A 56688-nucleotide genomic window follows, 5' to 3' on the forward strand; every position below is an offset into this window, starting at 1 on the left:
AAGAACTGGGTCACGATTAACGGTAGCAAGCTCGACCGAGACCGTCCGACACGGCAGACCACATGGCCGGGTGAAGACCCCGCCGACGACGGCCACGAGGAGATGATCGTGGATCGTGACGAGGACTTCGTCAACTTCGTGGTCGCCGACGTGCAGCAGCGTGCAGCCGCCGAGGCAGCGAAAGAGGCAGCTCGCGCAGCACAGCGTCACACCTGATACTGGTACCCCATCATCGGCCTGCATGGCGTCAGGCCGCCTCCCGCCCTCTTCTCTCTGCCTTGTCGGCTACGATCTGACTGGAATCTGGGGAAAGGAGCTCGTCGAGGATCTGTGCACTGCGCGGATTGACCTTCGTTTCGGGTTCAAGGTAGTGCATGCGCGTGATCTCGTGAGAGCTGTCGTTCCCAATCTCCTTCAGCACGGTACTCAGTCGTCTTCGGAGGTTGTTCGCCGTGTGCGGCATACCATTCCTGGTGCTGACCGATCATCCGTCGATACCGGCGAACACTTTGTTGAGCGCTTCGGCCGCGACTTCGACGATGAGTTCGGGGCGCTTTGCGTAGTGCCCTTCGGTGATCGCCTCGTCACTGTGCCCGAGTAGGTCGCGGGCAACCTCGACGCCGGCCGTGTCCGAAACAGCCGCAGCGACAGCCTTGCGGAGGCTGCGAAATGTGAGGTGCTCGGCGTCGACCCCGATAGCCAGCAGCTCGGGCTCGAACTCGCGGCGGAACATCCGCAGCAGCTCGCCGATTGCACTAGCGTCACGCGGACGGCCGCGCTCGGACGTGATCAGCACATCATCTGGATTTCGCTCAGGGTCGGGAACGTGGTTCGCGACGAGTTCGCTCAGAACCTTCGTTGCGAACTGCGGAACGCGAACCCAACGCTTCTGTCTCTCGGCCTTAGGCGAGTCCTGACGGAACAGCCCGCGGGACTTCGTGCGAACCATCGTCCCGCCGACCCACACAAGCGCCTCCATCGTCAGACTTCCATCCGGCTGCTCCACCGCCTCGAACTTCACGTCTTGGAAGCGGATCGCGATCGGTTCTGCGGTTCTTTCGGAGGTTCCGAGCGTGATGAGGATGTAGTCGGCGAGTAGTTTATAGTTGGGCCGTCGGCCCACCGGGTAGCGTGCTCGGTGCCGTTCGGGCCACACCTCACGGATGAGGTGGAGGATGTATTTGACCTGCACCGCGTCGAGTTCGAAGTACACTGTGTCCGGTTCGTCCGCTCGCCGGGTCGCACGGATCGGGTTCGCCACGACGACCGCTCCGTACCGTGTCTGCTGGATCGACCCGGCAGCCGAGAAGTGCCCCTGCTGGATTGCCCAGTCGAACATCAGCGACATCACGTTGCGAACCTTGTTCGCGGTCATCACCGACTTCTCGCGTGCGATGTCTATAAGCAACCCGTCTGCGCGATCGACGGTGATCTCAGCAATGGGGATCGCACCAGCACGTGGAACGATATGCGCACGGATCACGGATGCGTAGCCGTCAACAGTCTGTTCGCGGCGCTGACGCAGTACCCGTGGATCGTCATCGTGATACGCAACCTTCAGCCATGAGGTCGCCAGTTCAGAGACCGTCAGGATCTGCGTTCGCGGTGCCAGGACTCGACCCACCGCGACATCGGCGGACGCCCGCAACGCAGCCAAGGCTTCATCCTCAGTTGCTCCGCTACCGTTTGGACGGTGCTCCTTGCCGCTACCGTCATGAACCCGCGCCCGCGCGACAATGAGGCCACTCGACTCGACGGTGTAGGTCACCTTGCCGAGTTCGCCGAGCGCTCGCTTTGGCCGGCCCATCAGTCGCCCGCCCTATCTGTCGGCGCAATGATCCGCGCGGCGATGAACGCCTCGACGTCCTCATGGCGGTATCGGACGTTGTGCGATGACAGTGCGACGAAGGGCAGCCCGAGACCTCGGCTCCGGGCGCGCTCGGTTCGCCAATCAGCAAGAGTCCTGATCGGGATGCCTGTGTATTCTGCAAGCTCACTCGGGGTCCAGAGTCGGGGGCGGTCGTCGTTCATGCAAGGCAGGTGCACCGCACCTCCCATGGACCCCCAGCGACGCCCGTAGGATGGTCTGTATTCGAGTAAACGGACGGGTTTTCGGACGGCCGCAGTAGCGACCAGCTCCATGCTCAACATCGTACTTCCCTGTATTTACAGGGGAGAAGGATGCTACAGAACGCCCTCTGGCTTTCAGGCCCTCAAGCCCGAGCTGTACTTCGGCGTGTAGTCGACGCTAGGAGCGGCGAACTCGCACCTCCAATGAAAGGCGCCGCCTGTGAGTGAATCCACTCGCAGGTGGCGCCTCGTTCATTTTGAGCGCGAATTCGACCCGGCCGTGATGAGGAAACGGCGGGGACCTACTCATCCCCGTAGAACAGCGTCTCGAACACCGAGCGTGAGCGCCGCGTGGCGGTGAGGTAGTCGTTCTCGAGTTCGACGCCGTGCCCGGCCTCGTAGCCGAGCAGCCTCGCGACGCCATCGAGCGCCTCCGGGTCACCGGGCAGCACATCGGTCTGGGCATTCGAGTACAGGTAGACGGCCGAGCGGATACGCGTCGCGAGTGTCCACGCGTGCTCGAGGATCGCGGCGTCCTCGTCGCCCACGAGCCCGTGCTGCTGGGCAGCCTCGAGCGCGGTGAGTGTCGACGTGGTCCGCAGATCCGGGATGTCGTGCGCGTGGTCGAGCTGCAACACCTGCACGAGCCATTCGACGTCCGATAGCGAGCCGCGACCAAGCTTGAGGTGCCGCTTGGGGTCGGCACCCCGGGGCAGCCGCTCGCTTTCCATTCGAGCCTTCAGCCGGCGAATTTCGGTGAGCTCCGATGGCTCGAGGCCGCGGCTGCGGTACCTCGTGCGGTCGGCGATTTCCATGAACCGGTCGAGCAGGTCATCGTCGCCGGCGACTCGGCTCGCCCGCAGGAGCGCCTGCGCCTCCCAGCTCAGCGACCACTTCGAGTAGTAGGCGTCATACGCCGAGAGCGACCGCGCGAGCGGGCCTGACTTACCCTCGGGACGAAGCCCCGCATCCAAATCGATCGGCATGCGATTGTCGTCAAGGATGGTGCCGATGCGCTGCACGAGCTTGCGGGCGAGCGTGCTCGCCTCGTCCGCGGGCCGCTCCCCCGGGTCGAAGACGTAGAGGACATCGAGATCCGAACCGAACCCAAGCTCGGCACCGCCGAAGCGGCCCATCCCGATCACGCCGAACGACGGGTAGTCAACGTCCTCATCGATGATTCGGATCGCTTTCTCGGCGGAGCGAATCGTGACGGTCGAGATATCGGTCAGGCCCTTCGCGAGGCCGCGCATATCCGTGAGCCCAATCACGCCGCCGATAGCGAGGCGCAGCACCTCGCGGCGCCGGACCCCGCGGATGACGCGCCCGAGCGCGACCTCATCCCGGTAGCGAGAGAGCGCCCCGCCGATCTCCCGCTCGAGCGCCTCGACCGACGAGGGCCGCAGCTGCTCTTCGCCGTCGAGCCAGATGACGGCCTCGGGGAACAGCTCGAGGAATGTCGCGCAGAACTCGCTGCTCGAGAGGATGTCGCACAAGCGGCGTGCGGCGAGGTTGGAGTCGCGCAGCAGGCGCAGATACCAGGATGCATCCCCGAGTTGTTCCGAGAGCTTGCGGAACGCGAGCAGCCCCTGATCGGGATTCGCGCCCTCGGTAAACCACTCGAGCAGGACGGGAAGCAGGTGCTTCATCATCGTCGAGCGCCGCGATACGCCGCTGATGAGGGCCCGGATGTGGTTGAGAGCGCCCCGCGGGTCGCGGTAGCCGATCGCGCGCAGACGCGCCGCGGCCTGATCGCTCGTGAGCTGATAGCTCTCCGCCGGGAGCGTGGCGACCGCCGTAAGTAGCGGTCGGTAGAAGACCTTCTCGTGGATGCCGCGGACACGACGGCGCACCGTGGCGACCTGCTCGAGGAGGTCTTTTGGCTGCATCCTGACGGCGCGGCCGAGGATGCGCTGCTCCTCCGGATCGTTCGGGAAGAGGTGGGTGCGTTGCATGTGCCGCAGCTGCACCCGGTGCTCGATGAGTCGCAGGAACCGGTAGTAATTCGTGAACTCGGCGCCGTCGTCGCGCCCGATATGTCCCTCCGCGGCGAGCGCCGTCAACGCGTCGAGGGTCGACTGCACGCGCACGGACTCGTCGGCCTGGCCGTGCACGAGCTGGAGGAGCTGAACTGTGAACTCAACGTCGCGGAGCCCACCCGGCCCGAGCTTCAGCTCACGATCGACCTCATCCTTCGGGATGTGGCTGATCACCCGGGCGCGCATCTTCTGCACCTGCAGGACGAAGTCATCCCGCCCGGCGGCGCCCCACACCATCGGCGTGATGACGTCCGAGAACTGCTGGCCGAGCTCGGCATCGCCCGCGATGGGTCGCGCCTTCAGCAGCGCCATGAACTCCCAGTTCTCGGCCCAGCGCTTGTAATAGGTCGCGTAGCTGTCGATCGTGCGCACGAGCGCGCCGTCCTTGCCCTCGGGCCGCAGATTCGCGTCGACCTCCCAGAGCCCCGGCTCGACGCCGTAGTCGGAAATCACGTGCATGGTCTTGGACGCCATGCGGGTGGCGATCTCGATCACTCGTGCGGTCGCAAGCTCGGAGCCGTCGCGCGGCTCCGCCACGAACATCACGTCGACGTCCGAGATGTAGTTGATCTCGCGCGCCCCGCCCTTACCCATGCCGATCACCGCGAGGCGCACATCCCGCACCTGCTCGGTGGGAAACTTGCCGAAGCCCGCAGGTGGGGCGGCAATCTCCGCCCGTGCGACCGCGACGGCGGCGTCGAGGGCAGCACCCGCAAGATCCGAGAGGGCCGCAGCGACGCGGTGCAGCGAGACCTGCGCATCCTCGAGCCGCGCGTCGTAGAGCGCGATCTTGCCGAGCTCGGTCCGGTAGACCACGCGCAGCGCATTGGCCGCCTCGTCGCCGGTCATGCCAGCGAGGAGCTGCCCAGACTCGGGCTCAATCTGCGCTGCCACTGATTTACGGAGCCGCTCTTGAAGCGTCTCGGGGGATGCGAGCAGGTGCGAGTCCTCGTGGACCTCGCGAAGCCGCTCCGGGTGGCGGATGAAGAAGCCTTCGGATGAGGTCGAGATCGCGAAGAGGGTGATGACCGTGCGGAAGAGATCGGGATCGTTCTTGAGGACGGGACCGTAGCTCGGCTGCCGGTGCACGAGCCGCAGCAGGGACTCGAGCGCGCCATCCGGGTCGGGATCAATCGGCTCGAAGTAGCTCACGAGCGTCACCGGGTCGATGCCCAGGATGCCCGAGAGCTCTTCGAATCGGTCTGCCGCCGCGAGCGGCTTGCTAAACCCGACTCGAATCAGTCGCGTTCGAATTCCCTCACGCAATCGCGCTCACTCCCCCACGTGTCTCGCTTAGTACTTGCCTGCCGCTCGCCTGCTAGAGGTTGCGGGTGAGCTCGAAGTTCGTCACCTGGCGGCGGAAGCCAAGCCACTCCTCCTGCTTGTTCGTGAGGAAGTGGTCGAAGAGCTGTTCGCCGAGTGTCTCCGCGACGAGCTCCGACTCCTCAGTCAGCGAAATCGCCTCATCGAGGTTCATCGGCAGGTTTTTGTAGCCGAGGACTTTCCGCTCGCGGTCGGAAAGATCCCGGAGGTCGCCCTCGATCTCGTCAGGAATCTCGTAGTTGTTCTCAATCCCCCGAAGCCCCGCCTCGAGTAGCAGCGCGTACACGAGATACGGGTTCGCGGCCGAGTCAATGCCGCGGTATTCGACGCGAGCCGAGCGCGACTTGTCGGGCTTGTAGGTCGGCACGCGCACGAGGGCCGAGGAGTTGTTGTGTCCCCAGCACACGTAGCTCGGCGCCTCGTCGCCGCCCCACAGGCGGCGGTAGGAGTTCACGTGCTGGCTCGTCACCGCGGTGATCTCGCGGGAGTGGTGCAGGAGGCCGGCGATGAACTGCTGGCCGGTGCGCGAGAGCTGGTGCTTCGCCCCCGCCTCGTGGAAGACGTTGGTTGCCCCCTCGAATAGCGACATGTGGGTGTGCATCCCCGAGCCGGGCCACTTCGAGTGCGGCTTCGGCATGAACGTCGCATGGATGTTCTGCTCGGCGGCCGCCTCCTCGATCACGGTCCGGAAGGTAATGACGTTGTCGGCCATGGTTAGCGCATCCGCGTACCGCAGGTCGATCTCGTTCTGGCCCGGGCCCGCCTCGTGATGGCTGAACTCGACCGAGATGCCGAGCTCCTCGAGCAGTCGCACCGAACGTCGGCGGAAGAGATCAACGATGTCGCCCGGCACGTGGTCGAAGTAGCCCGCACGGTCGACCGGTTCCAGCCCATTCGGCCCGGGAGTGCGCGACTTCAAGAGGTAGAACTCGATCTCGGGGTGGATATAAAACGTGAATCCGAGGTCTCGGGCGCGGTCGAGGGTGCGGCGCAGCACCTGGCGGGGGTCGGCGGCCGCGGGCTGGCCATCCGGCGTCGTGATATCGCAGAACATGCGCGCCGTCTCGTCGTCGCCGTGCCACGGCAGGACTTGGAAGGTTGAGGGGTCGGGATGCAGGAGCATGTCGGCCTCGGTGCGACGCGTGAGGCCCTCGATCGCGGAGCCGTCGAAGCCCACGCCTTCGTTGAACGCGCCCTCGACCTCGGCAGGCGCGAGCGCGATCGACTTCAGCTTGCCGAGCACATCCGTAAACCACAGGCGGATGAACTTAATCCCGCGATCACTGATGGTTTGCAGCACATAGTCCTGTTGCTTATTCATCGATGCGCTCCTATTCGTCGAGGTGTCTCCAGGCTACCGGCGCGCATCCCTAGAATGTCTCTATGACTGACACCCCAGCAGTAAAGAGAGTGCGCACGCGTCACTTCGCCCAGGCCAAGCGCGACGGCCACAAGATCTCCGGCCTCACGGCCTACGACGCGGCCAGCGCCAAGGTGTTTGACCAGGCCGGCATCGACTTCGTGCTGATCGGCGACTCGGCCGCCAACGTGATGCTCGGCTACGACACGACGCTGCCCATCAAGGTGGATGAGCTCATCACGATGTCGCGTTCGGTCGTGCGAGCGGTGGAACGCGCGTTCGTCATCGCGGACCTCCCCTTCGGCAGCTACGAGGTATCGCCGGAGCAGGCGCTCGAGACCTCGATTCGGTTCATGAAGGAATCCGAGGCGCACGCCGTCAAGCTCGAGGGCGGGGTGCGGGTCGAGTCGCACATTCGTCGCATCACCGAGTCGGGCATCCCCGTCTGCGCGCACATCGGGTTCACGCCGCAGTCTGAGCACAATCTCGGCGGACACATCATTCAGGGCCGCGGGGATGGCGCGGAGCAGCTCCTCGAGGATGCGCGAGCGATCGAGCGCGCGGGCGCCTTCATGGTCGTGCTTGAGATGGTGCCCTCGGACGTCGCGGCCCGAGTCACGGAAGAACTCTCGATCCCCACGATCAGTGTGGGCGCCGGGCCGCACTGCGACGGCCAGCTCACCGTCTGGACCGACACCTTCGGCTACGGCCAGGGCCGCCGACCGAAGTTCGTTCGCCAGTATGCCGACCTCGCCGGCGTGCTCCGGGATGCGACCAAGCAGTACATCGACGACATTCAGTCGGGCGCGTACCCGAGCGAGGCGGAGTCCTACGAAAACACGCACCCCGACGGTAAGTCGCCTTTCGGGCCATAGTCGCCTGACGGTGCTGAATCGCCTGACGAAGCTTAGTCGCCGTCGGCCTCGGCCTGCGCTTCTTCCTCGGCCCACTTTCGGGCGTTCTCGGCCAGCTTCTCGTTCGCGTGGGCAGCCGCCTCCGCGGTCGGGAACGGGCCGAGGCGCTCGGAAGCGATGGACTGCTTCCCCTTCTCGACCTCACCGGTGCGGGTGTTAAACCAGAATTCGTCTTCACGCTTGTCAGTCATAGACTCGAGGGTATGCCGAAAAACCCAGAAACTGGTCTGCTCGTTCCCGGAACTGTCACGCCGATGCGCCCCGTGCCGGCGCACATCGCGCGCCCGGAATACGTTGGCAAGGCCAACCCGAACGAACCGGACGGGACCGGCGACCTGTACACCGAGGAAGAAATCGGGCGCGTCCGCCACGCGAGCCGGATTGCGGCCGCGTGCATGGAACACCTCGAGCAGTTCGTCAAGCCCGGCGTGACGACCGAACAGCTCGATATCCACGCCCACGAGTTCCTGGTACAGCACGACGCCTACCCGTCGACGCTCGGCTATCGCGGCTTCACGAAGTCCTCCTGCACGTCGCTCAACGAGGTCATCTGCCACGGGATCCCCGATTCCACGGTGCTCGAAGACGGCGACATCTTGAACATCGACGTCACGGCGTTCGCCGAGGGGATGCACGGCGACACGAACCGTATGTACCTCGTAGGCGACGTCGACGAGGAGTCGAGGCTCCTCGTCGAGCGTTCGCACGAGGCGATGATGCGTGGCATCAAGGCAGCGAAACCGGGCCGCGAGGTGAACGTCATCGGTCGCGTGATCGAAAAGTACGCCGGTCGCTTCGGCTACGAATCGGTGCACGACTACACCGGACACGGCGTCGGCCGAGCCTTCCACTCCGGCCTCATCATCCCCCACTATGACGCGCCGCACTTCAAGGACGTCATCCAGCCCGGCATGATCTTCACCGTCGAGCCGATGCTCGTCACCGGCTCGCAAGACTGGGACCAGTGGGACGACGGCTGGACGGTCGTCACGAAGGACGGCTCGCGCTGCGCCCAGTTCGAGCACACGATCCTCATCACCGAGGACGGCTACGAGATCCTCACGCTGCCGCCCTCGCAGCTCTAATTTCATTCACGAACGCAATCTAGGCTCTTGCGTATGGCGAAGAAGCAGGACCGTTACGCGGTAGGGATCGATATCGGGGGCACCGGAATTAAGGGTGCGCTCGTCGACCTGAAAAAGGGAGCGCTCGTCGGCGAGCGCAAGAAGGTGAAGACGCCAGAGGGCGCACCGATCGATGCGGTGAAGGCCGCGGTTCGGACGGTCTACGACGAGATTCTCGGTCAGCCGGAGGCCGAAGGGATCGACCCGCTCGTCGGCCTCTGCATGCCATCGGTGATCCGCCGCGGGGTCGCGTGGACCGCCGCGAATATCGCACAGGAGTGGGTGGGCTTCGATGCCCGCACCGCGTTCTCCGAGGTTATTGGCAAGAACGTTTCGCTGATGAACGACGCAGATGCGGCAGGTTACGGCGAGGTGCGCTACGGCGAGGCCGCGGACAACGTCGGTTCGGTGCTCGTGCTCACCCTTGGCACGGGTATCGGCTCTGCGCTCATCCACGACGGCCGGCTCTACCCGAACACCGAGCTCGGACACATGGAGCTCGACGGCCACGAGGACTACGAGAAGTTCGCCTCGGCGAAGGTGCGCGAACGCGAGGAGCTCAGTTTCGAGGAGTGGGGCCGGCGGCTCTCGGCCTACTTCCAAAAGCTCCAGGTTCTGCTGCAACCGGATGAATTCATCATTTCGGGTGGGATCTCGAAGCAGGCGGATGATTTCATCCACCTCATCGAGGTAGACACGCCGGTGAAGGTCGCGAAGCTCAAGAACAACGCGGGGATCATCGGTGCGGCGCTCCTCGCCGTCGAGCGCTGGGACTAGCACTGGGACCGGCGCCTAGTGTGACCCTTAGTGTGGCGTAGAATTGCAAGGATGAATGGGTCGGCCAGACGGTCGCGCGCCGCGTAAGCGGCCCGAGGAACGTCCGGGCTCCATAGAGCAGGATGGTGGATAACGTCCACCCGGGGTAACCCGCGAGCCAGTGCAACAGAAAGCAAACCGCCCGCAAGGGTAAGGGTGAAAGGGTGGGGTAAGAGCCCACCGAACGTCCGGTGACGGACGTTGCATGGTAAACCTCATCCGGAGCAAGGCCAACAGGGAACGTCGACGCTGCTCGCCGAGTTCCCGGGTGTGCTGCTAGAGCGGCGCGGTAACGCGTCGCCGAGATAGATGGCCGTCACGGCATAGCCGTACAGAACCCGGCGTATCGGCCGGCCCACTCATCCCGGTTCGATACGGCGCTGCGCGCCTACTCACCGGTCGGTGGCCGAGTAGCGCAGCGCATCGAGGCCTAGAACAGACCCAGAGCCTCGTCCGGAACCGGACCGCGGTACTGCTCCGGGTGATCCATGGCCAGGTTGGCCGCGGCATCCGCCCGCTTGTTTTCGGCACGCGGAATCCACGTGAATGTGACCGGGTTCTTCCCGATGAGCTCCCGCGCGGTCGCGGCGAGCTTCTGCATGTCCGGGTGCTTGATCTTCCAGCGACCCGACATCTGCTCAACGACGAGCTTCGAATCCATCCGCACATCCACGCTCGCCTGCGGATCGCGCGCGAATGCGGCTTCGAGGCCGATCACGAGCCCCGTGTATTCCGCGACGTTATTGGTGCACCTGCCGAGCGAGCGCGGAATGGTCTCGAGCACCTCACCGGTCGCGCCGTCAATCAGGATCGAGCCGGAACCGCCAGGCCCCGGGTTTCCGCGCGAGCCGCCGTCCGCCTCAACGATGAAGGTTGCCACTAAATCGCCGACCTTTCCGTGCGCACCAGAATGGCGTCCGTGTCCGGGCAGAACACGATCTCATCCGCCGGCGCCTTCGCGATGCGCGCGAGGTCGGCCATCTCGATGGTCTCCTGCGAGGCCGTCGATACCTTGCCGACGAGTTCGGCCGCGCCGATGCCGCCGCGCTTGCGACGGTCCTCGTAGAGCGCGACGAGGTCGGCGGGGAGCCCGTCGACGAGCGTCTTGCGGTCGGCAGCGATTTCCTTCGCCTCCGTGCGAAGGTTCTCTCGAGCGAGGTCGCGGCGCTCCAAGAGGTCGGCCGCGAGGGTCTCAATTTCTCGCATCGAGGCGAGCCTCTCGGCGTGCGCCGCGGTCAGTGCTTCGACGCGCTCGAGCTGCTCGAGTTCCTGATCGTCCAGGGTCTCCTGGCGCCGCGCGATCGTCGCGAGCTCGGCCTGGAGCGCCGCGATGTCCTTCGTCGACGACGCGTGCTGCAGCCGGTCCTCGTCACGCTTGCGACGCTCCGCGACCATCCTCGAATCGTCCTGGATCGTCTTGAGCTCGGACTGCGCATCCTCGAGCTCGCCGAGCGCCTTCGCCGACGCGGCCCGACGGTCGCGGCGGTCCTGCTCGATCTCCACCAGGTGGAGCTGCTCTGGCATGTTCTTCGCGAGATGTTGGAGCCGCGCCTGGCGGGCATCCACCTGCGCTAATTCGAGCAGGCGCAGCTGCTCTTTCGGGTGTGCCTTCATAGTCCTATTCTGTCTCCCCTACCGGGGCTGTTCGATCTGCCACGACCAGGGGTCCGTGTTTTGCGTAGAAACCCGCACGTCAATTTCCGGATGTGCCTCGCGAACCCGCATCGCCGCGCCCTCGAGCCAGAGGAACTCGCTCGCGAAATGTGCCGTGTCGACGAGGGCGGGCTTGCCGCCATTGAGCCTGGCCTGCTCGCGGGCCTCGGAGGCCGGGTGGTGCCGCAGATCGCTCGTGAGGTAAACATCCGCGCCCGTCACGAGCGGGTGGCTCAAGAACGAATCGCCCGCTCCCGAACAGCACGCGACGCGCTGCACGAGCATGTCTGGGTCGCCGGCGACGCGCACCCCGCCCGCCGTGGCGGGGAAGAGCTCGGCGACGCGGTCAGCGAACTCGCGCAGCGTTACGGCCTCGGGCAACTCCCCCACGAGCCCGATCCCGCGCTCTGGCTGGTCAGCGAGCGGTTCGAAGGGGATGCGGTGCTCCGCGCCCTGGGGCACGCCCAGTAGGTCGAAGATCGTTCCGGTTGGCCCTGTCTCGACGACGTCCGCGTTCGTGTGCGCGGAATGCAGGGCACAGCCACCGCGGATGAGCCGTGCGAGGAGTGCGCCCTTGTAGCGGTCCTCGGCGATAGAGGTCACGCCGCGCAGGAGGAGCGGATGGTGCGTGAAGAGCAGCTGGGCACCCCAGCCGAGCGCCTCATCTACTGTCGCGGCCACCGGGTCGACGGCGAAAAGGATGCGTTCGACCGGCGCGTCCGGATCCCCCGACGCCGTGCCCACCGAGTCCCAGGACTCCGCGCCCCGCGTCGGGTAGAGCGACTCGATTGTCGATTGCACATCACGCAGCGTGGTCATGCAGCAACCCTACCGGTGACGAGCCGAGCGCCCGCGAAGTAGGCTGTGCTGATGGGTGCCGCGCCGGTTGACGTCCGAGCCCAGCCCGAATTACGCATCCGAAACGCATCCCAACTCGAAAGTATTGCCCTCGTGACTTCACCTCTCGAACAGGCCGCCGCTCGCATCGTCGAAATCCCGGACTACCCCGAGCCCGGGGTGATCTTTCGGGATGTCATGCCGCTGCTCAGTGACGCGGAGTGCCTCCGCACGGTGGTGACCGCGATGCTCGAGCCGTGGGGCGGCAAGTTTGACGTCGTGGCCGGAATCGAAGCTCGAGGCTTCCTTCTCGCGGGTGCGGCCGCGACGCTCGCGAATGTTGGGCTCGTGCCCATCCGCAAGGCAGGAAAACTCCCGCGACCCGCCGCATCCGTGACCTACACGCTCGAGTACGGCACCGCCGAGATCGAGATTCAGGACGATATTGCCCCCGGCACGCGCGTGCTGCTGATGGATGACGTGCTCGCGACGGGCGGTACGCTCGGCGCCGCGGTCGAACTCGTGCGGAAGATCGGGGCCGAACCGATCGGATCGACCGTGCTCATGGAGCTCACGGAGCTTGGTGGGCGGGCGGTCGTGGGCGACGCGCATGACGTGCGCAGCCTGTTCGTGAATTAATCTGCGACTCGCCCGAACTCTCCGAGAGTTGTGACGTCGTTTCAATGCAACAGGCATACACTTTCGACACGTAAGAGCGAAAGGAATCGCCTGATGGGAATTCAAGAACGCAAAGCAGCTATTGAATTGCTGGCACAGATCATCGTCGATATTGACGAGCGACTGAAGCGCCACACGATGGCGGAGGAAAAGGGCACTCCGACGACCTCGACGCGTTTGTCGCACGATCTCGTGGTGATGCGCGATCGCATCACGATGGTTACGGGCGAGCTCCTCGAGCCGGCTACGTCGGCGCACATCAGCCGAGTCCTCGATCGCATCACGCGACCCCGGTATGAGGACTTCCCCCACCATTACAAAGAGCTAGACGATCTGAAGAAGAAGCTGGAACTGATCGTGAGCTATCTGCGGGTTATTTCGAACCGCAAGGAGTTCGAAGGGCTCTGATTCAGCGTGAAGGTTCTCGTCTCGTCACTCAATCCAGTTTGGGCGACGAGACGAGTTGCTTTCCGTAGTCAGGGTTGCTTTCCGTAGTCGAGGCAACCGGACCAGGGTGACGTGATTCCGCGACGTCGAATCCTCGCAGCGAGTCGTATCGTCGGGGCATTAGAGTCGTCGAGGGACCTGAGCGTTCGAGGGAACTGAGGCATCGAGTGACCTGGGCGATCGAGGCAACTGGGAGCCGAGAAATGATCGAGGGAAAAATTGCGCTGGTAACCGGTGCGGCATCGGGAATCGGTCGGGCGATCGCACGCAACTTGCACGCATCCGGGGCACGGATCGTCGGCGTTGACCGCAACGAAGAAGGTCTCGCGGCGATCGCGGATGAACTCGGCGAGGGCACCGTCACCTACACGGTCGACCTCGCGAGCCACGACGCCATTCTTGCGATGCGTGACCAGCATGTCACCGAGGTTGGTCTCCCCGACATCATCGTGAACGCCGCGGGTTTCGATCGCGCCGAACCCTTCATGGAGAACGACCCGGCCCTGTGGGAGTCGCTCATCGACGTCAACTACCTCGGACCAGTTCGCCTGACTCACGCGTTTCTCCAACCTATCCTTGCCGCCGAGGCAACGGTAAAGATCATCAACATCTCCTCCGACGCCGGTCGGGTCGGCAGCATGGGCGAGACCGTGTATGCGGGCACCAAGGGTGCGATCATCGCGTTCACGAAGTCCCTCGCCCGAGAGATGGCCCGCCACGGCATCAACGTCAACTGCGTCGCGCCGGGCCCCACCGAGACGCCGCTCTTCGAGACGCTCCCGGAAAAGATCCGCACGGGTCTCATCAAAGCAATACCCTTCCGCCGCCTGGCACGCCCGGAAGAAATCGCGGCTGCGGTCCGCTTCTTCGTAGGTCCGGAATCTGACTACATCACCGGCCAGGTGCTGTCGGTCTCCGGCGGCCTGACGATGGCGGGTTAACGTTCGGCGCGCCAGGGCGTTCGTGACGAACCAGGATTGGGCTGACCCCTCTTTCTAGGTCCATTCGTTATGTGAGTCCAACACCCCGCGATCATGGGGAGAATGGATCACACGATGAGCAAGCAAAGAAAACGTCACACCCCGGAGCAAATCGTCCGGAAACTGGGGCAAGCCGACCGGCTCCTTGGCGAGGGCAATACCGTCGCCGATGCCTGCCGCGAGCTCGGCGTCACGGAGCAAACCTATTTTCGGTGGCGAAACCAGTACGGCGGCATGAAAGCCGAAGACGCGAAACGGTTGAAAGAACTCGAGAAGCAGAATGCGACCTTGAAACGGTTGCTCGCTGAGGCTGAGCTCGAGAAGGCCGCGCTCAAGGAGTTGGCTGAGGGAAACTTTTAGGCCCGGGTAGACGGCGTGCCGCGATCGCGCACCTGATTCGCACCCTGCAGATCAGTGAGCGTAGGGCGTGCCGTCTGGCCGGGCTTTCCCGCTCCGCCTGGCGGCGGCCACTCAAAGGTGATACTCCAGCAGATCCCGACCGGGCGCTTCGCGACTGGCTGCGGATGTTTGCGAAGAATCACCCGAGGTGGGGGTACCGTCGCGCGTATCACGATGCCCGCGGCGAGGGCTGGGACGTGAACCACAAGAAGGTGCAGCGTTTATGGCGTGAAGAAGGGCTCCGCGTGCCACAGAAGCGCAGGCGCAAGCGCATCGGGGCTTCAACTATCGAAGCGCCTGCCGCGACTGCGCCGGGCGTTGTCTGGGCGGTCGATTTCCAGTTCGATGTCGATGAGCGCGGCAAAGCGATCAAGATCTGCTCGATCGTAGACGAACACACCCGCGAATGTTTGGGCGGTCTCGTGGAGCGGTCGATCACCGCCGAGCGATTCATCCGGCATCTCGAGGAACTCGTCGCCGTACACGGGGCACCAATGGTGCTGCGCAGTGACAACGGGCCGGAGTTCATCTCCGACGCCGTAGCAGAGTGGGCAGGCACAAGAACCGGATTGTCGTACATTCCACCGGGCCAGCCCTGGCGCAACGGATATGTAGAGTCGTTCAACTCGAGGCTCCGTGACGAGTGCTTGAACATCAACAGTTTCTACTCGCTGCTTCATGCTCGGGTCGTGATCAGCGACTGGAAACACGAGTACAACCATGAGCGTCGGCATTCCTCGCTCGGATACCGGTCGCCGGTCGAGTACGCTCGATCTTGCACCCACCAGTTAGAAGAAATCGACTCGCATACTGAGCGGACCTAACAACGGGGGCGGCCCAGGATGCTTGAACGCCATGGCTCGAACGGCCTCTTCGAAAAGCACGATCTCCCGTCCAACCTGGGTCAATTCTCGCGATATGCTCGCCAGAACGAGCAATCTCGTTGCGAACGAGGAGAACAATTCCACACATGAAGCCGCCTGAAACAGCCGCTAATCCGGCGCTGAGCCCCTACCGGATCACCGGATGGATCCTGAGTTTCATCCTGACCATCGCACTCGCTGTTTCGGCGAATCTCCTCACCCCTGTGGCGGCCTTCGCCGCGACGGCTGACGAGTCCGGTGCCACTACTGACGCGGTCGCACCCGCAGACGAAGGCGCATCCCAGACCGGGACGGTAGAACCTGCCGGAACTGCGGAAGCAGTAGACCCGACCGAACCTGCTGGCACAGGCGATCCCGCTGTACCCGACACGACCGTTGATTCAGCAACCGTCGTGACCGAGTCGCCGGCACCGGTTAGCGGCGAAAACACCGAGCATTCGCCCGTGGAAGAACCGGAACCGCCGGTCGAAGAATCCTTCGCCACGACCTCTCCGACGGTTAGCGGAACGGCGGTCGTTGGATCGACGCTGACGGTCAGTCCAGGCGCGTGGAGTCCCGCAGCGGACTTCAGTTATCAATGGCTCCGGGGCGGAGTCGAAATCGCGGGTGCCGTCAACTCCACATACAAACTCGTTGCAGCCGATTCGAACCAACAAATTTCAGTATCGGTGACCGGTACGCATCCTGGTTACACCACTGTGACGCTGGTGTCCTCCGCGGTTGGTCCCGTCACGCCAGGGACGCTGACGAAAACTACCCCGAAGATCACGGGCACGGTGCAGTCCGGCTCGACGCTGACTGCCACGGTGGGAACGTGGTCGGGTAGCCCGAAGCTGACGTATCAGTGGTTGCGCGGTGGCGTCGCCATCGCGGGCGCCACCAAGACGACGTACAAACTCACCTCCCTTGACGTCGGTAACACGATTACCTTCCGAGTGACCGCGTCCAAGACCGGGTACACCACAGTGTCGGCGTCCGCCGCGGTCAAGTGGAAGCTCACCGCTCCCACCCCCGTGATCTCGGGCACCACAACTGTCACACACACCCTCACGGCAAACCCGGGAACGTGGACGACGGGTACGACACGCAAGTACCAGTGGTACCGAAACGACGTGGCGATTTCCGGAGCGACGGGTTATACCTACAAGCTCACCGCGTCTGACGCTGGCAAGCAGATCAGCGTCAAGGTGACGGGATCGAAGACTGGCTACAACTCCGTCACCAAGACTTCGGCGAAGACTGTCGCGATCAAGAAGTCGACGCTGAAGACAAGTACGCCCACGATCACCGGCTACAAAGTCGTCACGCACACGCTGACAGCGAATCCCGGGACATGGTCATCGGGAACCACATTCAAATACCAGTGGTATCGCAACGATGCCGCGATTGCGGGAGCGACGAATTCGACCTACAAGCTCACCGCGTATGACGCGGGCAAGCAGATCAAAGTCAAGGTCACCGGCTCGAAATCTGGCTATAACACTGCAGCGAAGACCTCGGCGAAGACGATAGCGATCAAGAAGGCAACGCTCAAAAAGAGTACGCCGACTATTTCCGGGAGCAAGATCGTCACGTACACACTGACGGCAAACACCGGCACGTGGTCATCCGGCACCACATTCAAATACCAGTGGTACCGGAACGACGTCGCGATCTCCGGGGCGACCGGACCGAAGTACAAGCTCACTTCAGCGGATGCTGGCCAGCAGATCAAGGTGAAAGTAACCGGATCTAAGTCGGGTTACACGAGCGCCTCCGTGACGTCGGCGAAGACGACCACTGTTAAAGCGATGGTGTCGGGTTATGTGACGCCCGGCGCGTTCTGTAAGACCTCGCTCGCAGGGTCGTACGGCAAGACGAGTACTGGTGTGCTCATGAAATGCACGAAGACAACCACAGACACGCGGTACCGCTGGCGCAAGGCCTAGCCGAAGTGCCGTAACCGACGCACCAGTTGTGCCGGGTGATGCGCGGGCCTCCCTGCTGGGGGCTCGCGCATCACTATTTTGCCGACACAATGTGTGCGCGGCGAGCAAAGATGGCGGCACTGCCGGAAGACCCAGTGTCGACTTCCGTTGAGCCAGGGCATTCGTGACGAACCAGGGCGTTTGAACACCATGGCGCATCAGCAACTACCTGGTTCGTGACGTGTGCGCCCTGGCTCGCGCGTGCTGCACCCTGGTTTGCACGGCCGAGATTGTCCGACTCGGCACTGTGATGTCACCACGGAAAACGAATGAGCCGGGACACAAGCTGTCGCACATGTCCCGACTCATCACAACGTGCGCCCTGAGGGACTCGAACCCCCGACCCTCTCGGTGTAAACGAGATGCTCTAACCAACTGAGCTAAAGGCGCCAACGCGCTCTCCGCATCCAATGTGGCGCGGTGGGCAACTCGGATACTTTAGCACCGAATCGACGCCGCAACCAAATCAACCAGGGCTCTTTCAAAGTCCTGGATGAGGCGTGCGCGCGGCGTGGCCGCTTTTAACCGATGAGAACTCCTGTTAATCCGGTGGTTACCACAACCGTTGGAACACAGGAGTTCTCACATGTCATCATCGTTGATCGACCTGATTTGCGCCACCACCACTGCTCCGACCGACTTCGAGGCTGTCCCCGAAATCGATTTCGAGGCCCTCCGCAATCTCCTCGCGACCACCCCAGACCCACGCTCCCGACGCGGCTGCCGGTACGAATTCGCGGAACTCCTCAGCATCTTCGTGGCCGCGGTACTCTGCGGCGCAAAATCCCTCACCATGATCACCGAATGGGCCGCCCACCAAGCCCAAACCCGGCCGTTCCCATCAGGACGAACCCCCTCCCTCGCCACGATGCACCGCGTCGCGACCAGCGCCGACCCGGTCTGGCTCGACGAACACTTAGGCGCGTGGACCCGCAACCAGCACTCCGTCACCAGCAAGGTCGTCGCCATCGACGGCAAAGAAGTCCGCGGCGCGAAACACGCCAACGGGCAACGCGTGTTCCTGATGGCCGCGTTCGATCACGGTACCGGCTGTGTGATCGAGCAAGAACCCATCCCGGAGAAAACGAACGAGATCCCGCACTTCCCGATCCTGCTCGCCAGGCTCGGTGACCTGCAGGGGATGATCGTCACTGCGGACGCGCTCCACACCCAAACATCCCACGCACACTGGTTACACGAGCACGGCGCACACTATGTCTTCACCGTGAAATCGAACCAGCGAGCACTGCGCGATCGGATCATGCAGCAGAACTGGGCCCACCACCAACCCGGCTTTCTCGACACCGAGAAGAAACACGGCAGGATCACTCGCTGGGAAGCGACCTGCCTGCCCGCCCCGACGCGAATCAGGTTCCCGCACGCGGCACAAACAATGCGATTGACGCGCGACCGCACCAACCCCCGCACCCGCGAGTCCACGCGCGAGCACGTGTTCGTGATCACCTCGCTGCCACCCGAACAGGCCAGCCCCGCCGCCCTAGCGAGCTACATTCGCGGGCATTGGGGTATCGAGAACCGGTTGCATTGGATCCGCGATACCGCCTACCGCGAAGATGCTTCCCAGGTCCGTACCGGCAACGCCGCGCACTTGATGGCCACGATCCGAAACCTAGCGATCACCGTGCACCGTTTGGCTGGCGCGACGAACATCACCGCGGCCCTGCGCCATGCTGGCACACGCCCGAACACGATCAGAACCATCACCGGACTTTGAAAGAGCCCTGCAAATCAACAGTCGCGATGCACGAGCGCGACGAGATCTAAACCCCGGCGGCCCACTCGAGCCCGTGCTCGTGCAATTCCATTGGCCGTTGTTCGCCTTCGGCACAGGCCGCAGCGAGGATGCGCGACCCATCGGCTCGGATTGCCCAGGTGTGGCGACACGCCGTGCCCTTGTGACCGTCGAATGCGGCGCAGGTGCGCGCGATGTGGCCGTGCGGCCAGTGGTCGGAGATCCCGAGTAACACGCCCTCGGGGTCAACCTCGCGCAACCACGCGGCCAGTGTCGGCGCAGCGTCGCAAGACGCCACGAGTAGCTGCACGCCAAGCTGATCGGCGCGCTGTGCGAGTTTTACTAGTTCGCTCACCTCACTGCCGCAGACGGGAGTGAATGCGGCGGGAATGAATGCGAGCAGTCGGGGTGTACCGGGACCGAGTACGCGAATTCGGTCTCCCCGGTGTGTGGGGGCGTCGAGCGGCAAGTCTGCGGGGAGCGGGAGCGGAGTTGTCACGCACTCAGTCTTATCGCAATCTGGCGGGAAAGGGGAGAGATTTTCAGACCTCGCGGCCTGAGCAACCTTTCGGTCTGAAGTGACTAGGCTGGGGGTTGTGCTTGCGTTCGAAACCCGTGCGCGGCATTGCCCCTGCGCTCTAGAACAAGAAAGAGGTCAACATGGCGGTCAACATCCAGGATCCCTATTCCGAGGACCATGTCGACACCGACCCGCAAGAGACTGCGGAATGGAAAGCATCCCTCGACGCCGTAGTCGCTGAGCGAGGCACCACTCGAGCCCGCGAAATCATGCTTTCGCTGCTTGAGCGCTCGCGCGAACAACACTTGGGCGTACCGATGATCCCGGTCACGGACTACGTCAACTCCATTTCTGCCGACGAGGAGCCCGAGTTCCCCGGCGTCGAGAAGATCGAACGCACCTACCGCCGTTGGATCCGCTGGAACGCGGCCATGACGGTGCAGAACTCGCAGGACGCCGATATCGCGGTCGGTGGCCACATTTCTTCGTACGCGGCACAGTCGACCCTCTACGAGGTTGGCCTCAACCACTTCTTCAAGGGTTACGACCACCCAGATGGGCCAGACCAGGTCTACTTCCAGGGCCACGCCTCGCCCGGTAACTACGCCCGCGCCTACCTTGAGGGTCGCCTCACCGAGGACAACCTCAACGCGTTCCGCCAGGAAGCGTCGAAGGCACCCATCGGCCTTTCGTCTTACCCGCACCCGCGCCTGATGCAGGACTTCTGGCAGTTCCCGACCGTGTCGATGGGTCTCGGCCCGATGAACGCGATCTGGCAGGCCCAGACGAACAAGTACCTCACGAACCGCGGCATCAAGGATGTTTCGGGCTCGCACGTGTGGGCGTTCCTCGGTGACGGCGAGATGGATGAGCCGGAGTCGCGCGGTCAGCTGCAGTTTGCGGCAAACAACAACCTCGACAACCTCACCTTCGTCGTGAACTGTAACCTGCAGCGCCTCGACGGCCCGGTTCGCGGTAACGGCAAGATCATCCAGGAACTCGAGTCCTTCTTCCGCGGCGCCGGCTGGCACGTCATCAAGGTCGTCTGGGGCCGTGAGTGGGATGAGCTGCTCGCGCGTGACGAGCACAACGAGCTCGTCAAGCTCATGAACGAGACGCCCGACGGCGACTACCAGACGTACAAGGCCGAGTCGGGCAAGTTCGTGCGCGACAACTTCTTCGGCCGCAACCCGGAGACGCTCAAGCTTGTCGAGGACTACACCGACGACCAGATCTGGGGCCTCAAGCGCGGTGGCCACGACTACCGCAAGATGTATGCCGCATACAAGGCCGCGACCGAGCACAAGGGCCAGCCGACCGTCATCCTCGCGCACACGGTCAAGGGTTACGGCCTCGGTACGCACTTCGAGGGCCGCAACGCGACCCACCAGATGAAGAAGCTCACGCTCGAGGACCTCAAGACGTTCCGCGACAACCTGCAGATTCCGATCGCAGACAAGGACCTCGAGCGGGACCTCTACGACATCCCGTTCTACCGCCCGGACGAGAACAACGAGGCGCTGCAGTACATGCTCGAGCGTCGTCGTGAGCTCGGCGGCGCGGTACCCGAGCGTCGCTCGAAGTACACGCAGATCGAGCTGCCCGAGGACAAGGCTTACGCCCAGGTGAAGAAGGGCTCGGGTACGCAGGAAATCGCGACCACGATGGGCTTCGTCCGCCTCCTCAAGGACCTGATGCGCAGCGGCGAGTTCGGTCGCCGCGTCGTCCCGGTTATCCCGGACGAGGCTCGCACCTTCGGTCTCGACGCATTCTTCCCGACGGCGAAGATTTACAACCCGCACGGCCAGCACTACATGGCCGTCGACCGTGAGCTGCTGCTCGCGTACCGCGAGTCACCCCAAGGCCAGCTCATGCACGTTGGCATCAACGAGGGCGGCGCCGTCTCGGCGTTCACCGGCCTCGGTACCGCCTACTCGTCGCACGGCGAGATGATGGTGCCGTTCTACATGTTCTACTCGATGTTCGGCTTCCAGCGCACCGGCGACGGCTTCTGGGCCGCGGCCGACCAGCTGACCCGAGGCTTCATCATCGGCGCAACGGCGGGTCGCACCACGCTGACCGGTGAGGGCCTCCAGCACATGGACGGTCACTCGCACCTCATCGCGTGGACGAATCCGGCGATTCGTGCCTACGACCCAGCGTACGTGTACGAGATCGCGCACATCGTGAAGGCCGGTATCGAGCAGATGTACGGCGGGAACCACCCGGACCCGAACGTCATGTACTACATCACGATGTACAACGAACCGTACGTACAGCCGGCCGAGCCAGAGAACGTGGATGCGGAAGGCATTCTCAAGGGTCTCTACTACCTCCGCGCGCCTGAGCTCACCACTGGACCGGAAGTCCAGCTGCTCGCATCCGGTGTCGCAGTGCCGTGGGCACTCCACGCGCAGGAAATCCTCCGCGACGAGTGGGGCGTCTCGGCGCACGTCTGGTCGGTCACGAGCTGGGCGGAGCTTCGTCGCGACGCGCTCGCTGCCGAGGAGCACAACTGGACCAAGCCGAACGAGGCAGAGGTCACGCCGTACCTGTCGAACAAGCTCTCGGCTTCAAAGGGTGTGTTCCTTGGTGTGAGTGACTACAACCACTCGCTGCCCGACATGATACGCAAGTGGGTACCGGGTGACTACGTCACCCTCGGCGCCGACGACTTCGGCATCTCGGACACTCGCGCGGCGGCACGTCGCTACTACAAGATCGACGCACACTCGATCGTGGTTCGTGCGCTTTACGAGCTCGCTCGCCGTGGTGAGATTGACCGCTCGGTAGTGCAGCAGGCGATAGACAAGTACGACCTGCACACCGCTAGCGCCGGCATCTCGGGCAACGCAGGCGGCGACGCCTAGCCCGAGAACCATTCACGAATCCGACCGAGAAAGGCACGGCTCCGCCGTTCCCATTTATGAGCGACACAACCGATCGTCAACGCGCAGTGGCTTGGCTTCGCAGCATTACCGGTGATCTTTCGACCACCGTTCTGAAGCGGATGGAACAGACCTTGCCTTGGTTTGCAGACATGCCACCGGGTCGGCGATCGGCTGTGGCGCTCGTAGCGCAGTCGGGCATCTCGGCGTTCGTGAATTCCTTTGAGGACAGCACGCTCGCTCCCTGGACGGCGAAGGACGTTTTCGACTCCGCCCCCAGGGAGCTGCTGCGGTCCGTGAGCTTGCAGCAGACACTGCAGCTCGTCCATGTGGTCGTCGACGTCTTCGAGGAGCGGACCGCATCCGCTCCCGCCGAAATTCGAGAGGGCGTGCTGCGCTATTCGCGCGACGTCGCTTTCGCCGCCGCCGATGTGTACGCGCGCGCGGCCGAGCAGCGGGGGCTGTGGGATGCGCGGCTCGAGGCGCTCGTCGTCGATTCGATCCTGACGGGTGAGAACGACACCGAGCTTCCGAGCCGCATCGCGGCCCTCGGTTGGAGCGGCCACGGTGAGACGGCGGTGTTGGTTGGACTCACGCCCAAGGTGGTTGAGGTCGATCAGCTGCGCCGCACCGCGCGCCACAAGCAGGCCGACCTCCTCGTCGGGGTGCAGGGCAATCGCCTCGTGCTCGTGATCGGCCGGGCCAAACAAAAGCCCGACCTAGAAGAAGAACCACCCACGTTCCTCGAAATCGCGCAGTCGCTCGAGTCGGGGTTCGGCCCCGGACGCTTGGTCCTCGGGCCCGAAGTCCCCTCGGTCGTCGAAGCATCGCGCAGCGCCCGTGCCGCGCTCGTCGGTTTCTCGGTCGCAGGTGCCTATCGCCGACTTGAGCGGCCCATCCTTGCCGATGACCTTCTGCCGGAGCGAGCTCTCGCTGGCGACCCGCTCGCGCGCAAGACGCTCGTGCAGCGCGTCTACACTCCCCTGGCCGACCACCAGTCGGACCTGCTCACGACGCTGTGGTGCTACCTTGACAACGGCCGGTCGCTCGAGGCGACCGCCCGCGAGCTGTTCGTCCACCCCAATACGGTGCGATATCGCCTCAAGCGCATCACCGAGATTATTGGCTGGGATGCGACCGGAGCTCGCGAATCTCTCGTCCTCCAGTGCGCCCTCATTTTGGGCCGCATCGCCGAGGGTCAGACCCAAGAACCACGCCGTCAGGTAAAGTCGCCTCGACGTCGTCCCTAACGCACTCCTACAAGGATTTTGCGTATTTCTATGTGTTTCCCCTCAAGACAAGGCCCGCGAGCCTGAGAAGATGGAGCTTATGACTGTCGTGACTTTCCCCGGTCAGGGGTCCCAGAAGCCCGGGTTCCTTGCCCCGTGGCTCGAAGACCAGGCCAGCCGAACCACCCTCGAGCAGCTCTCGGAGTCCTCCGGGATCGACCTCGTCGCACACGGCACGCAGTCTGACGCAGACACGATCCGGGACACCGCAGTCGCCCAGCCGCTGATCGTCGCCGCCGGCATTCTCACGTGGGATGCGCTGGTCGCCCGCCTCGGAAATCGCCTCGACGGCGTCGCCGTTGCGGGACACTCGGTTGGTGAAATCGCTGCCGCCTACGCCGCAGGCATATTCGACGCGGCGACCGCGATGCGCTTCGTGGTCAAGCGCTCGGGGCTCATGGCGAAGGATGCCGCGGCAGTCACGACGGGCATGTCTGCGGTCATCGGTGGCAGCGAGGGCGACGTCATCCAGCACCTCACGAACCTCGATCTCTCCCCCGCGAACTTCAACGGCGCTGGCCAGATCGTCGCAGCCGGCGAACCGACGCAGCTTGACGCGCTCCGTCTGGACCCGCCCGCCGGCGCTCGTGTGATCCCGCTCAAGGTTGCGGGCGCCTTCCACACCCGCTGGATGGCGGATGCGCAGGCCTCCCTCGCCGCGATCGAAGAAGAATTCGCGATTTCCAAGCCGATCCGACCGATCCACACGAACCGCGATGGCAGTGTCGTAAGCGACGGCGCAACCTACCGGCGCTACCTCGTCGAACAGGTCAACCGACCGGTCCACTGGGACCTCTGCATGACCGCGTTCGTCGAAGCCGGCTACACCGCGCTCATCGAGGCCGCACCCGCTGGCACCCTGGTCGGGCTGGCGAAGCGCGGCATGAAGGGCGTCCCGTCCGCGGCGCTGAACGTGCCCGCCGACATTGACGCCGCCTCTGAACTGTTTCCCGGCGCCTAATCTGACGCTCCTTCGAAAGGATTCCCAATCACTATGAGCGAAACCGCCGTGCTCCGACAGGCCGAGGGCACCAAGTTCACGCGAATCTACGGTTACGGCGCATTCCGCGGTCAGAACCTAGTCACGAATGACGAGCTTGCTGGCCCGATCGATTCCTCGGATGAGTGGATTCGGCAGCGCACCGGCATCATCACGCGTGCGCGGGCCGATCAGGACACCAACGTCATTGACATGGGCATCGCCGCAGGTAAGGAAGCGATCGAGGCCTCCGGCATCGAGCCCTCGCAGATCGGCGCCGTGCTCGTCGCGACCATCACGAACGTCGTCCAGACGCCCGCCGCTGCGACGCGAATTAGCGACGGGATCGGTGCCGGGCACGTGCCGGCATACGACCTCTCGGCCGGATGCGCCGGGTACTGTTACGCGATCACCCAGGCGGATGCGCTCATCCGCGCCGGCGTGGCCGAGTACGTCCTCGTGATCGGCACCGAGAAGCTGTCCGACGTGGTCGACCCCACCGACCGCTCGATTTCCTTCCTCCTTGGCGATGGAGCGGGCGCGGCAGTCGTTGGTCCCGCCGACGAGCCTGGCATCTCGGAGTCGGTGATCGGCTCGGACGGATCGAAGTGGGACGCCGTGGCGATGAACCATGAGCTGCAGGAGTTCCGCCGCGGTGAGGTCGAGTGGCCCACGCTGCGCCAGGACGGTCGCGCGGTCTTCCGCTGGGCCGTGTGGGAAATGGCAAAGGCTGCCCGCGAGGTGCTTGACAAGGCCGGTATCAAGGCATCCGATCTGGCGGCCTTCATCCCCCACCAGGCAAACATGCGCATCATCGACGAGTTCGCCAACCAGCTCGAGCTGCCGGAGAGCGTCGTCATCGCGCGTGACATTGCCGACACGGGAAACACGTCGTCCGCATCCATTCCGCTCGCGACGCACCGCTTGCTGAAGGAGCACCCCGAGCTTTCTGGCGGCCTCGCCCTACAAATCGGTTTCGGTGCCGGCCTCGCCTACGCGGCACAGGTCGTGCGGCTCCCCTAACCGTCCTAATCTGGCGGAATCGCGCTCGCATCTTGTTCGTTGCGCGCGGTCGCTGCCCAGAAGTTCCCCGACCGGCAATACAATTACTTTCGGTCATTGACTCAACCAAAAGGAGAAACCCCAAAATGGCACTTTCAAAGGACGAGATTCTCGCAGGCCTCGCCGAGCTCGTAAACGAGGAGACCGGTATCGCCAGCGACACGGTGACCGGCGACAAGTCCTTCACGGACGACCTCGACATTGACTCGATCTCGATGATGACCATCGTCGTGAACGCAGAAGAGAAGTTCGACGTGCAGATTCCGGACGCCGAGGTCGAAAACCTCAAGACCGTTCAGGACGCGGTGGACTACATCGCGAACGCGCAGGACGCCTAGCCTTTGCGGGTGTCGGGCGGCCCGCAATGAGCTGTCCGACACCCGTTTTGTCATCACCCCTAAGGAATAGATCTGTTAATGACCAAAAAGATCGTAGTTACGGGTCTCGGTGCGTTCTCACCCCTCGCGCCAACCGCACGCGGGACGTGGGAAGCCCTCCTCCGAGGCGAGTCAGGCGCCCGTACATTGGACGCGAGTCTCAACAAGTACGAGCTCGACCTCCCCGTAACCTTTGCCGCCACGGTGAAGGAACCTGTGTCCGACCACCTCGAGCGAGTAGTCGCGAAGAGGCTGGACCCCTCGAGCCAGTACGCGCTCATCTCGGCCCGCGAGGCATTCGCCGACGCCGGGCTCACCTCGGATGACGTGGACCCCGAGCGGTTGCTCGTGGACTGGGCCACCGGTATTGGTGGCATCTGGACGCTTCTGGATGCATGGGACACGCTGCGCGAGCGCGGCGCCCGCCGCGTCATGCCGCTCACGGTGCCAATGCTCATGCCGAATGGACCTGGCGCCGCGATTGGCATGGAACTCGGTGCCCGCGCCGGCATCCACACCGTCGTCTCGGCGTGTGCCTCGAGCACCGAGTCCATCTTTAACGCCTACCAGCATTTGCAGTCAGGCAATGTCGACGTCGTCATCGCCGGTGGTTCCGAGGCCGCGGTGCACCCGCTGCCCATCGCCGCATTCGCCGCGATGCAGGCGCTCTCGAAGCGCAACGACGACCCGGCTCACGCCTCGCGACCGTACGATGTCAACCGCGACGGCTTCGTGTTGGGTGAAGGCGCGGCCGCGCTCGTCCTCGAGACCGAGGAGCACGCACTGGCCCGCGGTGCACGCATCTACGCCGAGATCGCCGGCGGCGGCGTGACCGCGGATGCGTACCACATCACCGCTCCCGAGCCCGAGGGCGCTGGGGCATCCCGCGCGGTGCAGGCCTGCCTCGATGTTGCGGGTGCTCAGCCCGAAGACGTCGTGCACATTAACGCCCACGCCACGTCCACTCCTGTCGGTGACATCGCGGAGTACAACGCGTTCACGCGGGTATTCGGTGCGCACGTCGACTCGATTCCGGTGTCCGCCACGAAGGGATCAATCGGTCACCTGCTCGGCGGCGCTGGCGCCATGGAAGCGATGTTCACCGTGCTCGCATTGCACGAGGGAACGCTCCCTCCGACGATCAACCTCGAAGAGCAGGATCCGGAAATCGGCCTCGACGTCGTGACGGAGCCCCGGAAGATCGACGTCAAGCCCGGCGACATGGCGATCTCCACGTCCTTCGGCTTCGGCGGTCACAACGCCGTCCTTGGCATCCGGGCCTACTAGGCGCGGGTAGCCTCCCAGAGGTAATAGCCTCCGAGACGTCAAGAAGCGGGTCGGGCATCCAACAGGATGCGCGACCCGCTTCTTCGTGCGTACCGTCGAGGAGCTGACGGGTGTGGCTTAGGCGACCCGACGCCTAGCCAACCCGGTGCATCCACACCACCGGGCTTTCGTCGCCCGCGGTGCGGAAAGGCTCGAGCTCGTCATCCCAGGCCTGCCCGAGGGCAAGCGAAAGCTCCCGGTGCAGCTCGGTGGCGTTGCCCCCGCTGATCTCCATTGCGTAGCGGAGGCGTTCCTCGGGGATGACGACGTTGCCCGACATGTCAGTCTGGGCGTAGAAGATGCCGAGGCCCGGGGTATGCAGCCAGCGGCCACCATCCACGCCCGCGCTTGGGTCCTCGCTCACCTCGAAGCGCAGGTGTTCCCAGCCGCGCAGCTGCGACGCAATCGCCGCGCCGGTGCCCGCTGTCCCGTGCCAGGTGTATTCCGCGCGAACGGAACCCGGAATCACCGGCTGCGGTATCCACGGCAGTGATGCGGGCTCTCCAAGTGCGCGTCCTAGCCCCCATTCGACATGCTGGCATAGTGCGCGTGGTGCAGAGTGCACGTAAAGGACACCCTGGGTTTGTGGTGCTGCCATTTCTCCTCCAGTTTCACGGGTGGTACGTCTTCCCCTACGTCCATACGTGTGACTGAGGCCTTACGGCGACACCGTCGATTATTTAGTTCGACGATTGACTCGTTGTCACAGGAATTATGCCTGACATTAGTGCCTAATAACAAGCATGTGATTTAGCAATTCGGCGTGTTGGTAATTGCCTCTTATCTGGCTCTTTGTTTCGGCGGGAAATACAAACCGGGCCCGTCCTCAGCGATTACTGAGGTACGGGCCCGGCCTGCTAGGGCTGTGCGACCGCTAGTTCGGGAAGCGCACGAGGCCAAGCTCCGCCGGCGAACGCAGCAGCTTGTGGTCAGGGATCACCCGGACCGTGTATCCGAGCGTTCCGGGAACGCTCACCGGAATATCCATAACGAACTTGCCGGTTTCTACATCCGGCTGCATTTCGACCTTGCGCGGCTTAATGAATTCGCCATACTCGTCGGTGCGGCCAACAACCGCTTCCACCTTGACGTCTTCGGGAGAAAGCGAACCGAGTTCGACGGTTGCCTCGAGCTGCGCGTGACCGCCGGCCTGGGCCTCGCCCGTGACATTCTGAATGCCAGTGATCTCGACGTTGCCCCACGCATCCTTGACCTTGCCCTGCCACTGCGCGAACTCGCGAGCGTGCTCGAGGTTGTTGGCGTATCGGGAGCTGCGGCCAGCCGGCAGGTACAGCTCGGTCACGTAGTCGCGAACCATGCGCTCGGCGGCGACCTGCGGGGCGACGACCGACATCGAGTAGCGAATCTTCTCGACCCACGCCTGGGGCACGCCCTGCTCGTCGCGGTCGTAGAACATCGGCACGACCTCGTTCTCGAGGATGTCGTACAGCGCCTGCGACTCCCACTTGTCGCGCAGGCTTGCGTCCGCGTGCACCGCGCTCGGGATGGTCCAGCCCGCTTCGTCGTCGCGGAACTCGTCCCACCAGCCGTCGGAGATCGACAGGGTCAGGCAGCCGTTCATCACGGCCTTCATGCCAGACGTACCCGACGCCTCCTGGGGGCGGATCGGGTTGTTGAGCCACACATCCGAACCAGCGACGAGGAACTTCGCCATGGAGATGTTGTAGTCGGGGATGAAGATGATGCGGTCGCGGACGCCAGCCTCGTCGGCATAGCGCACGAGCTCCTGGAGGAGCTGCTTGCCGCCCATGTCGGCGGGGTGAGCCTTACCCGCAATGACGAACTGCACGGGGCGCTCCGGGTTCGTCAGGATGCGGCGCAGTCGCTCCGGGTTCTGCAGCATCAGCGTGAGGCGCTTGTACGTCGAGACGCGGCGGGCGAAGCCGATCGTGAGTGCATTCTCGTCGAGGATGTTCTTGGTCCAGCCAAGCTCCGCCTCCTGCGCGCCGCGGTTCTCCCACGACTCGAGCGAGAGCATCCGCGAGCGGGTAACGAGTTCTTTGCGGAGCTCGTTGCGCACGCGCCACAGCTCGGAGGAACCGATTGCATCCGGGGCGTTCCAGTGGTTCGCCGTGGTGAGGTCGCGGTTACCGCTCATGGCCGAGGTGATCGACTTCATCGGGCCACGAACCCACGTGCGGATGTGCACGCCGTTCGTGATCGAAGTGATCGGCACCTCGGATTCCTCGAAGTTCGGGTAGAGATCCTTGAACATCGAACGCGAGACGGCACCGTGCAACTTCGCGACACCGTTCGCATACTGCGCGAGGCGCAGACCGAGGTGAGCCATATTGAAGCGAGTCGGGTCGTCTTCCTTGCCGAGCTCGAGAGCGCGGGCGACCGGAACGCCGGGTGCCAGGCGCGAGTTACCCTGCTCATCGGCCTGCAGGTAGCGCTGCGCGAGCAGCATGTCGAAGCGGTCAATACCGGCGGGTACGGGAGTGTGCGTGGTGAAGAGGGTGGATGCGCGAACCACCGCGAGAGCGGTCTCAAAGGTCTCCCCCGCAACAATGAGCTGGCCCATGCGCTCGATTCCGGCGAAGCCGGCGTGGCCTTCGTTCATGTGGATGACGTCGGGCTCGTCGCGGCCGGTGATCTCGCAGAAGCGCTGCACGGCGCGCAGGCCCGCGACGCCTAGCACCAGCTCCTGCTTGATGCGGTGCTCAGCGTCGCCGCCGTAGAGGCGGTCCGTGATCACGCGGAAGTCGTCCGGGTTGGCGTCGATGTTCGTGTCGAGCAGCAGCAGCGGCACGCGACCGATGTCTGCCTTCCACACGGCGACCTTGACCTCGCGCTGCTCGGGGTAAAGCACACTAACGTGGAGGTGCTCGCCCTGTTCGTCGAGGACGGGGGTCACCGCGAGGTCCTCCGGGTAGTGCTCGGTGTAGTGCTCCTGCTGCCAGCCTTCGCGTGACAGGGTCTGCGTGAAGTAGCCGTACGTGTAGAGCAAGCCGACGCCGATGATCGGCACGCCGAGGTCTGAGGCCGACTTCATGTGGTCGCCGGCGAGCACACCGAGGCCGCCCGAGTAGATCGGCAGCGACTGGTGCACGCCGAACTCCATCGAGAAGTACGCGACGGTCGTCTTCGCATCTTCGCCACCCGAGGTCTGCTTCTTGAACCAGCGGTCCTGCTCGCAATACGACTCGAAGTCTTCGAGCTCGAGCTGCAGCCGGTGCAGGAAGTCCTTGTCCTGCTCAAGTTCGCGAACCTTCTCGGCTCGAAGCGACTTGATCATGGTGACGGGGTTGTGTCCGGTGGCGGACCAGAGAGCCGGGTCGATGCCGCGGAACAGGGCGTGCGCCTCATCCCGCCACGACCAGCGGAGGTTCATGGCGAGGGTCTGCAATGGCTGCAGTGCCTCGGGGAGAAGAGGGGTCACTTTAAGCGAGTCATATGCCTTCACTCGGCCAGACTACTCAAGGAAGTGAACACCTTGTTACGGCAGCATGGCCGCGCGTGGACCGGGACAATTTCGGATCCGTGTTCATTTATGGCTGCCCTGGCCCAAGTGCACAGATTCGCTCGGTTCACGCTAGACTTTCTTCGTTCCGGGGCGTTAGCTCAGCCGGTTAGAGCAGCGGACTCATAATCCGTCGGTCGCGGGTTCAAGCCCCGCACGCCCCACCAAACAATGGCCCCTCGCCTTCAACGGACGAAAGCGAGGGGCCATGAACACGCGGCCTAGCGTGCGTACAACGGGTCGCGTTCTTCGGCCCCGATATCCGCGCTCACGCCGAGGCCGGCCACCGTCGCGAAATAATCGCGCGGTGTCTCGGCCCGGCGGATGAGTTGGAAGCCGCCATCCTCTTCGAGTAGCACCTCGGCCGAGCGGAGCTTGCCGTTGTAGTTGTGGCCCATCGAGTGGCCGTGCGCGCCGGCGTCGTGAATCACCACGAGGTCGCCGAGCTCAATCGGCGGTAGCTTCCGATCGATCGCAAACTTGTCGTTGTTCTCGCACAGCGCGCCGGTGACGTCGTAGACCTCGGTCTCCGGCGCATCCTCACGCCCCGCCACGGTGATGTGGTGATAGGAGCCGTACATCGACGGGCGCATCAGGTTCGACGCCGAGGCATCGAGGCCGATGTAGTGCTTGTGGATGTTCTTCTCGTGAATCGCGGTCGCCACCAGCCAGCCGTTTGGGCCGGTGATAAACCGACCGAGTTCGGTGACGACCGCAACCTCGCCGAGTCCCGACGGCACGATCGTCTCGTTATACGCCGTCTCGACCTCCCGCCCGATTCGAGCGAGGTCCGCCCGAGGCTGGCCGGGCTCGTAGCCGATGCCGATGCCGCCCGAGAGGTTGACGAGGAAAAACTCGGCCCCGCAGGTCTCGTGCAATTCCACGGCCAGCTTGAAGAGCATCCGCGCGATCGTCGGGTAGTAGTCGCTATCGGTTGTGTTCGAGGACAGGAAGGTGTGAAGCCCGAACTGCTTCACGCCGAGTTCCTGCAGTCGGCGCACCGCGATTGGCATCTGTTCCGGGGTCATCCCGAACTTCGCCTCGGCGGGGTTGCCCATGACCTTCGTGCCGATCGAGAAGTCGCCGCCGGGGTTGTAGCGCAACGAGATTCGCTCGGGAATCCCACCGTGCTCCGCGAGGAAATCGATGTGCGAGATGTCGTCGAGGTTGATGATGACGTCGAGCTCACGCGCGAGCTCGAAATCCTCGGCCGGCGTCACGTTTGACGAGAACATGATCTCGTCGCCTCGGAAGCCAACCTCGTGCGCGAGCAGCAGCTCGGTGTAGGACGCGCAGTCGACCCCGCAGCCGAGGTCCTTCAGCAGGCGCAGGATGGACGGGTTCGGCGTGGCCTTGACCGCAAAGTATTCCATGAAGCCCGGGTTCCACTCGAACGCTTCCTGAAGCTCTCGGACGTTGCTCCGGATGCCCTTGGCGTCGTAGAGGTGGAACGGCGTGGGGACCTGCTCGGCGATGGTGCGGAGGGTGTCGAGTGAGGGTGGGGTGTGCGGCATCGTCTAGCTTTCGGATCGGATGAGGGTGGTGGAGTGGAGCGTCGGGACGAGCGACGAGATTCGGGCGACGGCCTCGAGCGTGTCCTCGTAGGTACCGAACGCGCTGAGGCGGAAGTGGTCTTCCCCCGCCGGTCCGAACCCGACGCCGGGCGTGCCGACGACCTGGGCCTCGTTCAACAGGACGTCAAAGAAGGCCCACGAGTCGAGGCCCGCGGGGCAGCGGAACCAGACGTACGGCGAGTCGACGCCGCCGACGGTGTCGATGCCCGCACCACGCAGTGCATCCCGGATGAGGCCAGCGTTTCGGAGGTAGTAGTCGATATCGGCCTGGACCTGCTCGCGGCCCGCCTCGCTGTACACGGCCTCGGCCCCGCGCTGCACGATGTAGGGCGTGCCGTTGAACTTCGTCGCGTGGCGGCGGCTCCACATCGCGTGCAGGGATGCGCCGTCTCGCGTCAGCGCCTTCGGCACCACGGTCCACGAGCAGCGCAGGCCGGTGAAACCAGCCGTCTTCGAGAAGGAACCGAACTCGATCGCGACCTCGTCGGCGCCCTCGATCTCGTAGATCGAGCGGGGCACGGTCGGGTCGGTGACGAAGGCGCGATAGGCGACATCGAACAGGATGATCGCATTGTTCTCGCGGGCCCAGGCGACCCAGCGCTCGAGGTCCGCGCGCGACAGCGACGTACCCGTCGGGTTGTTCGGCGAGCAGAGGTAGACGAGATCCACCGGAGCCTCCGGCAGCGCCGGCACGTAGCCGTTCTCCGCCGTGCACTCGAGGTAGGTAAGCTGCTCCCAGCGGCCGTCGACGAACTCGCCGAGGCGACCCGCCAGTGCGTTGGAGTCGACATAAACCGGGTAGACCGGATCGCTCACCGCGATCGTCGCATCCGCCGCGAAGAGTTCTTGCACACCCGCGGTGTCGGTCTTCGACCCGTCCCCCACGAAGATCTCGTCGGCGGCGATTGCCGTGCCGATCGGCGCATACTCCCCCGCAACGATCGCGTCGCGCAAGAACGCGTATCCCTGCTCTGGACCGTATCCGCGGAACGACTCACCGCTCGCCTGCTCGGCCACTGCATCGTGCAGCGCATCCACCACCGCGGGCGCGAGGGGCCTCGTCACGTCGCCGATGCCGAGTCGCAGGACTCGCTCGTCGGGATGCGCATCCTGATACGCGCTGACGCGCGCGGCGACCTCGCTAAACAGGTACGAGGGGGGAATGTTGCCGTAGTGCGGGTTGATCATGCAGTGGCTCCGTTCGGGGTCAAGAGATACCAATTGTCCACCCCGAGTGGTCGCGTGTCAACGGCGAGTGTCCGGCGTATGCGAAATTAGGCATACCTAAGTAGGCTGGTGAGATTGCCCCCGAAGCGAGGAAACCAGTGAATCAACGACCAGTGAATCAACGACCAGCACGCAAGCCGAAGCCGCAGACGATCCTCGAGGTGCTCCGCCGCGAACAGCTCACGCCCCACATGGTGCGCTTGTACCTCGGCGGCGAGAACTTCGCGAAGTTCCAGGCCAACGAATTCACCGACCCATATATCAAGCTCTACTTCGTCAACCCGGCGCTGGGGCTCGAGCCGCCCTACGACGTCGCCGCGCTGCGCGAGACGCTCGCGCCCGAAGATCTCCCCGTCACGCGCACGTACACCGTGCGGAAGGTCGACGCGGCCGAGGGCTCGATCGCCGTCGACTTCGTGATTCACGGCGAGGCGGGGCTTGCCGCACCCTGGGCCGCGAACGTCCAACCCGGCGAGCAAGTGGTGTTTGCTGGCCCCGGCGGTGGCTACGCGCCGGATGCGTCGGTCGACTGGCACCTTCTGGCCGGCGACGAATCGGCGCTGCCGGCCATCGCATCCGCCCTGGAGGTGATGCCCGGAGACGCGACTGGCGTCGCGATCATCGAGGTGGGCAGCGAGGCGGACGAGCAACCGATCGACACGCCCGCCGGCGTCGAGGTTCGCTGGGTGTACCGCGGCGAGGCAGAGCCGGGCACCTCGGATGTGCTGGTCGAGGCGGTGCGGGGCCTGGAGTGGCGAGACGGCCGCGTGCAGGTCTTCGCACACGGGGAACGCGAGGCGATCAAGCAGTTGCGCGACGTGTTCTTCAAGGAGCGCGGACTCGAGCGAGGCCAGGTCTCGATCTCTGGCTACTGGGCATACGGCAGCACCGAAGACAAGTTCCAGGCCGAGAAACGCGAACCGATCGGCCAGATTCTGCCGCCCACGGCATAGGATCCCTGCAGACACGAAAGAGAGACTCTATGGGTTCCGCCATTTGGAGCGCGTTGGCGGGATACAAGATCCTCCCAAAGATTGCCGGATGGCCGCAGATGCTGCTCGCGCTCTTTGCGCGCATCCCTGCGGCCATGGTGCCGCTCGGGACGATGGCGGCGATCTCGGCATCGACCGGATCGATTGCGACCGGTGGCCTCGCCACCGGGTTCGTCTCGCTCGCGACGGCGATCTTCTCGCCCCTGATCGGGCAATGGGTCGATCGCTTTGGCCAGCGACCCGTGCTCTCGATCATCGCGCCCATCAACGCAGTCGCGCTCGTGGGACTGTTCCTCGCGGCCCTCACCGCGCTAGGCGGTCCCGCGCTGTTCGCGCTGTGCGCGCTCGTGGGCGCCACGATGATCCCGATCGGCTCGTTCACGCGTGCACGCTGGAGCATGATCGCCGAGCATCCGCGCGACCTCTCGACCGCCTTCTCCTACGAGTCGACCGTCGACGAGCTCGTCTTCGTCCTCGGGCCCGCCTTCGTGGGAATTGCCGCTGCCGCAGCGGCGCCAGCCGCGCCGCTCGGCGTTGCCTCGGCGGTCGTGCTCCTCGCGGTAATCCCTTTCGCGCTGACCTCCCCCAAGCGCGTGCCCGCGCAGGTCTCGGTCGATGGCACGGCGGTCGGGCAGGATGCGCGCCCAAGCATCCTCACGACCCTCACCAAGGTCGCCCCGGCGCTCATCATCATGGCCTCGATCGGCACCTTTTTCGGGACGAGCCAGGCTGCGATTACCCAGCGCGCGACCGAGTTCGGCAACCCGGACGCCGCGGGCCTCGTCTACGCGCTCATGGGTGTCGGCTCGGCCGCGATGGCGCTGCTCGCCGTGGCGATTCCGGAGTCGGTCGGGCTGCCGGTTCGCGTGGTGATCGGCGGCGCGGGCATGGCGGTCTTCACGTTCCTCACGCTCGTCCAGGACAATCTCGCCTTGACCGGCGTGATGCTGCTCGTGAGCGGCCTCTTCCTCGGCCCCACGCTCGTGACGGCGTTCTCGGCCGCGGAGAAGCTCGCGCCGCGGGGCGGCATGTCGGTCGCGATGACCTCGCTGCAGGCCGCGATGACCGTTGGCGTGTCGATCGGATCGTCGATCGGCGGGGCCCTCGCACAGTCGTACGGGGACCCCGCCGCCTACTGGTTCGCGACCGCGATACCGCTCGTCGTCGTCCTGGTCGGAATCGCGCTTACGCGGAACCGACGAGCGACGAGCGCGTAGCGAGCAGCGCATCCGCCCAGCCCATGGCCAGCGCCGGGGCGAGGTCGCTGCCGCCTGCGTCATGGCGGCCGTATTCCCCGACGCGCTGCGCGCCGCGCGTACGGAGTGCCTCGTCGAGGATCTCGCTGCCGCGCGAATACGTGGTGTGGTAGCTGCGGTCGCCGAGCCCGAACACCGCGTACGTAAGGTCCGTCAGGTCGGGGCGCTCCGTCTCGAGCTGCTCGTGGAACGGGCGCACAGTGGTCGGCAGTTCGCCATCGCCGTAGGTCGAGCAGACGACCATGAGGAGGCGGTCGCGCTCGAGCTCGTCTGGGGTCAAGGATGCGAAGTCGACGACCCGCACGTCGTGACGGTTGGCGAGGTGGCCCGCGAGCTCCTCCGCGACGAGTTCGGCGTTGCCGGACTCGGTGCCGAACGCGATCGTGATGGGCTCGCCCTGCTCGCCAGCCTGCGCGACTTCCGAGCCGGATGCGTTCCGGTCCCGCGGGAGGCTTAGCGCCGACCCCGCGATGAGGCGAAGCTCGCGCTCATCCGTGATCTTGCCGCGGACGCGGCCCGGCTTTGCCTGGCGCGCCTCGTGTGCGTCGATGAGCAGCCAACCGTCATACGTCGTCGCCTTGGCGAGCGCGTGGCCGAGCGCCTTGCGGCCGGGCTTGCGTGCGGAACTACTGTCGGCCTCGTTCGTGAGATCCGCCACGATGACCTCGGCGAGCTCGCGCGAGTCGGTGCGCTGCGACGGGATCGTGCCGCGGGGGCCGCGTCGCGCCCAGCCGGCGACGTAGAGGCCGGGCTCGACCCGACCGGTCTCGCGGGCCTCGTCGCTGAGCGATACGAGCTCCTGCCCCGCCGCCGCGCGGAAGCCGATGGCGGTCACGATGCTGCTTGCCACGACCCGCTCGCGGCAGGTGCCGTCGCAGTGCGCGATCTCAAGTCCGGTCACGGAATCCATGCCCTCGACGCGGGCCGGTGAGTAGCCAAACCACCATTCGACGGTGACGCGCGGCTCGGCGGGCTGGTCGCGGCGAATCAGTTCAAGGATGAGCTCGGAGCGTACGTCGCCCGTGTCGGCTAGCGACTGCTCACTCACGCCGTGCACGACGTGGGCCACGCCCTCGAGCTCCGCAATTTCGCGCAGCATGACGGGGTCGAACTTCGCGAGAGCAGGAAGCGAGCGACCGATGGCGTGGATGACCTCGGTCTCGCCGAAGAGCGCCTCGCGGGCCTCATCGTCGATGTCGGAGCCCTCGAGCGCGGCCGCGTCGGCTGTCGCTAGACGAATCACGTCCATGGCCACGTTGCCGTGGCCGACGAGCGCGATGCTCCGGCCGAGGCTCTGGATTTCGCGGTCTTCGTGCACGTGTGCGTTCAGCAGGCGCGTGATGCGTCCGGCACCGACGACTCCCGCCAGGTCTCCCCCTGGAACGTCGAGTCGCGCATCCGCGTGCAGCCCGCCGGCGAGCACGACCGCGTCGAAGGCGCCGCGAAGCGAGTCGAGGCTGATGTCGCCCGAGTGGTCGCCCTTGGCGTCACCGATCTCGATGTTGCCGAGGAACTGCACGCCGTCTTTCTCGAACAGGCGGGCGAACTGGCTGGCCACATCCTTGGTGCCCTGGTGGTCGGCCGCGACGCCGTGCCGGACGAGTCCGTACGGGGTGGCGAGGCGGTCGATGACGTTGATCTCGGCGTCGGGCAGCTGGCGGCGCAGTGCCTGAGCGGTGTAGCAGCCAGACGGTCCCGAGCCAACGATCGCGATGCGCGCGGGGCCGTCGGCCGCGGGGTGCTGCGGTTCCTCGGGAGTCCAGAGCACCGGCATCTTTGACATGCCGCGGAAGACCCAGCCGCTTGCCTCGGCCGGGTTCGCCGGGTCGAGCTGGAGATCCGGCAGCCGGTCGAACAGGCGCGGCAGCGCGGTGCCGGCAACCTCTGCGCGAGCAACCCAGGCGCCCAGGCACACGTGCACGCCCTTCCCGAATGCGAGGTGTGTGCCTTCGCCGGAGCGCGTGACGTCGAAGCGTGCGGGATCCTGCCACTGGTTTTCGTCGCGGTTTGCGGCGAGCAGCGAGATACCGAGCTTCGCGCCCTCGGGCAGGTGCACGCCTTGCAGGACGACGTCTCGCTTCGTCTGGCGCGAGTACATTCCGATCGGCGCGACCCAACGGATAGCCTCGTCGAACGCGTTGTCCCACGTCGCCTCACCCGCGCGGATCAACTCGAGCTGCTCGGGATTCTGCAGCAGGCCCCAGGCCGCAACACCGATCGCGTCGCGCGGCTCGTTCAGCCCGCCGCCGATCGTCATCTTCACGTTCGCGCGTATCGACTCGATCGACATCTGGTAGTCGGGCAGGCGCAGCAGCGCCGAGAGCAGGCTGTCGTCCGGGTGCTCACGGTGCCACTCGATCATCTCGTCGAGGGCCGCGTCCACCTCGTTGTACGAGGCCTCGCCCTTGGCCCACACCACGGGGTCGTCCGCGTAGTTACCAGTCGCGGCGATCATCGTCGTCGACCAGCGCTGCAAGTCCTCCGGCGTCGCGTTGTGCAGGCCAATTACCGCGCGCAGGTTCTCGGCGACGAGGGGGGAGGCGAAGTCCCATACGAGGTCGGCGCCGGGGCCCTTTTCGATGAACTCGTCGAGGTAGCGCTCGGTGTTGCGCTCGAAGATCGGCGTCCAGGTGCGCTTCACGATGCCAGGGCGCAGCACCGGCTGCCACGCGCGGCGCTCGATGTAGTGCTCCGGGTCGTCCTTACGCAGCATCGAGTGCCCCATCGCCCGGATCATGAGCGAGCCCTCCTCGTTTGCCGAGAAGGTTTCCTGGTCGAGCTCGGTGTCGTGCACCGCATCGTAGGAGGTGACGAGGTAGCGGTTAATCGCCGGGACCCAGTGCACGCCGCCCTCGGCGCGCAGGCGCTCGAAGATCGGGAACGGGTCGGCGTAAAGCTCGGGGATCGTCACCCAGTCAGCGACGGGTGCGGGGCGGCCTGCAGTAGTCATGAGATCTCCTTTGATCACAAAAATCGGTGACGTTAGTTCGCGGCGAGGAACCAGATTGGTTCAAACTCGGCGCCGGCGGGATAGTTTTCGAAGAAGAGGTCCGAGCCGTCTTCGGTGAGTCGCGGCGCCGGGTAGCGCAGCGCATCCCCCGACTGTTCGCGGGCCGAGAGCTCGACGAGCGTGAGCCGCCCCTCAGGCATGAGGGAATCGGCGATCGAGAGGCTCGCGTGCTTGCCGTCGTCGATCAGCCGGATGCCGCCGATCGCGACGGCGAGCATCCCGCGGTGACCGGTGAACTGCACCGTCCCCGCGAACGTCGCGACGCGGCCCTCGTCGCCGTCGTGCGCATCCTGCAGCGGGAAAAAGAAGGCACCGTCCGGCAGCCGCTCGGCGCCGTCGAGCACGGTGATCTCACCGTCACTCATTGACTCGACGTAAGTCGAGAAGGTGGATTTCACAGCCCAGCAGAGTCCCGCCCGCTGGATCGGGGCGGGCAGCTGCGTCGCTGCCATTTGCGTGGTCATGAGCACTCCCTCGTAACTCGTATTGAGTCAAGGATGCGCCGCACCATTCCACGATGCAAATGGTTTTTCTGGGGCTAATTCCCCAAGATAACTGGGTTTACGGGCGGACCTGACCGTGGCCGTTCACGATCCACTTGGTGGTCGTCAGCTCCGCGAGACCCATCGGCCCTCGAGCGTGGAGTTTCTGCGTCGAGATGCCGAGTTCGGCTCCTAGGCCGAACATGCCACCGTCGGTGAACCGCGAGGACGCGTTGACCATGATTGCCGCGGCGTCGATCTCGTCGACGAACTGCTCGCTCGCGGCAAGCGACTCGGTGAGGATGACCTCGGTGTGGCCCGACGAGTAGGTGCGGATGTGCTCAATCGCCTCGTCGATCGAGGAGACTACCTTCACAGCGAGGTCGAGCGAGAGGTACTCCGTCTCCCAGTCGGTCTCGGTGGCGGATGCGATGCCAGCGCCGCCGGGGACGAGGTTGCGCGTGCGGTCATCGGCGTGCAAGTTCACGCTCGCCTCGGTGAGCGCGGCGTACGCGCGCGGGATGAACTCCTCAGCGACGTCCTCGTGCACCAGCAGCGTCTCGGCCGCGTTGCAGACGCCGACGCGCTGCGTCTTCGCGTTCATGACGATCGGCAGCGCCTTGTCGAGATCCGCCGAGGCGTCGACGTAGATGTGCACGTTGCCGGTGCCGGTCTCAATCACCGGCACGAGCGACTCGAGCACGACAGTCTGGATGAGCGCAGCACCACCGCGCGGCACGAGCACGTCCACAAGTCCGCGGGCGCGCATCAGCGCAACGCCGCCCTCGCGCCCGTACTCGTCGACGGTTTGCACGAGCTCGCGGGGCAGCCCCTGTGCCTCGAGGGTGTCCCCGATGATCTGCACGAGCTTGCGGTTCGACTCGAGCGCCGCCGAGCCACCGCGCAGGATGACCGCGTTGCCCGACTTCAGCGCGAGCGCCGCGGCGTCGACCGTGACGTTCGGCCGCGCCTCGTAAATCATGCCGACGACGCCCATCGGCACGCGCACCTGCTTGAGCTTGAGGCCGTTTTCGAGCGTCGAACCGCGGACGATCTCGCCGACCGGGTCCGGCAGGCCCGCGACCTCGCGCAGTGCGGATGCGATGCTCGCGACGCGCTCGGTCGTGAGCTCTAGCCGGTCGAGTAGTCCCGGCGTCAGGCCGCGTTCGCGACCGCGCTCCATGTCGAGCGTGTTTGCCGCGACGATCTCCTCAGCGCTTCCCACGAGCGCATCCGCGATCGCGTTCAGCAGGTCATTCTTAATGCCGCTCGTCGCGTTCTGCAGCGCGCGGGATGCGACCTTCGCACGTTTCGCAATCTCACGCACCTCGGCTTCGAGGGCGGGGTCGAGCGTGGCGTCGGCAGCAGTCTGGTTCGTCATGCCCCGAGTCTACTCGGGGCGTCTGCTTGCGCGCAGCCTCGCGGGCGACAACTCGCGGCCGCTAGTCCGCAATCGGCAGGCCGCCGCCGGTCACCACATCCGTGACCGTGTTGCGCACGAGGATGAGGTCGTCGCGGTGCACGATCGCGCGACCGTAGTCGTCGCCGAGCTCCTCGACCATGTCCTGCGTCGACCGTCCCAGCATCTGCGGCAGTTCTACCGAGTCGTAGCCGATCAGACCGTGGGCGACGAGCTCGCCGTCCTCCCCCACGATCTCGACGGGGTCGCCAGCGGCGAAGTCGCCACGCACCTCGCGGATGCCGGCGGCGAGGAGCGATGCCCCACGGTCGCGAAGAGCCCGCACGGCGCCCGGGTCGACGACCAGGCGACCGGTCATCTGCGCGGCGTGCTCGAGCCACACCTTGCGTCGCGCGCGGCGCTCGCTTGTCGCCGTGAACCAGGTGCCCACATCTTCTCCCTGGAGAGCCTGGGCGACGTCCTGCGCGCGAGTCAGCACGACCGGGATGCCCGTGACGGTCGCCATCTCGGCCGACTGCAGCTTCGTGATCATACCGCCGGTGCCGAACGAGGTGCCACGCCCGGTCACTTCAACCTCGGCGACCTCGGCCATGTCGTTCACAGTCGGGATGCGCTTCGCACCCGGCTGCTTCGGCGGCGCGTCGTAGAGACCATCGACGTCGGTCAGCAGCACGAGCGCATCCGCACCGACGAGCTGCGCGACGAGCGCCGCGAGTCGGTCGTTGTCGCCAAACCGGAGTTCGCTCGTCGCGAGGGCATCGTTCTCGTTCACGATCGGCACCGCGCCAAGGTCGAGGAGGCGCTCGAAGACCTGCACCGCGTGGCGATACCGCGAGCGGCGCACCGTGTCGCCCGCGGTCATGAGGATCTGCCCAACCTGGATGTCGTACGCGGCGAACGCGTCGGTATAGGTAGCCATGAGTGCTGACTGGCCTACAGCGGCAGCCGCCTGAGCGGAGGCGACATCACTCGGCCGATTCTCGAAGCCGAGCGGCATGAAGCCGGCCGCGATCGAGCCGGACGAAACCAAGACGATTTGCTTGCCCTTAAGTGCCTCCTCGGCCAGCACATCCACGAGCTTTCGAAGCGCCGGGATATTGAGTCGCCCATCCGGTCGGGTCAGCGATGAAGAGCCGATTTTCACGACGATTCGCTGCGCCAGCGGAAGCTGTTCTCGAGAGGAGATGGTGGGCGTCATGGGTTCTATTCTGCCGTGCCATCGTGTCTCGCCGCGAAGTTGCATCTTCGGACGGGCACACTAGAGGCATGATTGCTGCGTTTTCGATTGCACCGTCCGGCCCCGCCTCCGACCCGAGCGTCACCGCGGACGAGCCGGGCTCGTACCACAAGGCTGTTGCCGCCGCGCTCGAGGTGGTGCGCGCATCCGGCCTGCCGAACCAGACCGACGCGATGTTCACCACCATCGAGGGTGAGTGGGACGAGGTCATGGATGTGGTCAAGCGGGCGACCGAGGAGATCGGTCGCTACGGCTCACGAGTGTCGCTCGTGTTGAAGGCCGACATTCGGCCGGGACACTCCGGGGAGATTACTGGGAAAGTCGAGCGAGTCGAGGAAGAGCTTCGCCGTCGGCATTCCGGGAACTAGAATTAGGGGAGCATCCCTCCCCTTCTCCTTGGACTTCTCATGCGCGCGATCGAATCGACCGTTGAGATTGAACGGCCCGCTGCAGAGGTATTCGCATTCGTCAGCGATCAGCTGAACGCGCCCCGATGGCAGCAGGGGCTCGAGAGCGTGAAGCGGCTCACCCCAGGTCCTATCCGCGTCGGGAGCGAGCACGAATTCGTCCGCCAGTTCGGCGGGCGAACAGTTCGGGATCGCAACCGTTTTGTCGAGTACGTGCCGGGTGAGTATGTCCGATTCACGATGGGCAACGGTTCGATTTCGGGCGAAGCGTCCTACCGGGTGATTCCCACGGGTCCAGCACGTTGCCGGGTCGAGGCGACGCTGCGCTTCGACAAGCTCGGCTGGATGCGTCCCCTCGCGCCGATCCTTCGGCGCATCCTCGTCCGAGACACGCACCGCGACGATCTCACCCTAAAGCGTCTCCTCGAGGGCGGGCAGGGCGCTACTTCGGGTCGCGACGAACCGTCGGGATCGAGCCGGTAACGGCCTCCACGACGTTGTCGAGCGAGTCGTCCTGCTCGTTCCAGGAGTCGCGCGCGACGTCATCGCTCGATTCGCCGCGGTAGAGGCGCTCAAAGAGGTCCATCGTCGTGTCGATGTCGTGGGCCTGCACCATTCGCAGGCCCGTACGACCGAGCTCGTCGCGCTGTTCCGGCGTCATCTCAAGCACACGTTCAAGCTGTGCCCGGGCATCCTCGACATCGCCGGGCTGGAACAAGTAGCCGTTCTCGCCGTGGTGCACGAGGTGCGGCAGCGCCATCGCGTTCGCCGCGACGACCGGCAGGCCGGAGGCCATGGCCTCCATCGTCGCGATCGACTGCAGCTCGGCGATCGACGCGATCGCGAACACCGTCGAGTCCGAGTAAATGCGCCGCAGCTCCTCGTCCGTCACGTACCCGTGGAAGGTCGTGCGGCCGTCGACGCCGAGTTCCCGGCTGAGCCGCTCGAGGTTCTGTTTCTGGTCTCCCCCGCCGACAATGTCGAGCTGTGCCCCGAACTCGACCGGGAGCTTCGCGAACGCCTTGAGGAGCACGTCGATCTGCTTCTCGCCCGTGACGCGGCCCACGAACAGGATGCGCGGTGGTTTCTTCGCGCCAAACTTCGGGGTGTAGTCGCTCGCGCGGATGCCGCAGGAGATTGCGAGGACGCGGTCGAGGTTGCCGTTACGCTCGAGGAAGTCGGCGGCGCGACGCGTGGGCGTCGTGAGCGACGCGGTCGCATCGAAGGTCTTGTGGGCATCTCGCCACCAGATCTTGGAGCCGACGGCCTGGAGCGACTTCGGCAGCAGCGTGTGCTCGAGGATGTTCTCGAGCATCAGGTGGTTCGTGCCGATGATGCGGATCCCCCGCGGCGCTCCCTCGATCACGGCGGCGCGGCCAATGACGACGGCCGACTGGTAGTGGATCACGTCGGGCTTCACTTCGTCGAGCACGCGACGCACGTGTGCCCGGGCGCGCCACGGCTTCACGTAGCGCAGCCAGTCGTGCGGCCACCAGCGGTCCGACGGCAGCCGGTGCACGGTGATCGGGTGGCCGTCATAGACCTCGCGCCAGGTTCCGTGGCGACGGGATGCGGCGGGAGCGACGACGTGGACGTCATGCCCGCGACCGGCCATTTCACTCGCAAGATTGACGGTGAACTTCGCCGCACCGTTGACGTTGGGCGGGAACGTGTCCGCCGCGATCAAGAGGCGCAGGGGCTGTTCGTTCGAGTGCGGGTGAGGTTGGTCTGACAAAATCTCGATTTCCTCGGTTGGGACTGTGTCGGAGCGTGACGTGTCTCGCCGACGCCCCTAGCCTAGTTGCCTCGCCGCGTTCTGTTGGCGGAACATCCCGCAAACCGTGGTGGGGTTTTCCCCCAAACTATTGTTCTCGCGTCTCGATTTGGTTCGTCGAGACCCCGAGCGCGTGTCGTCGTGCGGCCCGGATTTCCTCATCGGTTTGGCTGCTCTCGAGGAGAAAGACGCCGCACACGGCAAGCGCGCCAAAAAGGATGAACAGGAGGTACGTGATTGCCGTCGCGCCGGCCACCTCGCCGAGGACGACGATACCGATCGTCACCGCGACGATCGGATCGACGACGGTGAGCCCGGCGATCACCATTTCGGTCGTGCCCGTGGCATACGCGGTTTGCACGAAGTATCCGCCGACGAGCAGTGTGAGCAGCAGCCCCGCCGCGCACAGCACCGTGTACGTGTCGATGCCGTCGGTCTGCAGCCGCGCCAGAATCACCTTCGCGAAGGTCGCGACGAACCCGTACAGCACACCGCCCGCGATGATGTAAAACAGGTTCCTGCCCCTGCGGTGCCGCAGGATCACGAACGCAATCCCGGTGAGTGCGACGGCGATGACCGCGATGACGAGCACCGTGATCACCTGCCGTTCGGTGACGCGCGCATCCGTCACCACGGTCGCCGCGACCAATACGAACCCCGCGATCCCGAGCACGCTCATCAGCACGGCGATAATCTTTCGCTTGCTCAGGCGATGCCTCGTCTGCCGTGCCGTGATCAGGGTCGTCACGATGAGTGACACGACACCGATTGGCTGCACGACAACAAGGGGCGCGAACATCAGCGCGCCGAGCTGGCACACGATCGCAATGCCGATGAGGAGCGTGCCAAAGACCCAGCTCGGCCGCCGCAGCAGCCGCCAAAACTGCCGCATCCCGAGCCCGCCCGAACTGTCGGAGCCGATGCCCGCATCCACCTTTGACACCCCGCGGTGCTGGAGCATCGCCGATACCGACATGAGCACGGCCCCGAGGATCGCGATCGGAATTCCGATCATCTGATAGGGCGTGAGCCCGACCGTCAGCTGCGCCTCAAGCGTGTTCAAGTTCGGAAAATCCACACAGCGGAGTCTACGGACGAAAGCGTCACGCCCGCTCCCGATACGCTTGGCGCATGACAATTCTGCCGATTCGCATCTATGGCGAACCCGTATTGCACGAAGTTGCCGAACCCGTTGGCGAGATCACCGAAGAGATCCGCACGCTCGTGAGCGACATGTACGAAACGATGGACCTCGCGCCCGGTGTCGGCCTCGCGGGACCCCAGGTCGGCGTGAACAAACGGCTGTTTACGTACTCGTGGGAAGACGAAGACGGCACGAAACTTCGCGGCGTGGCGATCGACCCGGAGCTGTGGATCTCCCCCGCCGAGCCGGAATCGCTCGAGGAGCTCGACTACGACGAGGAAGAGGGCTGCCTCTCGGTGCCAGGCGAGCGGTACACGCTTCGTCGCGCCGAACACGCGCTCCTGCGCGCCCGCGATATCGACGGGAAGCCGTACGAGCTGGAGGCATCGGGCTGGTTTGCACGCATCCTGCAGCACGAATTTGACCATCTCAACGGCATTCTCTACGTCGACCGGCTCGGTTTGACCAGCTGGAAGCAGGCGTTCAAGGTGATGAAGAAGAAGGGCTGGAATACGCCTGGCCAGAGCTGGCTGCCCGGCGTCGACAACCTCGAAGGCTAATCGCCGGTGCGCCGGTTGCCTGCCTACCAGTCGATCATGGGACGCTAGAGACGTGAACGAACAGACTGCCCCCGCCAACGCGACCTCGACGCGCACCCTCACCGCGCGCGGCCTCGTGTGGCGCGGCAGCTACGAGCACTTCGAGGCGCTCGCGACCGAGGCGGAGCTGTGGATGCAGCAGGACTGGGACTCGGCGCGCACGATTCACGAGGAGCGCCTGGCGGATGAGCTCGCGCAGTACCCCGTGACGCCTGGCGAGGTGGATGACCGGCGACAGTTCTCGAACATGCTCAATCGCGAGGATGCGAAGAACTGGGCGCGGCTGCGTTGGGAACTCGACGGTCCGCAGGACAAGGTGCGGGTGCAGGCGAGGGAGAGCCGCGACACCGAGCTCACGCTCACTGGTACCGCCGAGGAAGTCGCGCACTCGCTGCGAGACTCCGGGGCGATCCCGGTGAGCATCGACCTGCGCGGTCGCCTCGACGTGACCAAGCGCATCCTGATCGAATTTGATGAGGCGACCGGCTGCTCGCTGCAGGTGACCTCGGGCGACCGCGACTGGCGCAATCGGGCCTTCGAGGCGCTCGAGAAGCAGATGCGCGTCTCGCAGCCCGGCTGGCGATGGCTGTCGGGCCCGGTGGGCATCCTGCTGCGCCTGCTCGTGACGCTCCTCATTTTGCTTGCGCTGATTCCGGTGACCCGGGCGCTGCTGCCCGAGGTAGTCCACAGCGCGGTGGCGTACTACCTCGGGCTCGGTCTCATCATCGGCGCGCTCGTGTTCTTCTTCTTCGAGTGGCTCGCCCCGCGATTCTTGGTTACCGACAATGGCCGAACGCGCGTGCGGGTGACGGTGGCTTCGGTCTCCGCGGCGCTCATCATCGGCTTCCTCGGCGGCCTCGTGGTGAGCTTCATGCCCCTCTGGGCGTAGGGCAGCCGGAGGCTAGAGCTCGACGACCTCGAACTCGAGGAGGTCGGCGCCAGTTGCGACCGGCTTGCGCCCCGCCTGGTCACCGTGTGCCGCTGCTGCGCGGCCGTCGCGCCAGCGCTCGAAGTCCTCTCGGGTGGCCCACGTGGTCACCACGAAGTAACGCGACTCGCCCGCCGTCGGGCGCAGCAGCTGGAAACCCTCGAACCCCGGCTCTTGATCAACTGCCTGCTTGCGCGCCGCGAAGCGTGCCTCGAGCTCGGGACCCTGGCCTTCGGGGACGGAGATTGCGTTGATGACTACGACTGACATGTTCTCTGCCGTTCTTTCTGTATGGGTTGGGACAACCCCGCCATGCTATTCCTGACCCGCTGAGAGCCGGCCGGTCCGAAGAACTTCACCTCGTCGTTCATCTCCCGTTAATCGGGTGTGCCAGCGTGCCGAGGATGACTCGTCCGCTGTGGAAGGAACTCCTCGACCACCCGACGCAGGCGTTCGATCCGCAATCCGCGGGCCTGACGCTGATCGCGGGTGGTGGGGATGCTGCGCAGCGCTATGCTGTCCGTCGCTGGCTTGGCATTCGGGCGGGCGACAGTGCGGATGTGCAGGCAGCGATCGCGGTCATTCTCGCGGAGTCGTTCGGGGACCGGCGCGCGCTGGATGTGCTTGCTGAGGCGAGTCCAGAGCCGTACCCGGACCAGCTCTCCCGCTTCGACGGCTCCCTTGGTCCGGCGAGCCTGGTTGCCGAAGTGTTTGGGCCGCGCATCCTGGATGGTCTGCGCGCATACCTCGAGGACGAGGGCGACCTCCCGTTCGATCTGCTCGCGGCGGCGGGTCGGTTTCAGCTCGACGACAATGGTGAGATCTACCTTCCGATTCGCGGGGTCGCAATCAACCGCACATCCGGAACGCCAAGTGCGGGACTCGGGATGAGCTTCGCCGATCGCGCACTCGAGGTCGCGGCCCTCGCGACGCCCGATCGACGCCGTGTGCAACACACTGTGCTCGCGAGCTGGGGCATGGATCTCCCCGAGGGCGAGGCCCCAATGGAGGACTCCCGTCCGGGCTTCGCTCCGACCCGCTGGATCGCGACGAGCCACCTCGTTGCCGCCGTCAGTTCATGGCGCATTGCCGACCGGCTGATCTCGCTCGCGATGGAAGACGAGTACTGGCGCACGCCGACCACGGATGCGCGGGCATTCGTCGAGGCCCTGGCTGTTTCGCACGGCGATGCCGCGATGAATGCGCTACAGACCATCATCCTGTCAGACGTATCCGCATCGCAGGCCGCGCTCGCCGCGATGGAGCAGCGAACGGACCGCATCGAGGCGAACGCCGCCGACGCACGCACAGAAATCCGCGCGACGGCTGCCTCGCTCGTGGATGCCGGGCTCGTCCGGAAGCTACCGGACCTAGACTTCCTCGAGTCGCTCGTTTCTCACGTTGCGGTGCAGCGAGACAGGCGCGGGGATCTCGCCCAGCTCCTGCTCATTGCTGACGGGAGCGCCGCGCCACTGTGTCTCGTTGGGGAATTCGAGCCGCCCTATATCGATGCGGTGCGGGTAGCGACCGAACTCAGCGGGCAGCCGATTGGCTTCGACAATGCCTTCCTCGAGCCCGCGGAGGATCCAGACCACTGGTTCTTGCGCTTCAACCGCGCGGGCAACGCCGTCACGCGCAAGTTCGAGGCAACTTGCAACATGCTGCCCGTGGAACTACTTGAGTCGTTTCTTGTCGAAGCCACCGATCAGCTCGAGCGCAGCGACGGCCGACGCCTCATCCTGCTCGATCACGACGGTTTGGATGCGGTGGTCGGCTACGTCGATCCACCCGCGTGGGCAGCGTTCTCGGAGATCGCGCAAGGCCGTTGAGTGAATCGCGCAGCGATTTGTATCGAAACGACCTGGCCAACCCTCAGAACCAGACCTCCGCGAGCATCCTGAGCGACCGTTCGCGAAGCGCGGGATCGAACGCATACGTCGCGACGATGAGTTCGTCCGCGCCCGTCAACGCCACAAAGGCCTCGAGCTCGCGCTTGACCGTATCGCGCGAGCCGACCGCGCGATACCGCGCGTAGGCGCGATCCGCACCCTCCTCACGGCGCAGCTCTGCGGGGTCGACGGGCGGCTGGAGCCGACGGCGCTGCCCGCGCGCGTTGTCCATGACCCGCTGCATCGCCGTCGTGTACTGAAACTCCGCCTCGTCATCGGTCGGCGCAACGAACACGTTGATGCCGGCCATCACGCGCGGCGCGGTGAGGATCGCGGTCGGCGACTCCGTCGAGAAAGACCGTCTGTAGACGTCAATGATTTCGGGCGCATCCGCCGCGAGGAAGTGCGAGGCGAGCGAAAACGGCAGGCCGAGCTGCCCCGCGATCGAGGCACCGTTGACCGAAGAGCCGAGCACCCAGATCGGCACGTTGGTGCCTGCCGACATCGTCGAGAGGATCGGCTGGGAATGGGCCACACCATCCTCACCGAACCAACCCTGGAGGTCGTAGATGTTGGTGGCGAACTCCTGCGGCTCGCCCGAGGAGCGCGAGAGCGCCCGGGCGGTCATCGGGTCAGTTCCCGGCGCACGCCCGAGGCCGAGTTCGATCCGGTCACCGAAGCGCGTTGCGAGGGTGCCGTACTGCTCGGCCACCATGAGCGGCGAATGGTTCGGGAGCATCACTCCCCCGGACCCGACGCGGATCCGCTCGGTCTGCGACGCCGCCTCCGCCACGAGCAGCGCAGTCGCGCTCGACGCGACGCCCTCCGTGTTGTGGTGCTCCGCAAACCAGACGCGCTCGTAGCCAAGCGAGTCGGCGAGGCGGGCGGCCGACATGGATGCGTCGATCGCATCGCTAGGCATCTTGCCCTCCGAGATTGGTACGAGGTCGAGGATGCTCAGTGGGATCGCCATACAAGCGATCTTAGAACCTCACGCGCTAAAACCACAGGTCAGCGAGCAATTGCAGCGAGCGCTCGCGCACCTGCGGGTCGAACGCGTAGGTCACGGTGATGAGCTCATCCGCGCCGGTGCGGTCCACGAAGGCGTCGAGCTGCTTCCTGACCGTCTCAGGCGAACCGACCGCACTGACACGCAGCATTGGATGGTTCGGGACGACGCCCGGGGCGCTCGCGAGTTCCTTGGTCGGCGGCTGCAGCTTCTGCCGCTTCCCAGTCGCGATGCCCTGGAACATCTGCAGCACCGAGGTGAACTGGAGCTGCGCTTCCTCGTCGGTGTCGGCCACCATGACGTTGATGCCGGCCATGAGGCGCGGCTCTTCGAGTCGTGCGGTCGGCGACTCGGTTGTGAAGGCGTCGCGATAGACGGAGACGGCCTGGTCGATCTGGTCGGGCGCGAAGTGGCTCGCGAGCGAGAACGGCAGGCCGAGTTGGCCCGCGATCGACGCGCCATTCACCGTCGACCCGAGCACCCAGATCGGCACCTCGGTGCCCTGCGACACCGCCGAGGACACCGGAATCGTGTGCGCCTTTCCTTCGGGCCCAAACCAGCCCTGCAGGTCGTAAATGTTCCTCGCGAATTCTTGCGGCTCGCCAGAGGAACGCATCAGCGCGCGGGCGGTGAGCCCGTCGGTGCCGGGCGCACGCCCGAGCCCGAGGTCGATGCGGTCGCCGAAGATGTTGGCGAGCGTGCCGTACTGCTCGGCGACCATGAGCGGCGCGTGGTTGGGCAGCATCACGCCGCCCGAGCCGACCCGGATGCGCTCGGTCTGGGCGGCCGCACGCTCGATCAGCAGCGATGTTGCGCTCGAGGCGACGCCGTCCGTGTTGTGGTGCTCCGCAAACCAGACGCGCTCGTACCCGAGCGTGTCCGCGAGCCGCGCCGCGGACATCGCCGCCTCGATCGCATCCTTCGCCGTCGAACCTTCCGAGATTGATACCAGGTCAAGGATGCTGAGGGGTACGCGCACGGTCGCTCTTTCGTTTCGCAGGCAGGGTCTTCCTGAGACAACCGGGGAACGCGCGCCGATATTCCCGACAGGTGACGTGCATCCGGCTCGAAGGCGCGCCGATGGGCCGATACCCTAGTGGCTGGACGACCAGACCCCTCGAAAGGCGCCCATGCCCTCGCTCCCCTCACGTTTGCTGCGAGGCCTCATTGACCTCATTCGCGGTGCGCTCATCGGCATCGTCGAGATCATTCCAGGCGTGAGTGGCGGCACGATCGCGCTGATTGTCGGTGTGTACGAGCGCCTGATCGACTCTGCGAGTGAGCTCGTCCGTGGCATCGTGCACCTCGTGATCGACCCGCTTCGCGCCAGAGGGCATGCGAAGTCACGCGAACACTTCGGCCAGGTGGCCTGGCCGCTTCTTATCCCGCTCGGGATCGGCATGATTGCAGGGCTGATTGCGGCGGCTGCCGTCGTGGCACCGATTGTCGAGCACCACCCCGTGCAGTCGCGCGCATTCTTCGCGGGGATGATTCTGATCGCGCTCTGGGTGCCGGCTCGCATGGTGGGCGGCCGCTGGACGTGGCGGGAGTGGGCGCTGGCTGTCCCCAGCGCCGCCCTCGCGTTCTGGTTTACCGGCCTACCGACCGGCAATGTTGCCGAGCCGAGCGCACTGCTTGTCGCCCTATCCGGGGCGCTTGCCGTCTGCGCGTTGGCGATCCCGGGACTCTCCGGCTCGTTCATCCTGCTCGTCATGGGACTCTACGAATCCACGCTCGCTGCCGTGAACAGCCGCGACGTTGGCTATCTCGCCACGTTCATAGTCGGCATGGCGATCGGATTCGCGCTTTTCGTTCGCGTGTTGCAGTGGTTGTTGCGCCACCACCACCGCGTGTCGCTGGCGATCATGACGGGGCTCATGGCCGGCTCGATGCGCGCGCTCTGGCCTTGGCAGGACGAGAACGGGGATGCACTGGCACCCGGCAGCGACATCGACGTCACGGTGCTATGGTTCGCGATCGGCGTGATTGTGGTGGCGGCGACGCTCGTAGCCGAGTCTTGGCTCGTGCGTCGCCGCCTCGCGGGCGGGGTGGATGTGCTGGACGACTAGCTCGTGCCGGTCGCGCGACTAGATCGCGCTGCCGCCAGTCGCGAGCTTCATCAGATCGGTGTTGAGATCGATGTCGTCGCCGCTGTTCGCGCTGCCGTAGTCGTGCTGGTAGCCCTCCCAGTTCTTCGACCGAAGCTCGCGGGTGAAGCGCGACTTCATGAGCAGCCACAGTTCGCGCGAGGCGCGGCGGATGCGGCGCGTCAGCGCCGGGTCGTTCCAGTCCTCGCTCGCCGCGAACAGTGAGGTCGGGACCACGAGCGCGCGGAGGTAGGCGAACTGCGACCGCATCGACCCGTCAACAACCAGCGCGTGGCGCGCGGTGCCCGCGGTCGCCTCGAGGATGACCGGCGTGCCAATCAAGGCGTCCCGGTCGAGCAGCTGGAAGAATCCGCTAAACAGTGCCGAGGCCTCCGCCTTGAACACCGGAGTGGCGGCGATCACGCCATCCGCCTTCGCAATGGTTTCATTGGCCTTCTCGAGCTCCGGACTGGTCAACCCGCTCACCAAGCCGTTGCCAATCTCGGGCCTCAGGTCGCGCAGCTCGATGACCGAGACGCGCAGTTCCGCGCCCTCCTCGAGCGCAGTTTGCGCGAGGCAGTCGCGCGTCTTCTCGGCGAGCATCGCGGTCGACGACGGGTTCGACGTGCCCGCGTTGACCACGACGAGGTTGTAGACGTTGTCTTCGGGAAGCTGGTTGGTGTCAGTCACTTGGGAGTCTCCTGTTCGGCTGTTGGGCAACGCGTTTATTCGTCGCCAGCTGCGATGTCGATGTAGGGCGAGCCGCCAGTCACGTTGTCACCGCGGTTCGCTGCCGGGCGCGGCTGGCGAGGCGCCTCATCCCCGTACTTTGCATTGACGAGGCTCTCGTGCGTGGGCGCATCCGCCGATTCGGGGTCGCGGCGCGACTCGATCTCCTTGCGCACCACCGGGATGACCTCGGTACCGAGCAGTTCGATCTGCTCGAGCACGATCTCGAGGGGCAGACCCGCGTGGTCCTGCAGGAACAGCTGGCGCTGGTAGTCGCCGAAGGAGTCGTGGAAGGTCAGGATCTTGTCGATAACCTGCTGGACGCTCCCCACGGCAAGCGGGGTGCTGGACGAGAACTGCTCGAGCGTCGGGCCGTGGCCGTACACCGGAGCCTCGTTGAAGTAGGGGCGGAACTCCTCGAACGCGGCCTGCGTCGTCTTGCCGATGTGGACCTGCCCACCGAGACCGACGATCGCCTGCTTCTTGGTGCCGTGACCGTAGTGCTCGAAACGCTCGCGGTAGAAATTCACGAGGCGAACGGCGTGATCGGTCGGCCAGAAGATGTGGTTGTGGAAGAAGCCGTTGCCGTAGTACGCGGCCTGCTCCGCGATCTCAGGGGTGCGGATCGAACCGTGCCACACGAACGGGGGCACGTCGTCCAGGGGACGCGGGGTCGAGGTGAAGCCCTGGAGTGCGGTGCGGAACTTGCCCTCCCAGTCGACGACGTCCTCGCGCCACAGGCGGTGCAGCAGGTTGTAGCTCTCGAGGGCGAGCGGCAGTCCTTGACGGATGTCCTTACCGAACCAGGGGTAGACGGGCGCGGTGTTACCGCGGCCGAGCATGAGGTCCATGCGACCGCCCGACACGTGCTGCAGCATCGCGTATTCCTCGGCGATGCGCACCGGGTCGTTCGTCGTGATGAGCGTCGTCGAGGTTGTCAGGACGATGCGTTCGGTCTGCGCGGCGATTGCGGCAAGCAGGGTCGTCGGTGAGGACGAGAAGAACGGCGGGTTGTGGTGCTCGCCGACTGCGAAGACGTCGAGGCCGACCTCTTCGGTCTTCTTCGCGATGGCAATCGCGGCCTGGATGCGCTCCGCCTCGCTCGGCGTCTCGCCGGTGATGGGATTGCGGGTGACGTCGCTAACCGACATGATTCCGAACTGCATGGCACTCTCCTGATTGGGATTCGATCCTGGATGGATTTCTATGCGTTTACATGGATATCTAACGTGGCTATCTGAAGACTATTCCCGCATGCCCGAAATTCACCGGTGCATCCTGCACGATGGAGTGACTGCGAAACCGGAGGTGCCCACCATGTCGTTCGAATCAACCGTCATGTTGCCGTCTGGTGCGGCGATGCCCCGCATCGGACTCGGAACCCATGAGATTTCCGGAGCGTCGGGCCCGGACGCGATCGCGGCTGGAATCGCGGCAGGTTATCGACTCCTCGACACCGCCATCGCGTATGGCAACCACGCCGAGGTCGGCGAGGGGATGCGACGCTCGGGTGTACCCCGTGACGAGCTGTTTCTGACGACCAAGGTGCGTCGACGAACCGCGGGCGCCGAGGATGCGAGGGTGCGCATCCAGGAATCGTTTCAGGAACTGGGCCTCGAACGTCTCGACCTGCTGCTCATCCATGGGCCAAATGCATCCCGCGAGGTCGCGATTGATACGTGGCGTGGGCTGATCTCGGCAAGGGCTGCGGGGCTCGTGACCGACATCGGCGTGTCGAACTTTTCGCCCGCGCAGATTCTGCAGCTTGAGGATGCGACCGGTGTGCTGCCAGCGGTGAGCCAGGTGCAGCTGAGCCCAGCGCTGCAGCGCCGCGAGGATGTCTCCTTCTATCTCGAGCGAGGCATCGTGCCGATGGCATGGTCGCCCCTCGGTGTGGCGCACGGGGTGCTTGAGGATGCGGTGGTGCTGCGGCTCGCTGCGACGCACGGCGTCTCGCCCGCCGCGATCGCGATTCGCTGGGGCATGCAGCGCGGGCACGTCGTGATCCCGAAATCAGGCTCCGCGGAACGGCAGCGCGGGAATCTTCGCGCGCTGGAGATCGAGCTGTCGGATGCCGAGATGGCCTCGCTTGAGGCGCTCGACGTCGCGGTGGAGTCCGAGTGGGAGGCCCAGAATCGCGCGGCCTGGTGATGCTGTTGGATGCGCGACGTTACTTACCGCGGGGTGCGGTGGGTGCGGGCTCAGGCCAAACGTTGGGAGCATCCGCCTTCGCCGGCGGAAGCCGGACCGATTCGGCCCACTCGTGAATGGCTGGGTCGACTCGCCACGACACCCAGTCGTAGCCGGTGACCTCGTTGAGTTCCGGCACCTTGAGCGGCCCGACACCCTTCTTAATCAGTCGGCCCTTGATGATGCCGCGTGCGTACAGCTCATCGTTCACGACGAAGCGCTGCTCGATGTAGAAGTTGCGGTCGTCCGTGCCGATGAAGCGCGACTCGATGTCGAACGCCTGAAAGAGCTTGAGCGACTTTCGGTACGTCATCGTGTTGGACGCGACGACGGCGTAGATGCCTTGAGCCGAGAGCACCTTGTCGAGACCGGTGCGGGCGAGCAGATTTACGCGCCCCAAGTCGAGATAAGAAAAGTACCGGCCATTGTTCATGTGGAGAAGAAAATCGACGTCGGTGGGGAGCACGCGGTAGCGGATGCGTGACACCGCCGTGACGTCGAGCTTGGGGAGACGCTTGCTCCGGAAGAAAACGGCGAGGATCCACTGCAACCACATGTTCACTCGACCGATTATGGCGAGCAAGCAAACGGCGAGCCACCGCATTGTGGAACTTCCACAAGGGTGGCTCGCCGTTTTAGTTGCGCTGCGTGCGTGCGTTACGAGAAGTCGGTGATGACGACGCGGTTGACCTTCGGGTCCTTGAGTCGCTCGTAGCCGGCGTTGATGTCGCTGAGCGAGATCTCCTCCGAGACGAGGTCGTCGAGGTTCAGGCGGCCGTTCAGGTAGAGGTCGGCGAGCGTGGCGATGTCACGCTTCGGGACGCCCGAACCCATGAAGACACCCTGGACCGCCTTGCGGTCGAAGATGTTCGGGAGGCTCGCGAGCTCGAACGTGTTGCCGGACATACCGATCTGATAGAGCGTGCCGCCGCGGTCGAGCATGTCGTAACCCTGACGAGCGGTGGCGCCGATACCCACGATGTCGAAAGCGTACTTCACGCCGTAACCGTCGGTGAGTTCCTTAACCGCCGCCACCGGGTCGGTGTTGCCCGAGTTGATGACGTGGGTTGCGCCGAAGGACTTCGCAGTCTCCAGCGTTTCGTCGTTGAGGTCGATCACGATGATCTTCGAGGCACCGGCAAGCACCGCACCGCTGATCGCGTTGAGGCCCACGCCACCGGCGCCGATGATCGCAACGGCTTCCCCGCGCTGCACCTTGGCGGCGTTCAGGACGGCTCCGGTACCAGTGACGACACCACAGCCGAGCACGGCGGCCTGCGGGAACGGCATTTCGTCGGGGAGCTTGACGAGCATATTCTCATGCACGAGCGCTTCCTGCGCGAAGCCACCCAGGGCCATACCCTGCGTGAGTGCTTGGCCGTTTGCGTCCGTGATGCGCGGGGTTTCGCCCTCGCCGCGGACGGTGTCCCCCGGGTTACGGCAGAGGCCAACCTCGCCTGAGAGGCACGTCTCGCACTTGCCGCAGAACTGCACGAGGCAGCCAGCGACGTGGTCGCCTACCTCGAACGTCGTGACGTTCGGGCCGATCTTGGTGACAACGCCGG

The 56688-nt window shown here is 64.9% G+C and carries 52 protein-coding genes, 2 tRNA genes and 1 other RNA gene (2 of these 55 only partly in view); 27 read left to right on the top strand and 28 right to left on the bottom strand.

The genetic code is table 11. The features are described 5' to 3' along the window. Positions 1–216 carry the 3' portion of a hypothetical protein gene (locus tag GMOLON4_RS04945; protein WP_051265884.1) on the top strand. The gene continues 381 nt to the left of window position 1, outside the view, so the window shows 216 of its 597 coding nt (coding positions 382–597); its start codon lies off the left edge, out of view; the stop codon is at positions 214–216. 31 nt (positions 217–247) lie between these two features. On the opposite strand, the gene GMOLON4_RS04950 is transcribed toward GMOLON4_RS04945, so the two are convergent. From GMOLON4_RS04950 to GMOLON4_RS04970, 5 genes are all read right to left on the bottom strand, one after another. Beyond that, entirely contained in the window at positions 248–421 is a 174-nt protein-coding gene (locus tag GMOLON4_RS04950) for a hypothetical protein (protein WP_156892028.1), read from the bottom strand. Positions 422–484: 63 nt separating this feature from the next. Continuing rightward, a complete protein-coding gene (locus GMOLON4_RS04955; RefSeq protein WP_026935695.1) occupies positions 485–1807 on the bottom strand; it encodes a phage integrase central domain-containing protein in 1323 nt (440 codons plus the stop codon). Continuing rightward, on the bottom strand, positions 1807–2031 hold the full coding sequence (locus tag GMOLON4_RS04960; RefSeq protein WP_026935694.1) for a helix-turn-helix transcriptional regulator: 225 nt from the start codon (positions 2029–2031) through the stop codon (positions 1807–1809). Before GMOLON4_RS04960 ends, GMOLON4_RS04955 begins: the two co-directional genes overlap by 1 nt. A 341-nt stretch (positions 2032–2372) precedes the next feature. After that, positions 2373–5375, bottom strand: coding sequence for a bifunctional [glutamine synthetase] adenylyltransferase/[glutamine synthetase]-adenylyl-L-tyrosine phosphorylase (locus GMOLON4_RS04965; protein ID WP_026935693.1), 3003 nt, complete (start codon positions 5373–5375; stop codon positions 2373–2375). A gap of 52 nt (positions 5376–5427) precedes the next feature. Continuing rightward, positions 5428–6753 carry a glutamine synthetase family protein gene (locus tag GMOLON4_RS04970; RefSeq protein ID WP_026935692.1) on the bottom strand — a complete coding sequence of 442 codons (1326 nt, stop codon included), beginning with the start codon at positions 6751–6753 and terminating at the stop codon, positions 5428–5430. Between the two features lie 62 nt (positions 6754–6815). Between GMOLON4_RS04970 and panB the strand changes: the two genes are divergently transcribed. Beyond that, entirely contained in the window at positions 6816–7667 is an 852-nt protein-coding gene (gene panB / locus GMOLON4_RS04975; RefSeq protein WP_051265879.1) for a 3-methyl-2-oxobutanoate hydroxymethyltransferase, read from the top strand. A 32-nt stretch (positions 7668–7699) separates the two neighbouring features. Here the strand turns inward: panB and GMOLON4_RS04980 are convergent, their stop codons facing one another. Continuing rightward, complete coding sequence (locus GMOLON4_RS04980; RefSeq protein ID WP_026935691.1) at positions 7700–7897, bottom strand: hypothetical protein; 198 nt, start codon at positions 7895–7897, stop codon at positions 7700–7702. A 12-nt stretch (positions 7898–7909) separates the two neighbouring features. Here GMOLON4_RS04980 and map point away from each other — a divergent pair, with 12 nt between their 5' ends. The 3 genes from map (at position 7910) to rnpB (ending at position 10008) form a co-directional block, all read left to right on the top strand. Continuing rightward, a complete protein-coding gene (gene map / locus GMOLON4_RS04985) occupies positions 7910–8791 on the top strand; it encodes a type I methionyl aminopeptidase (protein WP_026935690.1) in 882 nt (293 codons plus the stop codon). Between the two features lie 33 nt (positions 8792–8824). Then, positions 8825–9607 carry a polyphosphate--glucose phosphotransferase gene (gene ppgK / locus GMOLON4_RS04990; protein WP_026935689.1) on the top strand — a complete coding sequence of 261 codons (783 nt, stop codon included), beginning with the start codon at positions 8825–8827 and terminating at the stop codon, positions 9605–9607. 56 nt (positions 9608–9663) lie between these two features. Further along, positions 9664–10008: RNase P RNA component class A (gene rnpB, locus GMOLON4_RS04995), an RNA gene on the top strand. 68 nt (positions 10009–10076) lie between these two features. Here the strand turns inward: rnpB and GMOLON4_RS05000 are convergent. From GMOLON4_RS05000 to GMOLON4_RS05010, 3 genes are read right to left on the bottom strand one after another with little or no spacing between them, the layout of a single operon-like run. Continuing rightward, on the bottom strand, positions 10077–10526 hold the full coding sequence (locus GMOLON4_RS05000) for a reverse transcriptase-like protein (protein WP_026935688.1): 450 nt from the start codon (positions 10524–10526) through the stop codon (positions 10077–10079). Then, on the bottom strand, positions 10526–11260 hold the full coding sequence (locus GMOLON4_RS05005; RefSeq protein ID WP_026935687.1) for a zinc ribbon domain-containing protein: 735 nt from the start codon (positions 11258–11260) through the stop codon (positions 10526–10528). Before GMOLON4_RS05005 ends, GMOLON4_RS05000 begins: the two co-directional genes overlap by 1 nt. Positions 11261–11278: 18 nt before the next feature. Beyond that, complete coding sequence (locus GMOLON4_RS05010) at positions 11279–12118, bottom strand: Nif3-like dinuclear metal center hexameric protein (RefSeq protein WP_026935686.1); 840 nt, start codon at positions 12116–12118, stop codon at positions 11279–11281. Positions 12119–12250: 132 nt separating this feature from the next. Here GMOLON4_RS05010 and GMOLON4_RS05015 point away from each other — a divergent pair, with 132 nt between their 5' ends. The 5 genes from GMOLON4_RS05015 (at position 12251) to GMOLON4_RS05035 (ending at position 17452) form a co-directional block, all read left to right on the top strand. Next, positions 12251–12775, top strand: coding sequence for an adenine phosphoribosyltransferase (locus GMOLON4_RS05015; RefSeq protein ID WP_026935685.1), 525 nt, complete (start codon positions 12251–12253; stop codon positions 12773–12775). A 93-nt stretch (positions 12776–12868) separates the two neighbouring features. Next, positions 12869–13222, top strand: a complete 354-nt coding sequence (locus GMOLON4_RS05020) for a hypothetical protein (protein WP_026935684.1) — start codon at positions 12869–12871, stop codon at positions 13220–13222. Between the two features lie 242 nt (positions 13223–13464). Next, positions 13465–14202, top strand: coding sequence for an SDR family NAD(P)-dependent oxidoreductase (locus tag GMOLON4_RS05025; RefSeq protein WP_026935683.1), 738 nt, complete (start codon positions 13465–13467; stop codon positions 14200–14202). Positions 14203–14316: 114 nt separating this feature from the next. Continuing rightward, a protein-coding gene (locus GMOLON4_RS05030) for an IS3 family transposase (RefSeq protein WP_106486790.1) occupies positions 14317–15464 on the top strand; the annotation gives its coding sequence in 2 pieces (ribosomal slippage) (positions 14317–14587 and positions 14587–15464; 1149 coding nt in all). 146 nt (positions 15465–15610) lie between these two features. After that, positions 15611–17452: a hypothetical protein gene (locus GMOLON4_RS05035; protein ID WP_051267415.1), complete on the top strand. Its 1842-nt coding sequence runs from the start codon at positions 15611–15613 to the stop codon at positions 17450–17452. A 355-nt stretch (positions 17453–17807) separates the two neighbouring features. Here GMOLON4_RS05035 and GMOLON4_RS05040 read toward each other — a convergent pair. Next, positions 17808–17881: transfer RNA gene (locus tag GMOLON4_RS05040), tRNA-Val, on the bottom strand. 196 nt (positions 17882–18077) lie between these two features. On the opposite strand from GMOLON4_RS05040, the gene GMOLON4_RS05045 reads away from it, so the two are divergent. After that, positions 18078–19226: an ISAs1 family transposase gene (locus tag GMOLON4_RS05045; protein WP_106486788.1), complete on the top strand. Its 1149-nt coding sequence runs from the start codon at positions 18078–18080 to the stop codon at positions 19224–19226. 46 nt (positions 19227–19272) lie between these two features. Here the strand turns inward: GMOLON4_RS05045 and GMOLON4_RS05050 are convergent, their stop codons facing one another. Continuing rightward, the gene (locus tag GMOLON4_RS05050; RefSeq protein WP_084147260.1) at positions 19273–19743 is read right to left on the bottom strand and encodes a redoxin domain-containing protein; all 471 of its coding nucleotides are present in this window, start codon (positions 19741–19743) and stop codon (positions 19273–19275) included. Positions 19744–19904: 161 nt separating this feature from the next. On the opposite strand from GMOLON4_RS05050, the gene aceE reads away from it, so the two are divergent. The 6 genes from aceE to GMOLON4_RS05080 all read left to right on the top strand — a co-directional run bounded on the left by aceE (position 19905) and on the right by GMOLON4_RS05080 (position 27646). Next, a complete protein-coding gene (aceE, locus tag GMOLON4_RS05055) occupies positions 19905–22634 on the top strand; it encodes a pyruvate dehydrogenase (acetyl-transferring), homodimeric type (protein ID WP_026935681.1) in 2730 nt (909 codons plus the stop codon). A 56-nt stretch (positions 22635–22690) separates the two neighbouring features. Continuing rightward, entirely contained in the window at positions 22691–23902 is a 1212-nt protein-coding gene (locus GMOLON4_RS05060; RefSeq protein ID WP_026935680.1) for a PucR family transcriptional regulator, read from the top strand. A 79-nt stretch (positions 23903–23981) separates the two neighbouring features. After that, positions 23982–24902, top strand: coding sequence for an ACP S-malonyltransferase (locus GMOLON4_RS05065; RefSeq protein WP_026935679.1), 921 nt, complete (start codon positions 23982–23984; stop codon positions 24900–24902). A 33-nt stretch (positions 24903–24935) separates the two neighbouring features. Next, a complete protein-coding gene (locus GMOLON4_RS05070; protein ID WP_035731309.1) occupies positions 24936–25943 on the top strand; it encodes a beta-ketoacyl-ACP synthase III in 1008 nt (335 codons plus the stop codon). A 125-nt stretch (positions 25944–26068) separates the two neighbouring features. After that, a complete protein-coding gene (locus tag GMOLON4_RS05075) occupies positions 26069–26320 on the top strand; it encodes an acyl carrier protein (RefSeq protein ID WP_026935677.1) in 252 nt (83 codons plus the stop codon). A 78-nt stretch (positions 26321–26398) separates the two neighbouring features. Beyond that, positions 26399–27646: a beta-ketoacyl-[acyl-carrier-protein] synthase family protein gene (locus GMOLON4_RS05080; RefSeq protein ID WP_026935676.1), complete on the top strand. Its 1248-nt coding sequence runs from the start codon at positions 26399–26401 to the stop codon at positions 27644–27646. 133 nt (positions 27647–27779) lie between these two features. Here the strand turns inward: GMOLON4_RS05080 and GMOLON4_RS05085 are convergent, their stop codons facing one another. Together GMOLON4_RS05085 and glgP are read right to left on the bottom strand one after the other, a co-directional pair. After that, positions 27780–28283: a DUF3145 domain-containing protein gene (locus GMOLON4_RS05085; RefSeq protein ID WP_026935675.1), complete on the bottom strand. Its 504-nt coding sequence runs from the start codon at positions 28281–28283 to the stop codon at positions 27780–27782. Positions 28284–28559: 276 nt separating this feature from the next. Continuing rightward, positions 28560–31112, bottom strand: a complete 2553-nt coding sequence (glgP, locus tag GMOLON4_RS05090) for an alpha-glucan family phosphorylase (RefSeq protein WP_051265864.1) — start codon at positions 31110–31112, stop codon at positions 28560–28562. A gap of 147 nt (positions 31113–31259) precedes the next feature. Between glgP and GMOLON4_RS05095 the strand changes: the two genes are divergently transcribed. Further along, positions 31260–31336 (top strand) — tRNA-Ile (locus GMOLON4_RS05095). 54 nt (positions 31337–31390) lie between these two features. On the opposite strand, the gene GMOLON4_RS05100 is transcribed toward GMOLON4_RS05095, so the two are convergent. Both GMOLON4_RS05100 and GMOLON4_RS05105 read right to left on the bottom strand, forming a co-directional pair. Further along, complete coding sequence (locus GMOLON4_RS05100; RefSeq protein WP_051265861.1) at positions 31391–32683, bottom strand: diaminopimelate decarboxylase; 1293 nt, start codon at positions 32681–32683, stop codon at positions 31391–31393. Between the two features lie 3 nt (positions 32684–32686). Then, entirely contained in the window at positions 32687–33931 is a 1245-nt protein-coding gene (locus GMOLON4_RS05105; protein WP_026935673.1) for an LL-diaminopimelate aminotransferase, read from the bottom strand. A gap of 137 nt (positions 33932–34068) precedes the next feature. On the opposite strand from GMOLON4_RS05105, the gene GMOLON4_RS05110 reads away from it, so the two are divergent. Continuing rightward, on the top strand, positions 34069–34923 hold the full coding sequence (locus tag GMOLON4_RS05110; protein WP_265576774.1) for a siderophore-interacting protein: 855 nt from the start codon (positions 34069–34071) through the stop codon (positions 34921–34923). Positions 34924–34952: 29 nt separating this feature from the next. Continuing rightward, positions 34953–36179: an MFS transporter gene (locus GMOLON4_RS05115; protein WP_026935671.1), complete on the top strand. Its 1227-nt coding sequence runs from the start codon at positions 34953–34955 to the stop codon at positions 36177–36179. Here GMOLON4_RS05115 and GMOLON4_RS05120 read toward each other — a convergent pair. The 4 genes from GMOLON4_RS05120 to proB form a co-directional block, all read right to left on the bottom strand. Then, positions 36148–39168: a cytochrome P450 gene (locus GMOLON4_RS05120; RefSeq protein ID WP_035731306.1), complete on the bottom strand. Its 3021-nt coding sequence runs from the start codon at positions 39166–39168 to the stop codon at positions 36148–36150. The genes GMOLON4_RS05115 and GMOLON4_RS05120 overlap by 32 nt on opposite strands. A 32-nt stretch (positions 39169–39200) precedes the next feature. Continuing rightward, the gene (locus GMOLON4_RS05125; protein ID WP_026935670.1) at positions 39201–39692 is read right to left on the bottom strand and encodes an HtaA domain-containing protein; all 492 of its coding nucleotides are present in this window, start codon (positions 39690–39692) and stop codon (positions 39201–39203) included. A gap of 97 nt (positions 39693–39789) precedes the next feature. Beyond that, the gene (locus GMOLON4_RS05130; protein WP_026935669.1) at positions 39790–41091 is read right to left on the bottom strand and encodes a glutamate-5-semialdehyde dehydrogenase; all 1302 of its coding nucleotides are present in this window, start codon (positions 41089–41091) and stop codon (positions 39790–39792) included. 61 nt (positions 41092–41152) lie between these two features. Continuing rightward, a complete protein-coding gene (gene proB / locus GMOLON4_RS05135) occupies positions 41153–42328 on the bottom strand; it encodes a glutamate 5-kinase (protein WP_026935668.1) in 1176 nt (391 codons plus the stop codon). Between the two features lie 68 nt (positions 42329–42396). Between proB and GMOLON4_RS05140 the strand changes: the two genes are divergently transcribed. Both GMOLON4_RS05140 and GMOLON4_RS05145 read left to right on the top strand, forming a co-directional pair. Next, positions 42397–42735 (top strand): thiamine-binding protein, encoded by a 339-nt coding sequence (locus tag GMOLON4_RS05140; protein WP_026935667.1) that lies wholly within the window; start codon positions 42397–42399, stop codon positions 42733–42735. A 39-nt stretch (positions 42736–42774) separates the two neighbouring features. Beyond that, positions 42775–43257 (top strand): SRPBCC family protein, encoded by a 483-nt coding sequence (locus GMOLON4_RS05145; RefSeq protein ID WP_051265858.1) that lies wholly within the window; start codon positions 42775–42777, stop codon positions 43255–43257. Here GMOLON4_RS05145 and GMOLON4_RS05150 read toward each other — a convergent pair. Continuing rightward, positions 43217–44509: a glycosyltransferase gene (locus GMOLON4_RS05150; protein ID WP_051265855.1), complete on the bottom strand. Its 1293-nt coding sequence runs from the start codon at positions 44507–44509 to the stop codon at positions 43217–43219. The two genes, GMOLON4_RS05145 and GMOLON4_RS05150, sit on opposite strands and share 41 nt — an antisense overlap. 127 nt (positions 44510–44636) lie before the next feature. Further along, positions 44637–45626, bottom strand: coding sequence for a DMT family transporter (locus GMOLON4_RS05155; RefSeq protein WP_106486691.1), 990 nt, complete (start codon positions 45624–45626; stop codon positions 44637–44639). A gap of 53 nt (positions 45627–45679) precedes the next feature. On the opposite strand from GMOLON4_RS05155, the gene def reads away from it, so the two are divergent. Then, entirely contained in the window at positions 45680–46252 is a 573-nt protein-coding gene (gene def, locus GMOLON4_RS05160) for a peptide deformylase (protein WP_026935666.1), read from the top strand. Between the two features lie 52 nt (positions 46253–46304). Then, positions 46305–47180: a hypothetical protein gene (locus GMOLON4_RS05165; RefSeq protein WP_026935665.1), complete on the top strand. Its 876-nt coding sequence runs from the start codon at positions 46305–46307 to the stop codon at positions 47178–47180. A 12-nt stretch (positions 47181–47192) separates the two neighbouring features. Here the strand turns inward: GMOLON4_RS05165 and GMOLON4_RS05170 are convergent, their stop codons facing one another. Next, positions 47193–47489: an antibiotic biosynthesis monooxygenase family protein gene (locus GMOLON4_RS05170; protein ID WP_026935664.1), complete on the bottom strand. Its 297-nt coding sequence runs from the start codon at positions 47487–47489 to the stop codon at positions 47193–47195. A 134-nt stretch (positions 47490–47623) separates the two neighbouring features. Between GMOLON4_RS05170 and GMOLON4_RS05175 the strand changes: the two genes are divergently transcribed. Then, a complete protein-coding gene (locus GMOLON4_RS05175; protein WP_026935663.1) occupies positions 47624–49048 on the top strand; it encodes a hypothetical protein in 1425 nt (474 codons plus the stop codon). Between the two features lie 43 nt (positions 49049–49091). Here GMOLON4_RS05175 and GMOLON4_RS05180 read toward each other — a convergent pair whose 3' ends face one another. Further along, complete coding sequence (locus tag GMOLON4_RS05180; RefSeq protein ID WP_026935662.1) at positions 49092–50081, bottom strand: LLM class flavin-dependent oxidoreductase; 990 nt, start codon at positions 50079–50081, stop codon at positions 49092–49094. Between the two features lie 25 nt (positions 50082–50106). Next, positions 50107–51096: an LLM class flavin-dependent oxidoreductase gene (locus GMOLON4_RS05185; RefSeq protein ID WP_026935661.1), complete on the bottom strand. Its 990-nt coding sequence runs from the start codon at positions 51094–51096 to the stop codon at positions 50107–50109. A 151-nt stretch (positions 51097–51247) separates the two neighbouring features. Between GMOLON4_RS05185 and GMOLON4_RS05190 the strand changes: the two genes are divergently transcribed. Continuing rightward, the gene (locus GMOLON4_RS05190) at positions 51248–52186 is read left to right on the top strand and encodes a DUF368 domain-containing protein (protein WP_035731302.1); all 939 of its coding nucleotides are present in this window, start codon (positions 51248–51250) and stop codon (positions 52184–52186) included. Between the two features lie 18 nt (positions 52187–52204). Here GMOLON4_RS05190 and GMOLON4_RS05195 read toward each other — a convergent pair whose 3' ends face one another. Both GMOLON4_RS05195 and GMOLON4_RS05200 read right to left on the bottom strand, forming a co-directional pair. Then, complete coding sequence (locus GMOLON4_RS05195) at positions 52205–52894, bottom strand: CE1759 family FMN reductase (protein ID WP_026935659.1); 690 nt, start codon at positions 52892–52894, stop codon at positions 52205–52207. A 35-nt stretch (positions 52895–52929) separates the two neighbouring features. Beyond that, complete coding sequence (locus GMOLON4_RS05200; RefSeq protein WP_026935658.1) at positions 52930–54099, bottom strand: CE1758 family FMN-dependent luciferase-like monooxygenase; 1170 nt, start codon at positions 54097–54099, stop codon at positions 52930–52932. A 151-nt stretch (positions 54100–54250) separates the two neighbouring features. Between GMOLON4_RS05200 and GMOLON4_RS05205 the strand changes: the two genes are divergently transcribed. Continuing rightward, complete coding sequence (locus GMOLON4_RS05205) at positions 54251–55084, top strand: aldo/keto reductase (protein WP_035731395.1); 834 nt, start codon at positions 54251–54253, stop codon at positions 55082–55084. A gap of 19 nt (positions 55085–55103) precedes the next feature. Here the strand turns inward: GMOLON4_RS05205 and GMOLON4_RS05210 are convergent, their stop codons facing one another. Further along, positions 55104–55679 (bottom strand): acyl-CoA thioesterase, encoded by a 576-nt coding sequence (locus GMOLON4_RS05210; protein WP_106486697.1) that lies wholly within the window; start codon positions 55677–55679, stop codon positions 55104–55106. A 101-nt stretch (positions 55680–55780) separates the two neighbouring features. Then, a protein-coding gene (locus GMOLON4_RS05215; protein WP_026935656.1) for a Zn-dependent alcohol dehydrogenase crosses the window boundary here: on the bottom strand, positions 55781–56688 show its 3' portion. It continues 184 nt past the right edge of the window; only the last 908 of its 1092 coding nucleotides appear in the window; its start codon lies beyond the right edge, outside the window; the stop codon is at positions 55781–55783.

The organism is Gulosibacter molinativorax (genome assembly GCF_003010915.2).
GTDB classification, from domain to species: Bacteria; Actinomycetota; Actinomycetes; order Actinomycetales; family Microbacteriaceae; genus Gulosibacter; species Gulosibacter molinativorax.

What these genes read in the sequence shown, in the direction of transcription:
- GMOLON4_RS04955 (WP_026935695.1), bottom strand. Translation starts at nt 1,807, where the DNA reads ATGGGCCGGCCAAAGCGAGCGCTCGGCGAACTCGGCAAGGTGACCTAC.
- GMOLON4_RS04960 (WP_026935694.1), bottom strand. Translation starts at nt 2,031, where the DNA reads ATGAACGACGACCGCCCCCGACTCTGGACCCCGAGTGAGCTTGCAGAA.
- GMOLON4_RS04970 (WP_026935692.1), bottom strand. Translation starts at nt 6,753, where the DNA reads ATGAATAAGCAACAGGACTATGTGCTGCAAACCATCAGTGATCGCGGG.
- panB (WP_051265879.1), top strand. Translation starts at nt 6,816, where the DNA reads ATGACTGACACCCCAGCAGTAAAGAGAGTGCGCACGCGTCACTTCGCC.
- GMOLON4_RS04980 (WP_026935691.1), bottom strand. Translation starts at nt 7,897, where the DNA reads ATGACTGACAAGCGTGAAGACGAATTCTGGTTTAACACCCGCACCGGT.
- map (WP_026935690.1), top strand. Translation starts at nt 7,910, where the DNA reads ATGCCGAAAAACCCAGAAACTGGTCTGCTCGTTCCCGGAACTGTCACG.
- ppgK (WP_026935689.1), top strand. Translation starts at nt 8,825, where the DNA reads ATGGCGAAGAAGCAGGACCGTTACGCGGTAGGGATCGATATCGGGGGC.
- GMOLON4_RS05005 (WP_026935687.1), bottom strand. Translation starts at nt 11,260, where the DNA reads ATGAAGGCACACCCGAAAGAGCAGCTGCGCCTGCTCGAATTAGCGCAG.
- GMOLON4_RS05010 (WP_026935686.1), bottom strand. Translation starts at nt 12,118, where the DNA reads ATGACCACGCTGCGTGATGTGCAATCGACAATCGAGTCGCTCTACCCG.
- GMOLON4_RS05020 (WP_026935684.1), top strand. Translation starts at nt 12,869, where the DNA reads ATGGGAATTCAAGAACGCAAAGCAGCTATTGAATTGCTGGCACAGATC.
- GMOLON4_RS05025 (WP_026935683.1), top strand. Translation starts at nt 13,465, where the DNA reads ATGATCGAGGGAAAAATTGCGCTGGTAACCGGTGCGGCATCGGGAATC.
- GMOLON4_RS05035 (WP_051267415.1), top strand. Translation starts at nt 15,611, where the DNA reads ATGAAGCCGCCTGAAACAGCCGCTAATCCGGCGCTGAGCCCCTACCGG.
- GMOLON4_RS05045 (WP_106486788.1), top strand. Translation starts at nt 18,078, where the DNA reads ATGTCATCATCGTTGATCGACCTGATTTGCGCCACCACCACTGCTCCG.
- aceE (WP_026935681.1), top strand. Translation starts at nt 19,905, where the DNA reads ATGGCGGTCAACATCCAGGATCCCTATTCCGAGGACCATGTCGACACC.
- GMOLON4_RS05060 (WP_026935680.1), top strand. Translation starts at nt 22,691, where the DNA reads ATGAGCGACACAACCGATCGTCAACGCGCAGTGGCTTGGCTTCGCAGC.
- GMOLON4_RS05065 (WP_026935679.1), top strand. Translation starts at nt 23,982, where the DNA reads ATGACTGTCGTGACTTTCCCCGGTCAGGGGTCCCAGAAGCCCGGGTTC.
- GMOLON4_RS05070 (WP_035731309.1), top strand. Translation starts at nt 24,936, where the DNA reads ATGAGCGAAACCGCCGTGCTCCGACAGGCCGAGGGCACCAAGTTCACG.
- GMOLON4_RS05075 (WP_026935677.1), top strand. Translation starts at nt 26,069, where the DNA reads ATGGCACTTTCAAAGGACGAGATTCTCGCAGGCCTCGCCGAGCTCGTA.
- GMOLON4_RS05080 (WP_026935676.1), top strand. Translation starts at nt 26,399, where the DNA reads ATGACCAAAAAGATCGTAGTTACGGGTCTCGGTGCGTTCTCACCCCTC.
- GMOLON4_RS05085 (WP_026935675.1), bottom strand. Translation starts at nt 28,283, where the DNA reads ATGGCAGCACCACAAACCCAGGGTGTCCTTTACGTGCACTCTGCACCA.
- GMOLON4_RS05100 (WP_051265861.1), bottom strand. Translation starts at nt 32,683, where the DNA reads ATGCCGCACACCCCACCCTCACTCGACACCCTCCGCACCATCGCCGAG.
- GMOLON4_RS05105 (WP_026935673.1), bottom strand. Translation starts at nt 33,931, where the DNA reads ATGATCAACCCGCACTACGGCAACATTCCCCCCTCGTACCTGTTTAGC.
- GMOLON4_RS05115 (WP_026935671.1), top strand. Translation starts at nt 34,953, where the DNA reads ATGGGTTCCGCCATTTGGAGCGCGTTGGCGGGATACAAGATCCTCCCA.
- GMOLON4_RS05120 (WP_035731306.1), bottom strand. Translation starts at nt 39,168, where the DNA reads ATGACTACTGCAGGCCGCCCCGCACCCGTCGCTGACTGGGTGACGATC.
- GMOLON4_RS05125 (WP_026935670.1), bottom strand. Translation starts at nt 39,692, where the DNA reads ATGACCACGCAAATGGCAGCGACGCAGCTGCCCGCCCCGATCCAGCGG.
- GMOLON4_RS05130 (WP_026935669.1), bottom strand. Translation starts at nt 41,091, where the DNA reads ATGACGAACCAGACTGCTGCCGACGCCACGCTCGACCCCGCCCTCGAA.
- proB (WP_026935668.1), bottom strand. Translation starts at nt 42,328, where the DNA reads ATGACGCCCACCATCTCCTCTCGAGAACAGCTTCCGCTGGCGCAGCGA.
- GMOLON4_RS05140 (WP_026935667.1), top strand. Translation starts at nt 42,397, where the DNA reads ATGATTGCTGCGTTTTCGATTGCACCGTCCGGCCCCGCCTCCGACCCG.
- GMOLON4_RS05145 (WP_051265858.1), top strand. Translation starts at nt 42,775, where the DNA reads ATGCGCGCGATCGAATCGACCGTTGAGATTGAACGGCCCGCTGCAGAG.
- def (WP_026935666.1), top strand. Translation starts at nt 45,680, where the DNA reads ATGACAATTCTGCCGATTCGCATCTATGGCGAACCCGTATTGCACGAA.
- GMOLON4_RS05170 (WP_026935664.1), bottom strand. Translation starts at nt 47,489, where the DNA reads ATGTCAGTCGTAGTCATCAACGCAATCTCCGTCCCCGAAGGCCAGGGT.
- GMOLON4_RS05175 (WP_026935663.1), top strand. Translation starts at nt 47,624, where the DNA reads ATGACTCGTCCGCTGTGGAAGGAACTCCTCGACCACCCGACGCAGGCG.
- GMOLON4_RS05180 (WP_026935662.1), bottom strand. Translation starts at nt 50,081, where the DNA reads ATGGCGATCCCACTGAGCATCCTCGACCTCGTACCAATCTCGGAGGGC.
- GMOLON4_RS05190 (WP_035731302.1), top strand. Translation starts at nt 51,248, where the DNA reads ATGCCCTCGCTCCCCTCACGTTTGCTGCGAGGCCTCATTGACCTCATT.
- GMOLON4_RS05200 (WP_026935658.1), bottom strand. Translation starts at nt 54,099, where the DNA reads ATGCAGTTCGGAATCATGTCGGTTAGCGACGTCACCCGCAATCCCATC.
- GMOLON4_RS05205 (WP_035731395.1), top strand. Translation starts at nt 54,251, where the DNA reads ATGTCGTTCGAATCAACCGTCATGTTGCCGTCTGGTGCGGCGATGCCC.
- GMOLON4_RS05210 (WP_106486697.1), bottom strand. Translation starts at nt 55,679, where the DNA reads ATGTGGTTGCAGTGGATCCTCGCCGTTTTCTTCCGGAGCAAGCGTCTC.